The following is a 55594-nucleotide window of genomic DNA, read 5'->3' on the forward strand; positions in this document are numbered from 1 at the left end:
CCGGCGATTCAAAAGTGGCCAAAACACTCGGCACGACTTTTAAAACCGCCTGCAAAAACTGCCGAGCCATTCAAGCTGCGAACCGCTCAAGACCGCTTTCGCCGACTTGACCTGCCGCCTTCGCGTCTTTCGTTGCGTCAGCAGCAGAGAGGCGAGATTATGGACACCCAATCCCGCTTCGTCAAGGACTTTGTCACAGAAATCTCATGGAATTAATCTGACCCGAGCGAACTTGCGCTTGCCCACCTGCAGCACGACGGTGACACCCGCCTTGAAAATCAGCGACTTATCAGTGACTTTCTCGCCGTCCGCCTTGACACCGCCCTGATCGATCAAGCGCAGAGCCTCCGACGTACTTGCCGTGAGCTGCGCCGACTTCAGGAGCGCAGGTGCTGCAATGCCGGCGTTCGGCACCGTCAATGTGATCTCGGGCATCTCGTCCGGCATGGCGCCACGCTGGAAGCGAGCCTCAAAATCCTCCAGCGATTTGGTCGCGGCCGCCTGCCCGTGGAAACGGGCAACGAGCTCCTGAGCCAGTTCGACCTTGATGTCGCGGGGATTGCGCCCTTCGGCGACCTGGCGCTTCAGCCCAGCGATCTCGGCATTGCCACGGAAGGACAGCAGGTCGTAGTAGCGCCACATGAGTTCATCGGAGATCGACATGAGCTTGCCGAAAATCTCTTGCGGCGCCTCATTGATGCCGACGTAGTTGCCCAAGGACTTGGACATCTTGTTAACGCCGTCCAGCCCCTCAAGCAGAGGCATCATGAGGACGACCTGCGGCGCCAGGCCGTAGTGCTTTTGGAGCTCCCGACCGACCAGCAGGTTGAACTTCTGGTCGGTACCACCCAGCTCGACGTCGGCTTTCATCGCCACCGAGTCGTAGCCCTGACACAGCGGGTATAGGAATTCGTGGATCGCGATCGGTTGATTGCCGGCGAAGCGCTTGGCGAAATCGTCGCGCTCGAGCATGCGGGCAACCGTATGCTGGGCTGCAAGCTTGATCATGCCGGCCGCACCGAGCTGGTTCATCCAGGCGGAGTTGAAGCAGATCTCGGTCTTCTCCGGATCAAGAATCTTGAACACCTGCTCTTGATAAGTAAGTGCGTTCTGCTGGATCTGCTCCGGCGTCAGCGGCGGACGGGTGGTGTTCTTGCCGCTGGGGTCCCCGATCTGGCCGGTGAAGTCGCCGATCAGGAACATGATGTGGTGACCGAGATCCTGGAAGTGCCGCATCTTGTTGATGAGTACCGTGTGTCCCAGGTGCAGATCGGGAGCGGTCGGATCGAAACCAGCCTTGACGCGCAACGGACGCCCGGTCTTCAAGCGCTCGATGAGCTCTGCTTCGATCAGCAGCTCATCACTGCCTCGCTTGATCAATTCGAGCGCTTCGCTCGTCGCAAGGGTATCTACCATCTGTCGTTCCAGAGTAAAATTTCGAGCGAATCAGGCCGATGCTGGACTATGCGCTCAATAGACAAAGACGAAATTTTAGCTCAGCTACGTGGCCACGCCCCACGTCGTTTCCCAATCGTTCCCGTCGTTGCCCTGGCCGGCGTCATTCTCTCTGGCGCGGTAACCGCCGTCGCAGTGTCCATGCCGGCACAGATTTCGGCCCCGCAGGCGCAGGCGATCGAAGAAGAGCTGACGCTTCCTTCCTACGAATACGTAGATGCCACGGGCACCCCGTTCATGCACGAATGGGTCGTTCGCTCGGGCGACACCCTTCCCGCGATCCTGGCGAATCTCGGCGTGCAGGATCCTGAGTTGAGCGGTTTTCTGGCCACCAACGCCGCAGCCCGCCCCGTGGTGCAATTGCTCAAGACCGGCAATACGGTGATGGCGTCGACAACGCGCCAGGGCAAGCTCTACACGCTGAGCATTCCCAAAGCGGGTGGCGAAACGGCAATGCTGGTCACGCGCGAAGCTGGCCAACTGACCGTCAAGGAACAGCCCATCATCGCAGAGAAGCGCATTCACATGGCGAGCGGCACGATTCGCAGTTCGCTGTTTGGCGCTACCGACGAAGCGGGCCTGCCCGACAGTATTGCGACCTCGCTGGCAGACATCTTCGGCAGCGAGATCGACTTCCACCGCGACCTGCGTCGCGGAGACCGCTTCAGCGTGGTGTACGAGACGGCCTACTTCAACGGCGCCCCAGTCCGCACCGGGCGCATTCTGGCCGCCGAATTCGTGAACGCCGGTCAGCGCCACAGCGCCATCTGGTACGGCACACTGGCCGGCCGCGGCGAGTACTACACCGCAGAAGGCCGCAGCCTGCGGCAGGGTTTCCTGCGTTCTCCGCTGGAATTCTCGCGGGTATCGTCGGGCTTCAGCATGCGTTTTCACCCGATCCTCAAGCAGTGGCGCAAGCATTCGGGCACCGATTTCGCCGCAGCAACGGGCACCAAGGTCCGCGCCACCGCAGACGGCGTAGTGGACTTTTCGGGATGGCAGAACGGATATGGCAATATCATTGTGCTGCGCCATGACCGCGGCTACTCGACGGCCTACGCTCACCTCTCGCGCTTCGCGCCCAACATGAAGAAAGGCTCGCGTATCGAGCAGGGCGAAACCATCGGTTTCGTCGGCAGCACAGGCTGGGCAACGGGTCCGCACCTCCACTATGAGGTCCGCGTGAATGGCGAACCGAAGGACGCCATGAAGATCGCCCTGCCGGGTGCCGCTCCGCTATCGGGCCAACAATTGGCAACCTTCCGCACCAACACGGCCGGCCTGCTGCAGCGTCTCGCCATTGCGGATCAAGCCAACGCGGTTGCTCAGGCCAACTAGGTGACACACAGGGCGCGGTTCATCGGCCTCATGTCGGGCACCAGCCTGGATGGGGTTGATGCAGTCGTCGCCACCAATCTGGATGCGGCTCCGCGAATCGTCGCAAGCCACCACCTTCCTTTCCCGACGCGCCTTCGCGAACAGCTACTCAGCCTGAACCGGCCGCGAGAGGGCGAGCTTCAGCTTGCCTGCGAATTGAGTGTCGAATTGGCGGAACAGTACGCCCGCGCCACACACCAACTGCTCGAATCCGCATCACTGTCACCGTCGGATATCGTCGCGATCGGCTGTCACGGACAAACCGTCCGACATCGCCCCGAGAGGGGATTCTCGCTTCAGTTGAACCAGCCGGCCCTGATCGCAGAGCGTTGCGGCATCGACGTGATTGCCGACTTCCGCAATCGCGATATTGCAGCCGGCGGACAAGGCGCGCCGCTGGTGCCGGCATTTCACCGGGAGATGCTGGGATGCCCCTCCGAACACCGTGTCGTGCTGAATCTGGGCGGGATCGCCAACATCACCGATCTACCTGCACACGGAGGCATGGTGCGCGGCTTTGACACCGGGCCAGCCAATGCGCTACTCGATGGCTGGACACAAGCGCACCGCGGCCTTCCGTTTGACGAAGACGGCTCTTGGGCGCGCAGCGGACAAGTCGTTGATGCGCTCCTCCGGCGCATGCTTGCCCATCCGTTTTTCAGTGCGCCGCCACCCAAGAGTTGTGGTCGCGAAGAGTTCTCGATCGAATGGCTTCGTTCCTTGCTGCAAGGAACGGAACGCCCGGAAGACGTCCAGGCCACCTTGCTCGAACTGACCGCGCGCTCCGTGACAAATGCAATAGAGGCGCATTGCGGCAAGCCCGCACGCTTGCTCGTATGTGGCGGCGGTGGGCGAAACGGCTTCCTGATGGCCCGGCTGGCGGTGCTTGTTGCCCCCGGCCAGGTAGCGTTGACCGACGCGCATGGCATACCCGGCCAGTGGATGGAGGCTTTTGCCTTCGCGTGGCTCGCACACCAATGCGTGACACGCCGGCCAGGCAACCTCCCTTCGGTCACCGGAGCGGCAGGCCCGCGCATCCTCGGCGCGATCTACCCGGCCTGAAGCGGCCTCTCCAAACAAAAACAGGCGCCCCGGGGCGCCTGTTTTTTCCGTACCTGTGTCGATCAGACCGAGAAGCTTGAACCGCACCCGCAGGTGGTCGTCGCGTTCGGATTGCGAATGACGAACTGCGAACCTTCGATGCCTTCGGTGTAGTCAATTTCGGCGCCCACCAGATACTGGTAGCTCATGGCGTCAATCAGCAAGGTCACGCCGTTCTTGGTCAGCACGGTGTCGTCTTCGTTGGTTTCTTCATCGAAGGTGAATCCGTACTGGAAGCCGGAACACCCGCCGCCGGACACGAAGACACGCAGCTTGAGCTCCGCATTACCTTCTTCGTCGATCAACTCTTTGACCTTGTTGGCGGCGTTGTCGGTGAAGACGAGAGGGTCTGCGGGCAGGTCGGTGACGGCGTTCATGATGGGGGACTCCTGATAACGATCGATCAATTATCGAACTGAGGGCTGGCAGCGTCAAATTCAAGTCTGTGACAGCCTGATACGCCCTCGGTTCGCAAAAAGCAAAACGCCCCGGGCCAGGCCGGGGCGTTCGCGGTCCGAGCCGTGGAGGATCAGGCCTTCGGGGTGCGGTAGGTCAGCTTTTCTTTGATACGTGCCGACTTGCCGGAACGGCTGCGCAGGTAGTACAGCTTGGCGCGGCGGACATCGCCACGACGCTTCACTTCAACGCTGGCCACCAGCGGGGAGTAGGTCTGGAACGTACGCTCCACGCCTTCGCCCGACGAGATCTTGCGAACGATGAAGGACGAGTTCAGGCCGCGATTGCGCTTGGCAATGACCACGCCTTCGTATGCCTGCAGACGCTCACGGTTACCTTCCTTCACCTTCACTTGCACGATGACGGTATCACCGGGCGCGAATTCGGGGATGGTCTTGCCCAGACGGGCGATCTCTTCCTGCTCGAGCTGATCGATCAAGTTCATTTGCGTAACTCCAATCAAGTAGACAACGGCCCGTGGATTCGAGCCTTGGGCGCAGAGCAGGTCGCCACCTGGTACGCCACTTTCTAGTTGCCCTCATCTTGCGATGAGGACGCATGCTCCTGCTTGAAAGCTTCAAGCAAGGATTTCTCTTCACGGCTGAGCGCGCGATCCTGCAACAGATCAGGCCGCTTCAGCCAGGTCCGGCCCAGCGACTGCTTCAGGCGCCAGCGCCGGATTTCGGCGTGGTTGCCACTGAGCAGCACGGGCGGCACCGATTCAGTCTTGTACTGCTCCGGCCGCGTGTAATGCGGGCAGTCCAGCAGACCGGCCACGAAAGAATCTTCGACTGCCGAATCCGCATCGTTCAAAGCACCTGGCAAATGCCGGACGATGGCATCGATGAGCATCATGGCCGGCAATTCGCCGCCAGACACCACGAAATCTCCGATAGAGATCTCTTCATCGACCCGAGCGTCGATCAAACGCTGATCGACGCCTTCGTACCGGCCACACAGCAACGTCAGTGCTGGCTCTTGGGCCAGGCGCATGACTGTTTCGTGCGTCAGCGGTGCGCCCTGTGGCGACAGATACACCACACGGCCGACCGACCCGCCAGACGCCTGGGCCTCTCGGGCCGCGTCCAGGGAACGCTCCAGCGGCTCGCCCAGCATCACCATGCCGGGCCCGCCCCCGTAGGGACGATCATCGACGGTGCGATGGGCATCCGTGGTGAAATCGCGCGGATTCCAGCACTGCAACTGCCATAAACCCCGTTCGACGGCTCGCCGGGAAATCCCGAAATCCCGCACGGCGGCGAACATCTCGGGGAAAATCGTCACGACATCGAAACGCATCGCGACGGCTTACCAGTCAGCTTCCCACTGCACGTGCAATTCGCCGGCCGGTACATCGACCTTGCCAATGTAGGCGCCAACGAAGGGAATCAGCCGAACGGCTTCTCCGTCGACGACCTCCAGCACATCGTGGGCGCCCGTTTCCATCAGGCTTCGCACAGTCCCTAGCACGACGCCATCGTTACCGATGACACGCAGCCCGACCAGATCGCCCCAGTAGTACTCATTTTCCGCCGTCGCGGGCATGGCCTCGCGCGGCGCGGCAATGAACATTCCCTGGACGGCTTCGGCTGCGTTGCGATCACTGCATTCGGCCAACTGGGCGACCAGGCCCTTGCCGTGCGGGCGGCAAGCACGCAAATCGTACGCCACCCAATCAGCCGGATTCTGCGAATCCGGATTACTGCCAAGCCACCACTCCGGCATCTTTCCCCAGACTTCGGGATCGTCGCCAAAAGGGTGGATCCTGATCCAGCCACGAACGCCATAGGGCTCGGTGATGCGGCCCAGCACAATCATGGCAGTCGGACCAGTGTCACTCAGGCGGCGGCCTTGGCGTGTTGCTTGACCAGGCGCTCGACGGTGGGCGACAGTTGCGCGCCGTTCTGCTTCCAGTAAGCAAGGCGCTCGGCGTTGATCGACAGACCGACTTCCGACTCAGCGGCGACCGGGTTGTAGTAGCCCACGCGCTCGATGAAGCGGCCATCGCGACGGTTGCGCGAATCGGCTGCGACGATGTTGAAGAACGGGCGCTTCTTGGCGCCACCGCGGGCAAGGCGGATTACGACCATGATGGTTATCCTGTGATCCAAATTTGGAAGAACTCGCGACTTTAAACCAGAAACGCAATAGATTCAAGCGCTTCACTGGAATGCGCTTTCGACCCGCCGATACCTTGTCGGGCACGTCTGTCGCATGAATTCGGCATGTTCTGACAGATGCAATAGACTGTGTCATTCGCGCCCGCCAGCTCCGCTCCAGAAAGCCGCCCGGGCCACTCAACCGAACCGGATTCCGCACCGCGCCACAATGACCGCCGGAACGACGACCGCGCCCGAAGCCATACACGGCATCATCGACTGGCTCACTACGCAGCCCGCCGGCGACGTAGTGGACGAGATCAGCGCGCTGTCGCGCCATTTTGCGTTGCTGTCCGACCCGGCGATCACGAGCGCGCAATACCATCGGTGCATCGAGCTGTTCCACACCCGCGCGCTGCGCCTGAGCACTGAATACCGTGCTCGCCTGCGCGAACAGGGCCGCCCGCTGAACGAGCCTCTGCGAGAGGCGTCGGCCGTACTGTCCGCAGCACTTTTGCGCATCGCCCAAGGGTTCGAACGCGTGCTGGAAGATGCCCAGCAGGGCTCCATCCGTACCTTGCCGCGACTGAACGACACGGTCGCCGCTCGTGCCCTCAGACTTGAGGCGGAGAACTTCCTCATCGTCCAGCAGGCAGGACTGGAAGCCCCCGCTGACTTCTGGTCCTGTGCACACCGGATTTTCGCGCTGTCGCGTCTCGAAGCGGATGCGCAGCAACCGCCCGGCAGCCCGACCGAATCCGCCCTGGCCCACTACAAGCGCCTGTTGTCGCTCGGCACGCTCGACACTCCGGGGCTCGCGCCAGCCGAACTTGATTGGGCGGCAGAATATTTGCAGCGGGCTTCCAACCAGCTTCATCTACAGGAAGAGCGCCCGACCACGCCGGACACGACGTGGTATTGGCTCGATCCCGAACGGGGCGGCGAGCCCAATGCATGGGTGCGCTGCGAACCGCCGCGTGAAGGCCGTCTGCTCTATTTTTCGACGGCGGTGCTGGCGCGTCGCGCGGCCGAAGCGCTCACGCGCCATGACGCGGGCCGCAATCGCGTGGAGCTTTTCACCGAAGAGAACGGTCGCGATGTGCAGCCTGCGGCGCTGCTGTCGCGCCTGCGCCAACGCTGGACCGCCCCCGCGCGGCGCGAGCTGCCGCGTCGCGAACAGCACTACTCCGTCGATGCCTGCGTTGGACTCGGCGCCATCTGGAAAACGCTGCGCCACGGCAGCTCCGATGAAGTGTCGCGCTGGGAAGTTCTCAATGAGAGCCCGGGCGGCTTCTCGATCATGCAGTTGCGGTCCCTTGCCGCGGGCGTCACGGCGGGGACGGCCATCGCGTTGCGACGCGAGCCCAACGAGGACTGGAGCATCTGCGTGGTGCGCTGGCTGCGCAGCGACGCACCGGGGCGTGTCGAGATCGGCCTGCAGATCGTGTCGCAGGGTGCGATACCCGTGCAGGTGGGTTTCCGTCAGCCGGAACGACGCGTGGTGCTTACCGAAGCGTTGGTGCTACCCGTGTTGCCGGCGCTGCGTCAGCACCAAGCCATTCTTGCACCAGCCGGCACGTATACGTCGCGGCGCTTTGCCCTGCTGTCCGATGTGGATCGCCTGTACGTGGCGCAGGGCCGCCTGCTCAGCCTCGACATGCAGACCTCCAACATCGAACTGTTCCAGTTCGAGATCGACCCCTACCCCATCTAGACGTACGACCCGTCCGACTCCGCATCCAGCAGATGTGCGATCGGGGTATCGAGCGCCGCCTGAACCCTGATCAACGCCGCATCGATGACTCGCTGATCGACGTCATTCAGCCGCGCGAACTTCGACTCTCCCGGCACCAGCCCGATCGCCAGGGTCAGGATGATGTCGCCCAGCCGGAGGCGATCGGCCGGCATCGACAGCGACCAGTCGCCGGCATCCGTACGCACCACCCAGCCAGCGGCACGCATGTCTTCGAGCATATGTTCGGTGCGGGTCGGCGGCTGCCCGCTACGACGCGCCAGTTGCGCCGGCGCCAGCGCCCGCCCTGCCCGTTGCCCCTCGACCAGCGCCACGGCCATGCGCAGAGCGGCCTGAACACGGCCGCCGGTGGTGTCCGGCAGGACGCGACGGCGCTCGATGAAATCGGGCAGGACAGCGGCGACGATGGCCCCGAGCAGCACAGCAATCCACGACAGATACAGCCAGATCAGGAAGATCGGCACAACCGAAAACGCGCCGTAGATCAGCGTGAAGTTCGGCAGCTTCGCCAGATACAGCCCGAAGATGCGCTGGATCACCACCACGCCCACGCCCGCAGCCAATCCGCCGACAGCGCTGTGCCACAACACCAGCCGACGGTTCGGCACGGTGTGGAACAGGTAACCGAAGAAAAATGCCAACAGGATGACGGGGAACAGGCGATACACCACCCCGCCGATCCAGCGCGGGTTATCCACCCATCCGAGCGACACGCTGATCAACTCGCTGGTGGCTGCCACACTGGCCGCAAAAATGATCGGCCCCAGTGTGATCGCAAGCCAGTACGTCGGCAGCCGCAACCACCACGGGCGCAGACGCCTTACATCCCAGATATTGTTGAATGTGTGCTCCACCGTCTGCAGCAGCAGGACGGCGGTGACAATGAGCAAGGCGGTCCCGACGATGGTCAGGTTCGACGCCTTCTGGCTGAACTGCACCGCGTACGTGGCAATGACTTTGCCGGCGCGGTCGGGCAACAGGTTCTCGATGAGGAACGCTCGCATCGACACGCCCAGCCGCGCAAATTGCGAAAACTGGCTCATGACGGTTAACACCACCGTCACGAGCGGCACCAGTGACAACAACGAAGTGTAGGTAAGACTGCCCGCGACCTGCGCGACGCGAACCGCTGCAAAACGCGCGCGCACGAGTTGCACGAAATCCGCCGCCGCACTCCCGTGCCAGCGCTGGAGCAAGTTCCGGGTCATCGATCGATGCTCACTTCGTATAATGCCGGCATTCTACGATTGCCTCGTTCCATGAAAGAAATCCTCGTTCTGTATTACAGCCATCGTGGTTCCGTGCGGGCATTGGCCGCACAGATCGCACGAGGCATCGAATCCGTGCCGGGCGCCGCCGCGCGCGTGCGCACGGTGCCGAAGGTATCGACCGTATGCGAAGCGGTGGAATCCGACATCCCTGCCGACGGTCCGCCGTTCGTCGAATTGCGCGATCTCGAAGAGTGCATCGGCCTGGCGATGGGCTCGCCCACGCGCTTCGGCAACATGGCCGCACCGCTCAAGTATTTTCTGGACGGTACTGCGGGGCCCTGGCTGTCCGGCGCACTGGCGGGCAAACCGGCCTGCGTATTTACCTCCACGGCCAGTCTGCACGGCGGGCAGGAATCCACGCTGCTGTCGATGATGCTGCCGCTGTTCCATCACGGCATGCTGCTGATCGGCCTGCCCTATACCGAGCCGGCGCTCAATGGCACCCGCGCTGGCGGGACGCCGTATGGTGCAAGCCATCACGCCGGCATGGACGGCGATGCCACGCTGACGGAAGACGAAAAACGTCTCGCTTTCATACAAGGCGTACGGCTTGCCGAAGCCGCGCTTCGACTGGCGGCTCGTCCATGAACCTGCAGACACTGCGCATCGTAGCCGTTGCCGCATTGCTCGCACTGATTGCGCTCAGCCTGATGTGGGAGTTGTGGTTGGCGCCACTGCGGCCGGGCGGATCCTGGCTGGTGCTCAAGGCGCTGCCATTGTTGCTGCCTTTGCGCGGATTGCTCCACGGACGGCGCTATACCTACCAGTGGGTCAGCCTGGGAGTGTGGCTGTATTTCATCGAAGGCACTGTGCGCGGCAGCTCGGACTATGGCCTGTCGGCCATCCTCGGCTGGGTCGAGGCAGCGCTGTGCGTGATCCTGTTTGCCGCATGCTGCGCCTACGCACGACTCAGCGCCCCTTCGCGCATGCACGCATCGCGCTAGACGTCCGGAGACCTCTCTGCTGCCATCACCCGACGGTGAAACTCCATACCGCTCACCGGACGGCGCAGCGGTATGCGCGTTACATGCCCGTACGCCGGATCGCGCATCAACTCGCCGAAGTCACGCTGATGGCGACGCCACGTCTTCAGCATCCACCAGATGACTGACTCCTTGTCCGCGAACGACGTACGCCATGACTCGCGATTGCCATTGAAGACTTCTTCGCGCGTCCATGCGCGCCGCACCGTCCGACGGACCAGGCGGCCGAATACGCGCGGAAAGCTGTAGTCGAGCCACACGATCGTTGTCGCTCTTGCCCACAGGATGTCGCGCACGCTGCGATAGTTGCCGTCGGCAACCCAACGCTCGGCCGCGGCACGCTCCATCACGCGCTGCCGGAAGACCTCCTGGTCGACCGCCGTCCAGTTGGCCCCCCAATACAGCGCATCGAGCTGCACATGGGGCGCGCCGAGACACGCGGAGAGTTCGCCGGCGAATGTCGTTTTGCCAGCGCCGCTGCTGCCGATGACGACAACACGTCGCAGATCAAGCGCGTCAGCCATTCAACGTCTCTGCCAACGCATCCAGTTCGGCGTCGGTATGGCCCATGCCGGGAAACGTACGCCCGGCCTTGGCATACCAATAGCGCGCGTTCCCCTCATCGCCTTCGATCGTGTGGACGATGCCGTGCAGCCAGTGGCCGCCGGCCGATTCATCCGCCTGTGCGACTTCATGGGCCAGATCCCACTCTCCGCGACGCAGCGCATCGATCCCTCGACGCAGTTCGGTTTTCGATGACGGCATGGCGCACCTCCTGTGCAGCAGAAGCCCAATGCAAGACGCCCCTCGCGGGGCGTCTTCGATGACTGGCTACGTCAGCTTACGCCGACCGGCCAGACGATCAACCGCTGTTGCGCAGACCCGCGGCAACGCCGTTGATCGACAGATGAATGCCGCGGCGCACGCGATCGTCCTCGTTGCCTTCGCGGAAGCGATGCAGCAGTTCGACCTGCACGTGGTTGATCGGGTTCAGGTACGGGAAGCGGTTGCGCATCGAGCGCTTGAGCAGCGGGTTGGCGTCGAGCAGTTCCTTCTGGCCGCTGATGTCGAGCAGCCACTGGATTGTGGTTTCCCATTCCTGCTTGATGCGCGGAAAGATCGCGTCGCGCAACGCAGCGTCCTTCACCAGTTGTGCGTAGCGCGAAGCGATACCGATGTCGCTCTTGGCCAGCACCATGTCCATGTTCGACAGGAGCGAGGCGAAGAACGACCACTCCTTGTGCATCGACTGCAGCAGTTCCAGGCCTTTTTGACCGTGCTTTTCAACGTACTGCGTCACGGCCGAGCCAAATCCGAACCAGCCCGGCAGCATCAGGCGGCACTGCGCCCACGAGAATACCCAAGGGATGGCGCGCAGATCTTCGATGGCCGTGCTCTTCTTGCGCGAAGCCGGGCGCGAACCGATGTTCAGGTGCGCGATTTCGGCAATGACAGTCGACTCCCAGAAGTACTTCTCGAAGCCCTCGGTCTCGTAGACCAGGCCGCGGTAAGCCTTGAACGCCAGATCGGAAAGCTCGTCCATCGCGGCCAGGTACTCGGCGCGCGGTGCGGCTTCCGGATGCGCCAGCAGGGTCGCCTCGAAAGTCGCCGCAGCCAGCACTTCCAGATTGCGGCGACCGACGTCCGGGTTGGAATACTTCGAGGCAATCACTTCACCCTGTTCGGTCAGGCGAATCTGCGCCTGCACCGCACCGCCCGGCTGCGCCAGGATGGCCTGGTAGCTCGGGCCGCCGCCCCGGCCGACCGAACCGCCGCGACCGTGGAACAGGCGCAGGCGCACGCCGTGCTGGCGGAACACGTCTACCAATTGGATTTCGGCCTTGTAGAGTTCCCAGCCAGAGGTCAGGAAGCCGCCGTCCTTGTTGCTGTCCGAGTAGCCCAGCATGACTTCCTGCGTGGCATTGCGCGAGGCCAGCAACTGGCTGTATTGCGGAATCGACAACAGGCGGTTCATCACGCGCGCCGAATCCTGCAGGTCGCCGATGGTTTCGAACAGCGGGATGATATTCACATCCAATTGGCGCTCATGCGGGCGCAGCAGGCCGACTTCCTTCAGCAACACGGCCAGCTCCAGCATGTCGGACACGCCGGTCGTCATCGAGATGATGGCGTTGGGGACGCACGACGGGCCATACAGGCGATGCACGTCCGCAATGGCGCGGAAGATCGCCAGTTCGCCTTCGGTCTCTTCGGAATACGCAAGGTATTGCGACGACAGGGGGCGCGGCGTAGCCAGCTCCTCGAGCAGCAGTTGTACGCGAGCCTCTTCGTCCAGGCGCAGGTATTCGACACCGGGACGGGCTTGTGCCAACAGTTCAGCGACGGTGCGCTCATGTACCGCAGAGTTCTGGCGCACGTCGATCGATGCCAGATGGAAGCCGAACACCCTCACTGCACGACGCAGTTGGCGCAGCCGGCCGCGCGTGAGCGAGCCGGAGCCGTGCGTGGCGAGCGAACGATGAATGATTTCGAGGTCGGCGAGGAATTCCTTGGCCGAAGCGTACGGCTCAGCGGCAAAGAACGGCTCACGCCCGACCGGCTGGCCGAGCAGGTTTTCGGCGGTGGCGTACACGCGTGCATAAATGCAGCGCAGAGCGCGGCGGTAATACTCGTCCTCGGTGTGTGCGCTCGAAGTCGGTCCGCATTCGGCCAGCGCCTTCACCTCGTCGGACATCTTCACCAGCATGCTCGACAGCGACATGCCGGACGCCAGACGGTTGATCTCATCCAGATAGAAGCTGAAGGCCACCTGCGATTGCATGCGCAGGCCCTGCCGCAGCACATCGGCCGTCACGAACGGGTTGCCGTCGCGGTCGCCGCCGATCCAGCTACCCATGCGCATGAAGTTGGCCAGCTCGACATTCTTGAAGCCATCGTCGCGCTGGCCGAGGATGTCCTCGATGCGCCCGTACATGCGCGGCAGTTCGCGCAGGAAGGTGTAGTCGTAGTACGACAGCCCGTTGGCCACTTCATCGATGACCGACAGCTTGACCGGGCGCAGCATGCGCGTTTCCCACAGCACCAGCACGGCGCGGCGCAGGTTCTCGTCATTCTCGGCGAGTTCTTCCGGCGTCATCTGGATGCGGTCGCGGGCGTCCAGCAACTGTGCGATGCGCAACTGGCAGTTCAGGATGCTCTTGCGCTGCACCTCGGTCGGGTGTGCCGTCAGCACCGGGCTGACTAGGGCATCGTTGAAGAACTGGCGGATCTTGTCGTTCGACACACCCGCCTCGTCGGCCAGTTGCAGCGCGTGCTCGAGCGTGCCTTCGCGGGCCGAGGAGCCGGCCACGAGGTGGGCACGCGAGCGACGGATGTGGTGCTGGTCTTCGGCGATGTTGGCCAGCTGATAAAAGTAGCTGAACGCACGCACCACGTGATTGGTGTCTTCGCGCGAGAGCGCGTCGAGCATGGATTCGAGTTCGGCGCGGGCGGACGCGTCGGCATCGCGGTGAAAGCGAATGGAGGTCTGGCGGATCTTCTCCACCAGGTTGAACACGGCGTCACCCTCCTGCTGACGAACCGTATCGCCGAGGATACGGCCCAGCAGACGAATGTCTTCACGCAGGGGGATGTCTTTATCTTGTTCGTTGCTCGTGCTCATCGTGAAATTCCGACCCGCTAAGAAATGCACGCCCGGGGTTGGCGCGACCAAAAGGATTGAAATATATCAGCCCGAGGCGCCACTTTGGAGCATAAACGCGCGCGAACGCCCGTCGATGGCGCGGCGGGGACCTCCGAATACGCGACTACGCCTGCCTCGAAGGCTTGCCGCACGCGTGTTAACATCTTCCTGGCCGCGCACCGTGCAAAATCCATGCCCTCAGTGCGGTTTTTTCTCTTTGCACACAAGCACATGTCCTCGACCCCGAAGATTCCGACCCGTATCGTCATCGCCACGCGCGAAAGCCGTCTCGCCCTGTGGCAGGCCGAACACGTCAAGGCGCGGCTCGAAGCTACCTGGCCCGGCTGCGCGGTCGAACTGCTGGGCATGACCACGCGCGGCGACCAGATCCTCGACCGCACGTTGTCCAAGGTCGGAGGCAAGGGCTTGTTCGTCAAAGAACTCGAAGAAGCGCTGCTTGATGGCCGGGCCGACTTGGCCGTGCACTCGATGAAGGATGTGCCCGCCGAACTGCCGCCCGAGTTCGCACTGGTTGCCACGCTGGCGCGTGAACGTCCGCAGGACGCCTTCGTCTCGAACCGCTATGACAGCCTCGACGACATGCCCCCGGGTGCGGTTGTCGGTACATCGAGCCTGCGGCGCGAAGCGCAGATCCATGCCCAGTTCCCATACCTGGGCGTCCATCCGCTGCGCGGCAACCTCGACACAAGGCTGCGCAAGCTCGACGAAGGCCAGTTCGACGCCATCATCCTGGCCGCGGCCGGCTTGCGCCGACTCGGGCTGGCCGATCGCATCCGCGCCGAATTGCCGACTGAAGTTTCGCTCCCTGCTGCGGGCCAGGGCGCGCTCGGCATCGAAGCGCGGGCAGATCGACCGGAGGTCGCCCAATGGCTGGCACCGCTAGTCGATCACGACACCACTGTCTGCGTCGCGGCCGAACGCGCGCTGACACAAGCCTTGCAGGGCGGCTGCGACGTGCCCATCGGCGCGTATTGCGAGGCTGGCGCGGACGGTTTGTCCATGCGCGCTTTCGTGGCGACGCCTGACGGCGAGCGCTTCGTGCGCGCCCACGGCGGTGCAGCTGACGTTGACGTGGTCAGCGCGCAACGCCTCGGCCGCGAACTCGCCAACCAACTGCTGGCGGGCGGCGCGCGCGAAATCCTCGCCAACCTGCGCTGACATGCCCCTCGCCGGCCGCACCATCGCGATCACCCGGCCGCAAGAACAATCCGGTCGGCTCGCCGCGCTGATCGAAGCGGCCGGCGCCGAAGCCCTGGTCTTCCCCGTCATCGAGATTGCTCCACTCGAAGATGATTCGCCGCTGCGCGCGCTCGCCGGCAGGCTGAACGATTATCAACTGGCATTCTTCGTCAGCCCCAACGCGGTCGCCCATGCGTTTGCGCGCCTGTCGCGAACCGACTGGCCGGCGACCCTTGCCGTCGCGACGGTCGGCCCGTCCTCGGCGCGCGCGTTGCGCGAGCAAGGGTTCGATGAAGTCATCGTCCCGGCGAGCGGATTTGACTCGGAGTCCGTTCTCGCCTTGCCGGCCTTCGCCACCGATGCGGTACGGGGCAAGCGCGCAGTGATCCTGCGCGGCGATGGCGGCCGGGAACTGATCGCCGAAACGCTTCGCGAGCGTGGCGCGGCGGTGGATCTGGTGAGCTGCTACCGACGCAGGAAGGCCGCCACCGATCCGGCGCCGCTCCTTGCCCTGCACGATGCCGGCAAGCTCGACGCGCTGGTATTCACGAGTAGCGAAGGGGCGCGCTTTTTCGCCGACATTGTCGGCCAGCGTGCAGCCGATATCCTGCAATGCACGCCGGCATTCGTCTCCCATCCGCGCATTGCGAAAACGGTTTCCTTGCTTGGCGCACAACAGGTGAGCCTTGTGCCCCCCGGAGATGAGGGCATCGTCACGGCTTTGCGCGGGCACTTTGGGTAGAATCACGGCATGACCGAACCCCTAGAACGCCCGGCCAACGAGCCCGCCGCCCCTCCCCGTACGCCTCGGGCACCACGCGCATTCTCGTGGCGCCATCCCGTGCTCATCATCATGATGATTGCGATTGCGCTGCTTGCCTGGCAGTGGGTGGACACCCGAAACGAATTGCGCCGCACGCAAAATGAATTCACCCGGCGCCTGGCAGACGGCGACACGGCCGCCAAGGAAGCGCGCGCCATCGCTCGCCAGAACCAGGAAACCTTGCAGACGCTGCAATCCAAGACCGCCGTGCTCGAAGCCGAGCAAGCGCAGGCTCAAGGGCAACAGGCCGCGCTCGATTCGCTCTACCAGGAATTCTCGCGCGCCCGCGACGAGCGCACGCTGGCCCAGGCTACACAGGCGGTCGACATCGCCTCGCAGCAATTGCAGTTGGCGAGCAACGTACCGGCAGCGCTGGCTGCGTTGCAGGCGGCCGACAACAGCCTTGCCTCGCTCGACCGGCCGCAACTGATTTCCGTGCGCAAGCTGCTGGCGCGCGACATGGATCGCCTGCGTGCGTTGCCGCTGGCCGACGTCGACAGCATGAGCGTCACGCTCGACGCCATGCTCGGCCGCATCGACAACCTGCCGCTGGGCTTCGAGCACACGCCGGCCAAGGCGGCATCCGCCACGCCGCGCAGCAATGTCGTTCGCAACACGCGCCGCACCGCCGGCACCGCACAGGCAAGCGCGCCAGTTGCTGCCAGCGCACCGATCGACACCTCGGATCGGTCGCCGAACTGGGTCGGCGGCCTCTTCAGCGATCTGTGGGATGAATTTCGCGAACTGGTACGTATCGAGCGCCTCGACCGCCCCGAGCCGGCCCTGCTGTCGCCGCAGCAAGCGGTCTACCTGCGCGAAAATCTGCGGCTGCGGCTGCTGTCGGCACGCCTGGCGTTGCTCCAGCGCGACGGCAAGGTATTCAACGAGGACATCACGCAGGCCCGTCGCTGGCTGGAGCGTTACTTCGACATCGATGCCCGCCCCGTGGCCGCCATGATCGCCGAGCTCAAACAGATCGAAGGCGCGCGCCTGTCGGTCGACCTGCCCTCCCTCAACGAGACCGAAGCGGCGCTGCGCAGCGTCAAGCTCGGCTCGCACTAAGGGAGACCGTAATGCGCACCCTGCTGTGGTTGCTGGCCCTGTTCGCCGTCGCCTCGGGTCTTGCCGTCGCCGCGCGCTACAACACCTCGTACGCGCTGTTCGTATGGCCGCCGTATCGCCTGCAGATTTCGATGAACCTGCTGGTGTTGCTGTGGGTCGCGGCTTTCGCCGTCATGTACGGGCTGATCCGCTTCATTTCGCGCACGCTGGCATTGCCGACCGCCGTAGCGGCATTCCGCGCGGCGAAACAACGCGAACGTGCCGCCGCAGCACTGCGAGCCGCCGAACGCCTGTTCATGGAAGGCCGCTTCGGGCAGGCTTATCGCAACGCCGAGCAAGCGTTCGAAGGCGGCGAGTCACGCGGCTTGTCCGCGCTGATGGCCGCCCGGTCGGCGCATGCCATGCGCGAGCCGACGCGCCGCCGCCAATGGATGGACAAGGCCAGCGCCTATGACGCGGACATTCGCGCGGCGCGCCTCATGCTCGAAGCCGAGTTCGCCATCGCCGACCGCCGCTTCGATGAAGCCGTCATGCATCTCGAAACACTGCGTGCCGGCGGCCAGCGCCACATCGCAGCATTGCGGCTCGCGCTGCAGGCCGAACAGGCGCGCGGACGCTGGGAAGAGGTCGCCCGGCTGGCTCGCCAATTGCGCAAGTACCACGCCCTGACCGCCGAGCAGGCTGCGCCATTGCTGCGCCGCGCGCTGCTCGAGCAACTGCGCGACGCCGACGGCGACCTGCAGAACATGCAGCGCGTGTGGGCCGGCATCCCGGAAGAAGAACGCCGCGACATCGGTTTCCTGTGCCGCGCGGTACCGCATCTGATTGGCGCCGGCGCCGACCGCGACGCGGCCGTGGCCATCGAAGAAGCCCTGCGCCGCGACTGGGAGCCGGAACTCGCCGTTCTCTACGGTCGTTGCAGATCGGCCGAATTGCGCGACCAGCTCGCCACCGCCGAAGGCTGGCTCAAGCAACATCCGGATGACGCCGGCCTGCTGCTCACGCTGGGTCGTCTGTGTCTGCGCGGGCAACTTTGGGGCAAGGCGCAGAGCTATTTCGAAGCATCGCTCTCCGTCTCACCCAGCCGCGCCGCGCACCTTGAACTCGCGCGCCTCGCCGAGCAACTCGGTCGCGTCACCGAAGCGCAGCAGCACTTCCGCACCGCCGCCGAACTGGGCGCCTGAGCCACCGTTGTCGTGCAAGAAGAAAGGGCGCCTTGGCGCCCTTTTCCTTGTTTGTCATCGATCGCGCCCTGCATCGATGTTGCCCACACTCACCGCATTGCGCGGCGCGAAGCCAGCGCTCCCTGCGCGGTCAGATAGGCCAGCGCAAAGAACGGCCAGGAACTCGCGGCGACGGTGGTAAGGCCGTGGAAATTGAGAAAATTGCCTTGCTGGATGAGGCTGAGGTTGTCCCAGTCGAACGGGTTCTCGGGCGCCAGATTGACCAACGCCGTGGCGCATAGCAGCGACACGCTCGCCAGGGTGTGTTGCGCCCAGTTCGGCAGACGCCACGTGAGCGCCAGCAATGCGAACCCTACAGCAATCCCGCGCAGAGCGCCCGGACTGGCCCATTCGAGTGGCACGGGCGGACGGACGAATGCCGAAGTCGCAATCATCTTCACGCACAAACCGATGGCGAAGACGACGGCCAGCACGCCCATCGCCGGCTCACGCATGGTGCGCCTGACGACAAGTCCGACGGCCAATATCTGCGTTGCGACCACGGCCGCTTCAAGCACCACGTAGCGCTTGACCGAGAACGCCAGCGGCGCAGGCAGGTTGAAGATCGGCCGCAGATCGCCGTTGCCGAACAGGATGTTGCTCGGCTCCAGCAGGGTCAGCCACCACAGCGCGATGAGCACCATGCCCAGCTCACCGATGTGCCCGCGATGGAAACGCCGCTGACGCCAGCGCTCCAGCGCACCATGCTCATCGAATACGCGCCCCCAGCGCACGCCCATCACGGCGCCGATGAATGCGCCGAGCGTATTACTGAGAAGATCGATGTTGGAGGCGACTCGCGTTGGCAGGTAGTTCTGCACTGCCTCGATGCACAAGCTGAACAGGCCGCACGCGAGGGTGACGATGAGCACCGCGCGCCAACCGCGTTGGTGCTGGCGCAGCGCGGAGGAAAAAACGAATCCAAGCGGGATGTAGCCGAGCACGTTGAAGATCGTGTCGGTCCAGGTAAACCAGCGCGGCCAGGGCAGCGTCAGGAATACGAACGGACTGGTCCCGATGTCGCGCCAGCCCGTGAACGGGAAGAGACAGGCATACACCGTGAGCAGCGCGTAAGCGACAGTCAGATGGGCCGGTAGTCTTCCCGTGCGAATCGACATCCGTCCCTAGGCTCCGCCCTTGCCTTCTGCAGCCACCTGCGGCGACGAAGCGTGCAAGGCATGGTGAATCACGTGACCAGGTACCGGAATCGGTGGCGTCCTGACCTTTTGCGGCAGTAGCGAGAACACGATGAAACTCACCAACGACACGAGAAAGCCGACAAAGTGCGGAAGCCATACCTCAGTCCACGCGGGTGCGGTCATTTCGAGGGTGACCCAACTGACGAGGCCAAGAACCATCGAGACGACGGCGCCCTGCGTCGTCGAACGCTTCCAGTACACCCCCAGCGCCAGCGGCACGAAGGCCGCCACCAGCGTGACCTTGTAGGCGTTTTCGACCAGGCCGTAGATCGACAGCGTGGTGCTCATGGCGATGTAGGTCACCACCGTCGTGAATACCAGCACCACCCCCTGCATCCAGCGCAGGAAGCGCTTGTCCGTCATGTCCGGCCACTTGCGCACCAGGATCGGACGCAGCAGGTTTTCGGCGAAGGTCACGGAGGGCGCCAGCAGCGTGGCCGAAGCGCAGCTCTTGATCGCCGATAGCAGCGCGCCGAAGAACATCACCTGCGCGAACAGCGGCGCCTTCTCCAGCAGCAGCTTGGGCAGGATCAGTTGCGAATCGGTATCGATGTACTTGGCAACCAGGTCGGGCGCGATGAGCGTCGCGCAATAGGCCAGGAACATCGGAATGAAGGTGAAGCAGAAGTACAGGATCGCGCCCAGCACGGTGGCGCGCACGGCGATGTTCTCATTGGCCGAGGACTGCACGCGCTGGAATACGTCCTGTTGCGGAACCGAGCCGAACATCATCGTCACCAGCGTGCCGGCAAACAGCACGATGGCATTGAGGTTGAAGTCCGGCCAGAAATTGAACTTGCCCGCCGCGTGCGCATGCTCCACCACGGTCACCACGCCACCGGCCATGTTGCCCACATCCCAACCCAGATACACCAGGCCGACGACGATCACGATCATCTGGATGAAATCGGTGATGGCCACCGACCACATGCCGCCAAACAGCGTGTAGATGAGCACCGAGGCCGAACCCAGCGCCATGCCGAGCTCCTGCGACACCGCCCCGTCGGACAGCACGAAGAACACCAGCCCGAGCGCCTTGATCTGCGCCGCCACCCAGCCCAGGTACGAAATGACGATGCACATCGTCGTGATGGCTTCGACCGTACGGCCAAAGCGCAAGCGATAGTAATCGCCCACGGTCAGCAGATTGAGCCGGTACAGCGGCTTGGCGAAGAACAGGCCGACGATCACCAGGCACAGCGACGAGCCGAACGGGTCGGCCACGACACCGCCCAGGCCGTCCTGCAGGAAAGTGGCCGGAATGCCGAGCACGGCTTCGGAGCCGAACCAGGTGGCGAACACCGTCGCCACCACGATGTGGAATGGCAGGGCACGGCTGGCGACCGCGAAATCCTTGGTGTCATGGACGCGCAGCGCGGCGTAGAGGCCGATGGCGATCGATACCAGCCAGTAAATGATGACAAAAGTCAAAAGCATGATGAGTGCAGGCGCAAGGCTCGAAAAAGGCCCTCCCCGGGCCCCGTACCCAAGCAATTTTCGGGCACGCGATTGTATCGCCAACGGACTGAAGCGGGGGGTCTGCCGTCGTATTGCCAGCAGGCCGGCAGGCCTGCGGCAGAGCGGATGCCGGCGGAGTCACCCTGTGGCGACGCGTGGGCGTCAGTGCTTGAGTTCGCGAAGCAGTTCGGCGCTGCGTTTCTGGAGGCCCTTATAGGACTTCTCCCATTCGTCGTTGCGAGGCTGTACAGCAACGAATTGGCGCACCAGCACCAGCAAGCGGTCCATCTCCGCCTGCAATTCTGCGTGCCGCTTCTCGAGCTGGTCGTACTCCTCTGCGTAAACAAAGCTGACTTTGCGGTCCTGACAGATCCCGACGCAATTCTGTGGACCGTCGATCCGGCCACAGCCAATGCATTGCCAAGCTTGCATGTGTTCAACCATAGGATTTTTCCTTCAGCGCTTGCGGGGGCCGGTCATTCTAAGGTCAGCGAAAACCATCAAGCCGAAGCGCGACCTTTATCAAGCGTTTCCATGAGACACGTCAGATCGCTGATGGGCGCAAGGCAAGTATTTGCGCGGCATACCCATGCGGCCGATGGGGTCATCGGCTTGTCGAGCGCGGCCGGTAGGCTGTCCCCCTGCGGCGCTACGATCAGCGCATCCGGTTGCGCACGGGCCACCAGCGCGGCATGCCACGCCTTTGCCTGCTCACCACGCAAAATGACGATGGCGGGCGGTGCGGTGTATTCATCCAGCGCCGCAAGGAGACTGCTGTAACCGGCGGGATTCGCCTCCATCGCCGGGTAGAAAAGAGCGAGCGTGCGCGCGGCGGCGTCCACATAGCGCGAATCGCCCACCAGATGACCGTATCGCTGGAGCGCCCGCGCCGCCGCGCCATTTCCGGCCGGCATGGCGCTGTCATGGGCAGGCTTTGGGCGCAGGATCAGTTGCTCATGATCGTGGCGCGTGAAGTGGAATCCGCCCTGCTGCGTGTCTTCGAACTCGGCGAGCAAGGCGTCGGCCAAGCGCCCCGCAAACAGCAGATCGTCCACGCGAAAGCCTGCCTGCAACAATTCCAGCGCGGCGCCGAGCAGATAGGCATGGTCGTCCAGATAGGCATTGAGTTGCGCCCGCCCGTTGCGCCACGTCGCCAGCAGGCGATCCTCAAGCCATAGTTCGCGGCGCACGAAATCCATCGCCCGCCGCGCGGAATCGAGCCACCCAAGCTCGTTCAACACCCCCGCGGCATGTGCCATGCCGGCAATCATCAAACCATTCCAGCTCGCCAGGATCTTGTCGTCCTGCAGGGGTGCGGTGCGCGTACGACGATGGGCCAGCAAGCACGCCCGAGCCTCGTCGATCCTTGCCTGCGCGTCGCGTTCGCTTATGCCGTGCCGCGCAGCCAGATCGGTGACGGACCGTGCGACGCGCAGGTGCCATGCGTGCGCTTCAAAATTCGGTCGCTCGTCGAGCCCGAAATGCTCGAAGACGAGATCGCGCGAAACAGGGTCTTCGATGAGCGCCGCGACCTCGTCGCGCTGCCACACGTAGTAGCGCCCCTCCTCGCCCTCGGAATCCGCGTCGAGCGCCGAATAGTAACCGCCCAGGGGCGATTGCATATCTGCCATGATCCAGCGCGCGGTCTCGCTCGCCACCCGCCGGTAGAGCCCGTCGCCCGTCATCGCCCACGCATCGGCATAGAGCCCGATCAGCAGGCCGTTGTCATAGAGCATCTTTTCGAAGTGCGGAATCTCCCAGCGCGCGTCGACGCTGTAGCGGCAGAAGCCGCCGGCGAGCTGGTCATACAGGCCGCCTTCGGCCATCCGTCGCAAGGTGAACAGAAAGGCATGACGGGCCTGCGCGTCGCCAGCAATGGCCGCGTCGCGCAGCAATACGAGATCGGTCGGATGGGGAAACTTGGGAGCGTCCCCGAAGCCGCCATAACGGGCGTCGAAGTTGACCAACAACGAGCGGACCGCATTGGCGATCGGCAAAGCATCCATCGCCCCGGCCACCTCGCCGTGCGGCAGCAAACGCTGCAACGCCGCCCGCATGCTTTCGTTCTGCGAGGAAATGGCGTCGCGCTGTTCGTGATACGCGGCCGCCACACGTTCGAGCAGGTCGACGAATGCGGGCAATCCGTGGCGTGCTTCGCGCGGGAAGTACGTGCCGCTGAAGAACGGCGTGCCGTCCGGCGACAGGAACATCGTGAGCGGCCAACCGCCCCCGCGCTGGGCCAGCATCTGGTGTGCGGACTGATAGATCTGATCGAGGTCCGGGCGCTCCTCTCGATCGACCTTGATGTTCACGAACAGCGCGTTCATCAGCGCCGCCGTGCCTTCGTCTTCGAAGGACTCGTGCGCCATGACGTGGCACCAGTGGCAGGCGGAATAACCGATCGACAACAGGATCGGCTTGTCGCGTGCGCGGGCAGCGGCCAGCGCAGCCTCGCCCCACGGCCACCAGTCGACCGGGTTCGCCGCATGTTGAAGCAGGTAGGGGGAGGTTTCAGCGGCGAGTCGGTTCATGGGAGCCCTCGTGCGACGCACGGCTTGCGGATTTCCGCAGGATCCGTTCCTGCTTGGAACGCGCAACGCGACGAGGATTCCCGCCGCAACGGGCAGGTTCGCCGGGCGAAGAGCTACTCCCGCGTCAGGACACGTTCGGCGAGTCGGCGATGAACAGCATGCGTGGCGTGCGGCAACAGGCCGGCAAGGTCATCGAGTTCGAATCGATCGGGATCGATGGCCAGCCCGCTGGCAAAGGAAATCTGCACGCAGCCCGGACGCAGGCGGGCCATGCCAAGCAGCATCAGCATGGGCAACGGATTGCCGATGCGCGGCGCGCTGCCGCGCAGGCTGTCCTGCGACAGTATGAAGAACGGTTGCGGCGTGCTGTGGTGGCGCACGGTCCAGATACGTTCGCGCGTATCCACCCGGGTGACGAACTGCGTGACTTCGCTCCAGCACGCCACGACGCGCTCGGCCACCGCCACCAGTTCCGGCCATGGCACGCTGCCGCGCCACATGAAGGTTTCAAGACCCTGGGTCATCGCAAGACGGATCGTTCTTTGCATTCGGGGCTCCTGGCGGAGCCCGGGAATGCAATTAACGGCGGAGACAGCAGGACCTGAAGCGCCGCACGGCGCGCGTAACAGTGCGCAACAGTTCGGTCAGCGGAAGCGATTGATGTCGTCGCGCGTGGCCGTGGCGACCCTGCGCGCGGCGGCGGCAAAGTCTTCGCCGCTGCTGGCGAACAGGATCGCGCGGGAAGAGTTGATCATCAGTCCGGTACCCGCGCCCGTGCGGCCCGCCTTGACGGTCGCCTCAACGTCGCCGCCCTGCGCACCCACCCCCGGGACCAGTAGCGGCATATCGCCAATGAGCGAACGAACCTGCGCCAGTTCCTGCGGGAATGTCGCGCCTACCACCAACGAACATTGACCGTTGGCGTTCCACTTTTCCGCCACCATCGCAGCAACGTATTCATAGAGCTTGCGGCCGCCCGCCAACTCCAGTGCCTGCAGATCCGAGCCGCCGCCATTGCTGGTGCGACACAGAACGATCACTCCGCGGTCGGTGTATTCGAGATACGGCTGCACGGAATCGAAACCCATGTACGGATTGACCGTCAGCGCGTCGGCCTGAAAACGTTCAAATGCTTCGCGCGCGTATTGCGTGGCCGTGGCGCCGATGTCGCCGCGCTTGGCGTCGAGGATCACCGGGATATCCGGATACGTACGATGGATATACGCCATCAACGTCTGCAACTGGTCTTCCGCCGCCGCGCTGGCGAAGTAGGCGATCTGCGGCTTGAAGGCGCAGACCAGGTCTGCCGTGGCGTCGACGATTTCCTTGCAGAACTGGTAGATGCCATCCGGCAGCCCGCGCAGGTGTTCGGGCAAGCGGGTCTGGTCCGGGTCGAGGCCGACGCACAGCAGCGAATTATTGCGTTGCCAGGCCTGGGCAAGCCGTTCAGTGAAGTTCATGGTGCGTCCTTTGTACGTCGAATATCGTCGAGGCGGTCAGTCCGAGATGTTACCGGCAGGCGCGGCAACATCACAGTTCGATGGGGTCTACATCCACGTGCCAGCGCAGGTCGCGGGGCGTGCGGGCGGCATAGAGCAACGGCATCCATCCGGCGAGCAGCGCATGCAATTGCGGGCGCGTATCGGCCTCGATCACCAGTTGTGCGCGCTCCAGGCGGGCACGGCGTACGAGCCGCATCGGCACCGGATCAAACAGACGCGCCATAGTGGCGAGCGATTCGGCATGCTGGCGCGCCTGCGCCAGAAAGGCCAGCGCCATCGCCAGTTCGGGCGCCTCGGCTCTCAGTACGGCGTGAAAACTGTAAGGGGGAAACCCCGCCTGCTGGCGCTCTTCGAGCTGCAGGGCAGCGAACCCCGCATAGTCCTGCCGCGCAAGGTGACGATAGAGCGCGTGGTCGGGGAACTCGGTCTGGATGAGCACTTCGCCCGGCAACTCGCCGCGCCCGCTGCGCCCTGCCACCTGCATGAGCTGCTGGAAAAGACGTTCCGGCGCGCGATAGTCGGCCGCGAACAACGAAGCATCCGCGCCCACCACGCCTACGAGTGTCAGGCGAGGAAAGTCGTGCCCCTTGGCCAGCATCTGCGTACCAACCAGTACGTCGACCTCGCCCCGCGCGATCTGGTTGCGGACGTCTTCCCACTGTGCGGGCGAACGCACGGCGTCGCGGTCCACGCGCAGGATGCGTGCCTGTGGAAAGTGCTCGCCCAATCGTTCTTCGATCCGCTGCGTTCCGCGCCCAAAGGCATGAATGTCCTGCGCACCGCATTGCGGGCAGGAGCGCGGCGCGCGGCGCTCCGAACCACAATGGTGGCAGCGCAGCAGGTTGTCCGCATGATGGAACACCATGTTGGCCGAGCAGTGGTCGCACGCACTCACCCAGCCGCACGCGCCGCAGCTCACCACGGGGGCATAGCCGCGGCGGTTGAGAAACACGAGACTCTGTTCGCCGGCCGCCAGACGGGATTCGATGGCCTGGAGCATCGGGCCCGACAGACCTTGATCGAGCCGCGCCCGACGCGTGTCGATGACGCGGATCGTCGGTGGGTTGGCGGCCACGGCCGGGCGTGGCATGGCAAGGCGCGTATAGCGTCCGGCCTGCGCGTGCAACCAGGTCTCCAGCGACGGTGTGGCCGACCCGAGCACGATGGGCACCGATTCGTTACGTGCTCGCCACACAGCCAGATCACGAGCGGAATAACGCAACCCGTCCTGTTGCTTGAAAGAGGCGTCGTGCTCCTCGTCGATGACGATCAGCCCGAGACGCGGCAGCGGCACGAACACTGACAAGCGCGTGCCGAGCACGATGTCCACGTCGCCGCGCAACGCCTCGATGAAGCCGCGGGAGCGCGCTCCGTCAGCCAACCCGCTGTGCAGCGCCAGCCATCGCGCGCCGGGGAAGCGTTCCGCCACGCGCTCCAGCAATTGCGGCGTAAGGCCGATTTCCGGCACCAGCATCAACGCTTGCCTGCCTTGCGCGAGGGCAGCCGCGATGAGTTGCAGATAGACCTCGGTCTTGCCGCTGCCGGTCACGCCATGCAACAGAAACGAAGCAAAGCCGCCAAGCGCGGCACTGACTGCGTTGACGGCGGCAGATTGGTCGGCATTGAGGGGCAGCGAACCAGCCGGCCGGATGTCGGAGGACGCCACGGCCACATCGACCCAACCGCGCTTGCGCGCTTCACGGATGGCCGCGCCCGCGGTATCACCCAGCGCGGCGAGCAACACTGCGCGGCGCAGCGGCCCGCGAGCTTCGAGTTCGCCCACGACGGCCAAGGCGCGCGTCTGGCGGTTCGCCGCGGCGCGGGCAGCCATACCATCCGCCGTGGCGGCGAGCAGAGGATCGTCTTCACGTGGCAAGCGCACGGCCCGTTTCAGACCCGGCGGGAGGGCGGTGGCAATGACTTCCCCCAACGGATGCTGGTAGTAGCGCGCGGCGAAATCGGTCAGCGCCAGCCAGGAATGCGGCATGGGCGGCACATCCGCCAGGACCTCACGAACTGTCCTCAGTTTGTCCACAGGAGGATGGTCCTGTGGGTCAACCCCCACGATCACTCCTGTCTTCTCGCCTGCCCCAAAGGGCACGCGCGCGCACTGTCCGATTACCGGCGGAATTTGACTTTCCGAAATGTAATCAAATAGTTGGGGCTTTGGTATCGGTAGGGCGATGCGGACGATGCGGGTCACGACGCACGTAAATTCACAGTTTTTGTATTTTATTCAATCAGTTGCGCGCGCTTTATGAAGTGTTTTACGCGCGAATGAGGGCAAACCATTGGTCCGTCGTCCATTCAGCCATTGTGCACGGAAGCCTGTGGATAAAATTGTGAGTAGTGAGCCGCCACAGTCGCTGCCTGAACACGCTTGCGCACGGCAAGCAATTCGTGATAGCACCCAGCACTCCTGGTATTTTCCTTAATTTTCAATAGCTTAAAGCGGGTCATCGAAACGTCTTATGTGTAACCAAGAACTGACTCACGAAAGAGTCGGACTTGTGCATAAGTAACAGGAGAATCGAACGACCCCAACCTGTTTCATGCAAATTGCATGCTCTGAAAAGCCTTGCCAGACCGGGCTTTACGGCATGGGAGGCTTTAAAAATGTGTCACAGTGTGTCGTCACATGCATACGTCCCCAAAAAAGCAGGGGACGTCCACCGTATTGCTACAAAAGAACGTGAACGCCCCTTGCTGTCATGACGGCAGCCAGAGCCCCACGCCAGAGTCACCCGCTTCATCTGTACCGTAATCGTGATCAGGCGGCATCACCTGAGCCAGCATGGTGCGACTGTATTCATGCACCGTATCCACCAGCACGCGCACGTTATCGTGCGGCGTGAACTGCGAAATGCCGTGCCCCAGGTTGAAGACGTGACCGTAGTGAGGGCCATAGGCATCGAGCACCCGACGCGCTTCGATGGCAACGTGATCGGGCGCCCCCATCAGCACACCCGGATCGAGGTTGCCCTGCAGGGCGACTTGATGCCCGACTCGCGCCCGGGCCACGCCGATGTCGGTCGTCCAGTCCAGTCCCACTGCGTCGCAACCGGTGGCCGCGATGTCCTCGATCCACTGCCCACCGCCCTTAGTGAACAGCACGATCGGCACGTCTTCGCCTTCGTACCGGCGCTCCAGACCATCGACGATCTGCTGCATGTAGCGCAGCGAAAACTCGCGGTAGGCATCTGGCGCCAGCACGCCGCCCCAGGTGTCGAAGATCATCAGCGCCTGTGCGCCGTGGGCGATCTGGGCGTTCAGATAGTCCGTGACGGTGCGGGCGTTGACGTCGAGGATGTGATGCAGCAGTTCGGGACGGCTGTACATCAGCGCCTTGACGTTGCGGAAGTCACTCGACGAGCCGCCTTCGATCATGTAACAGGCCAGCGTGAAGGGGCTGCCCGAGAACCCGATCAAGGGCACCGAGTCCTTGAGCGCACGGCGGATGGAAGCCACCGCGTCGAACACGTATTGCAGCGACTCCATCGGCGGCACGGCCAGCGCGCGAATGGCGTCGGCGTCGCGCAGCGGGCGTTCAAAACGCGGCCCTTCGCCTTCGACGAACGACAGGCCCAGCCCCATCGCGTCCGGCACGGTCAGGATGTCCGAAAACAGGATGGCAGCATCCAGCGCATAGCGCTCGAGTGGCTGGAGCGTCACTTCGGTGGCAAACGCAGATGACCGGCACAGATCCATGAAACTGCCGGCATGCGCGCGCGTGGCGCGGTACTCCGGCAGGTAGCGGCCGGCCTGGCGCATCAGCCAGACAGGGGTGTATTCGGTCGGCTGGCGCAGCAAGGCGCGCAGCAGCGTGTCGTTGCGCGGTCGGGACATGACGGCCAGCACCTCGAAGAAGACAAAAGAGCCGGCAATTGTACCGCGCCCACCCGCACGCCCGCCCGTCGCACGGAACCGGTCCGCGGGATCGCGCCCCTTTTCGGCTAACATCGCTCCTTTGCCTGTGGAAAGCGCTCGCCCGTGCGTCTGTTTCGCCTCGCCAAGATAGCCCGCGTCAGTCTTCGATTCGGCCTGGACCAGATGATCCTGGACCGCGCATCGACCACCCGGGTTGGCGAATGGTTGCGTCGACTGCTGCCCCGCCGCCATTTCGATGAGCCCCGCGCGGTGCGCCTGCGCCGCGCGCTGGAATCGCTCGGTCCCATCTTCGTCAAGTTCGGCCAGATGCTGTCGACCCGCCGCGATCTCCTGCCGGCCGACCTCGTCATCGAACTATCGCGCCTGCAGGACCGCGTGCCGCCTTTCGACAGCGCGCTGGCCGTCGAGCTCATCGAAGCCGAATTCGGCCAACCGGTCGACACCGTCTTTCACCGCTTCGAGCGCACGCCGGTGGCGTCGGCGTCGATCGCACAGGTGCACTTCGGCGAATTGCCGGATGGCACCGAAGTCGCCATCAAGGTCCTGCGACCGGGCATCGATCGCGTCATCGACAACGACGTGGCGCTGATGGAAGTGGCCGCGACGCTGATCGAAAAGCTGTGGGTGGAAGGCCGCCGCCTCAAGCCACGCGAAGTGGTGGCGGAATTCTCGCGCCACCTGCGCGATGAGCTGGACCTGATGCGCGAAGCCGGCAACTGCTCGCAGTTGCGCCGCAACTTCCGCGGGTCACCACTGCTGGCCGTGCCCGAGGTGTACTGGGACTACTGCTCGCCGTCGGTGATGGTGATGGAGCGCATGTACGGCACGCCCATCTCGCAGACCGAGACATTGCGCGCTCAAGGCGTCGACATGTCGGCGCTGTCGCGGGCCGGCGTGGAAATATTCTTCACGCAGGTATTCCGTGACGGCTTTTTCCACGCCGACATGCACCCGGGCAACATCTTCGTGAAGATCGAAGGCCCGATGCGCGGCCAGTACATCGCGCTCGACTTCGGCATCATGGGCACGCTCAACGAGCGCGACAAACAATACCTGGCGACCAATTTCCTGGCCTTCTTCCAGCGCGACTATCGCCGCGTGGCGCAGGCCCACGTGGACGCCGGCTGGGTGCCGGCCGACACCCGCGTCGATGACTTCGAAACCGCGATCCGCGCCGTGTGCGAGCCGATCTTCGATCGTCCGCTGCGCGACATCTCCTTCGGCAAAACGCTGCTGCGCCTGTTCCAGACGGCCCGTCGCTTCAACATGGAAGTGCAGCCGCAACTGGTCATGCTACAGAAGACCTTGCTCAACATCGAAGGGCTCGGACGCGAACTGGATCCGGACCTCGACCTGTGGAAGACCGCCAAGCCTTTCCTCGAACGCTGGATGAACGAGCAGGTCGGCTGGCGCGCGCTCATACGCCATGTCAAGGAAGAAGCACCCGGCTGGGCCGTGGTGCTGCCGCAGATGCCGCGCCTGGTGCATCGCGCACTGCTCAATGAATCGCGCGACCTGCTGCCGGAGCAGATTGCCGCGCTGGAACGACAGCAGCGGCGGCAGACGCGCGCCACCTGGACCCTCGCAGCGCTGGTGGTCATCGCGCTTGCCGTCCAGGCATACGTGCTCTGGTACTAGACGCCGCCGGGCGCAAAAAAGGCCGCGCAAGCGGCCTTTCTTTTCTGTGGATGGCAGCGGAGCACAGGCCGAAACAGCCCTGCCCGCCCCGTGTCAGCGGAAGACAACGGTCTTGTTGCCGTGGACCAGCACACGGTCTTCGAGGTGGAAACGCAGGCCACGCGCCAATACGGTTTTTTCGATGTCCTTGCCGTAGCGGACCATGTCTTCGGGCGAATCGGAGTGATCGACGCGGATCACGTCCTGCTCGATGATCGGCCCCTGATCGAGCTCTTCGGTCACGTAGTGGCATGTCGCACCGATCAGCTTCACGCCGCGCTGGTAAGCCTGGTGGTAAGGCTTGGCGCCGACGAAGCTGGGCAGGAAGCTGTGGTGGATGTTGAGGATGCGGCCCGGGTAGGCCGCGCACAGTTCCGGCGAGAGAATCTGCATGTAGCGCGCCAGCACCATGGTGTCGCCGCGCACGTCGTCGAAGATGCGCTTGACCTCGGCATACGCGCCGGCCTTGTTGTCGGGCGTCACCGGCACATGGTGGAACGGAATGCCGTGCCACTCGACGAATCCACGGAAGGTGTCGTGATTGGAAATCACGCACGGGATTTCGATGTCGAGTTCCTTGCTCTGCCAACGCGCCAGCAAGTCGTACAGGCAGTGCTCCTGCTTGCTGACCATCAGCACCACGCGCTTCTTCACCGCGCTGTCGTTGATCTTCCACTTCATCTCGAAGTCTTCGGCCAGCGGGCGGAAGCGGTCGCGAAATTCGGCCAGCAGGAACGGCAGCGAATCGGCCTTGACCTCGATCCGCATGAAGTATCGGTTGGCCTCGCGGTCGGCGTGAAGGTTGGTCTCGAGAATCCAGCCGCCCAGTTCGGCAATGAAGGAGGAGACGCGGGCCACGATGCCCACCCGATCGGGGCAGGAGGCGGTGAGGGTATAGAAGCGTTGCGAAGGCATGGCGATCAAGTCACAAAGTCAGACGACGACCTTGGTGTAAGTGTCGCGGCGCAGTTCGAGCACCTCGACGGTGATTTGGGTACTCACACCGGGCAGCGGACGATATTGCAGCCGCAAGGCATCGCGCAGGCGCTTGGCGATGGCCGCGCGCTGGGATTCGCTGCGGCCCGGCAGGATATGCAGGTGAGCGTGGATGAAGGCATGCCCCTCGTCGCGGTCGCCGACGCGGAAATCCGCCAGCGGGACGACGCGCGACTTGATGTTGTCCGGCTCGAATTCCCCGCTCTCGATCAGGCTGCGGTTGGCAGCCTTGAGCGCCTGCGCGGCGTCGAAGCCGGCGGTCAGGTTGGCGGTGTATTCAATGACCAGATGGGGCATGGTCTGGCTCGCTACTCGGCGATCCGCGCGGCGGCGCGATCGATTTCGGCGCGCAGGTCATCGTAGGTACGCACCACCGGATATTGCGGGAATTCGCGCACCACGTTTTCGGGCGGGTGCATCAGGATGCCAGCGTGGGCTTCGCCCAGCATGGCGGTGTCGTTGTACGAATCACCCGCGGCGATGACCTTGAAGTTCAGTGCCTTGAACGCCTTCACGGCAGCGCGCTTCTGGTCCGGCATGCGCAGGTGGTAATTCACCAGCATGCCGTTGGCGTCCGCCTCCAGGCGGTGGCAGAACAGCGTGGGCTGGCCCATCTGCGCCATCAAGGGCTTGGCGAATTCGTAGAACGTGTCGGACAGGATCACCACCTGGTAGTCCACGCGCAGCGCGTCCAGGAATTCCTTGCACCCTTCCATCGGCCCCATCTCGCCGATCACGGCCTGGATGTCCTTCAGGCCGAGCTTGTGACGGGCCAGGATGTCGAGGCGGTACTTCATCAGCTTGTCGTAGTCTGGCTCGTCACGCGTGGTGCGGCGCAGTTCGGGAATGCCGGTGCGTTCGGCGAAGGCGATCCAGATCTCGGGGACCAGCACACCTTCCATGTCGAGGCAGACGATTTGCACTTTCGGGAACCTTTGGCTTGTGGCGACTGAAAAATAGCCGCCGATTGTACAACGCTGGGGCCCGCGCCCGTTGCGTTGCGCCAGAGTCGCCACCCGGCCACCCTAGCAGCCGCAGCGCCCCACGACCTCGGTGCTCTGCTGGGCGCCCCCTTCGTATTGCACCAGCAAGCGGGCCTTGTACACCGTTGCGCAGGACGACTGCTTCGACCGGCAGGCGTCCACGACGGTCCCGATGGCCTGGACTTGCCACTGCGGCGTCGCAAAGTACAGCACCATGCGGTCGCCGTACTGGGCCGGGTTGCGCTCGGCGGGGTAATAGCGGGCGTTGTGCAGGCCGACGTAATAGATCCTGTTGCCGTCGCGCATGGTCGCCTGCCGGTTGCCGACCTGCGACCAATGCAGCAACAGAGGCGCATCGCGCGCTTCGGAGGCATAGAACCCGCAACCGCAGCCCGGCACGATGTCCGACGGCTTCAGCGGCTGGAGCGCCGCTCCCGCAGGGACGGCAAGAAGGCATGCCGACAGGCTGGCAACGGCCCGGCGACCCATTTTGACGATAAGGCAAGCTGACATGGCTTAACATTATCGGCATGACGCCGGAAATATCGACTGCCTTGAAGTCCACCGAAGACGACCCGATGCCCCAGCCTCCACGCGAGCCGGATGTGTTCGATTGCTGCGGCAACGAGTGCGGCGAGGCCTGTGTCTGGACGATCTACCAGGCGCTCAAGGAGAAATACCAGGCCGATCTCGAAGCCTGGCAGATCAGGCAACTGCTCAAGGACGACTGAAAACGAATGAGCCGGCAATTGCCGGCTCAATGTACGTTCAGCCTAGTGATCCTTGAGTGCGTAGATGCCCGGCGCGTTGCGCCAGTAGCCCTTGTAGTCCATGCCGCAGCCAAACAGGTAACGATCGGGCGCCTCGATGCCGTAAAAATCGGGGCGCAGGCCAGGCTGGGCCTTGCGGTCGTGCCGCTTGTCGACCAGTGCCGCGCACATGACTTCCTTGGCGCCTTCGCTGCGCAGGTGTTCCATGACGGCCACCAGCGTATAGCCCTCATCGAGGATGTCGTCGAGCACCAGCACGCTGCGGCCGCGCAGGTCCTGCGTGGGGCGCACGCGCCAGTCCAGCAGCGAGGTGCCGTTCAGCGTCTGCCCGTATCGCGTGGCGTGCAGGTATGAGCATTCGAGGGGAAAGTGAAGCCGGGGCAGCAGTTGCCCGGCAAAAACGAGACCGCCGTTCATGACGGTGAATACGAGGGGGTTCGAGTCCTTGAGCCGCGCGGTGATGGCCACGGCCATGTCGTCCATCGCCTTCTGCACGCCCGCCGCATCGACGATACAGTCGGCTTCGGCCATGGCGCGCTGGACTTCGGACATGTCTGTACGGTTGGGCATTTCCGGTTCCTGCAATGCAATCCGCGATTGTAGCCATCAATGCGAGCGACGGAATGGATTGGCGGCAAAGACAAGGACGGAGATCATGGGCAACCTGCCCGAAAACAACGCAGCCGTCTGAGGAAATATTCTGATGGTTGCAACCCGCCCGGCTGTTAAAATTATGGGTTTTGCGAAACTGGCGGCGGGTACAAAACGCCCCGGAATCAGGGCAAAGTCGCAACGTAGATCGCACCGTCGACACAAAAGTTCAAGATCGTGGGCATTTCTTTCAACATCGATGCCTGGGCCGCATGGGCGCCAGGGCTTGATTCGCGGGAAGCGTGGCGCGCCTGGGCCGCTGCGCCGAGCCTGCCGTCAGGCGATGTCACGCCCGCGCTCGCCGAGATGCCCGCCATGGCCCGCAGGCGGGTCGAACGCCTCGGGCGCATCGCCTTGCAGGCGGCCTATGGCGTGATCGACGACACCCGCCACCCGCTGGTGTTTGCCTCGCGCCACGGGGATGTCGGCCGTTCCACCGCCATGCTGCGGGATCTGGCCACGACCGGCGGCGTGTCGCCCACCTCATTCAGCCTGTCGGTTCACAACGCCATCGGTGCGCTGTTCTCCATCGTGCGCGGCGACACCTCGCGCCTGTCGGCCGTCTCGGCGGGCGTCGACACCGCCGAGGCCGCGCTGATCGAAGCCTGTGGCCTGCTCGATGAAGGGGCGGAGAAAGTCGTCGTGGTGATGTACGACGAAATCCCGCCGCCCGTGCACGCCGATTACCTCGACGAACCCGCCGCACCGTACGCCTGGGCGTTGCGCATAAGGTCCGGCGACGCGATCTCGCTGGATTGCGAGTCCCTCGACGCATCCACGCCGGAGGCCATGGACTTCCTGCCGCGCGGACTGCAGACCTGGCAATTCCTGGCAGGTGACCGCCCGTCGCTGCGCCTGCGCTCCGCGCAACACGACTGGAGCTGGCGCCGCCATGGCTGAAATGTCACTCGCGACCGACCAGCCCGACTCACTCGGCACACGCCTCTTCCGTTGCTGGCGCGTGCTGGCCACGGGCATCTGTTTTGCCTCGTTCGGTCTCGGGGGACTGCTGCTCTGGCTGGTCGTGTTCCCGATCCTGAATCTGGTCGTGCGCAATCGCGCGCGCCGCGCCAGAATCGCCCGCGACATCATCCGCCTGACCTGGCGCATGTTCATCGGGCAGATGCACGTTCTGGGCATCTACACCTACGAATTCATCGGCGAAGAAAAACTCCGCCGCAACGGTCAGTTGATCCTTGCCAATCACCCATCGTTGATCGATGTGGTGTTCCTCGTGTCGCACGTCCGCAATGCCGACTGCGTGGTCAAGGGTCCGCTGGCCCGCAACCCGTTCACGCGCGGTCCCGTGCGCGCGGCCGACTTCATCTGCAACGACTCGGGCGAGGGCCTGATCGACGACTGCATCGCCTCGCTGCGTCGCGGCCACAACCTGATCATTTTTCCGGAAGGCACGCGCACGCGGCCGGGCGAGCCGATGCAGTTGCAGCGCGGCGCCGCCAACATCGCCGTGCGAGGCCGGCGGACCATGACGCCGATCGTCATCCAGTGCGACCAGCCGATGCTGTTCAAAGGACAGAAGTGGTGGCGCGTGCCGCGCCGCAGACCGCATTACGTCTTCCGCGTGGAAGACGACATCGCCGTCGAGGACATCACAGACGTGTCCGCCGGCGAAGCGCGCGCCGCGCGCGTGGTGACCGACTACCTGCGTGACTACTTCACGACGCGCGCAGGGGCCGCCGCGGCCGCACTGTCGGCGCTGGCTTTGTCGCTGGCGCTGGCATCCTCCCCATCCATTACGGAGTTCGCACGCCATGCAGGCGCTTGAAGACGAAATCAAACAACTCATCATCGATGCCCTGGCGCTGGAGGATATTTCCATCGCCGACATCGACGCCACCGCACCGCTGTTCGGCGAAGGACTGGGGCTCGACTCCATCGACGCCCTCGAACTGGGCCTGGCGCTACAAAAGAAATACGGCGTACATCTGTCGTCGGACTCGCAGGAAACACGCGCGCACTTCGCGAGCGTGCGCAAGCTGGCCGAGTTCGTGGCGGGGGCGCGCACGCAATAGCAGCAATACGGAAGAGAAGAGCATGACCAAGGAAGAGCTGTACCAGCGCATTGTCTCGATCCTGAACGAGACCTTCGACATCGCGCCGGAGAAGATCACACCGCAGGCCGAACTCAATGCCGACCTGGACATCGACAGCATCGACGCCGTCGATCTGATGGTCCAGATGAAGCAACTGACCGGCAAGCGTCTGCAGCCGGAGACATTCAAGTCGGTGCGCACGGTGCAGGACGTCGTCGACGCCCTGCACGCCGCCGTCCAGGGTTAAGGTCGCACAGTGAGCACGAGCAGGCCCATCGTCGCCGGCATTGCGCGCGCAATGCCGCCATTTGCACCGGAGCTCCGCACGCAAGCGGCGCGCGGCTGAGGCATGCGCGCGGTCCTGCTCGGCGTCCTCACGGTCGCCTACCCGTTCATCGTCTACGCAGGCCTGGGCCGCGTTGCGCCCGGATGGCTGGCATTGTTGCCGCTGGGACTGGGCCTGTTGCGCCTTGCCAGCGGGCGGCGCGATGCGCTCACCTGGGCGGCGCTGGGCTGCGCAGTCGCCGTCGCGGTGCCGGCACTCATCGCCAACAGCGCCATGCCGCTCAAGCTCTATCCGGTCACGGTCAGCCTCGTCATGCTCGCCATCTTCGGCGTCAGCCTTGTGCGCCCGCCCACCATCGTCGAGCGCATCGCGCGGCTGCGCGAACCCGACCTCGACGCGGCCGGCGTGCGTTACACGCGGCGCGTCACGCAGGTGTGGTGCGGCTTCTTCATCCTCAACGCCGGCATTTCGGCGGCCACCGCGCTGGTCGGCTCCGATCGCGTCTGGGCGCTCTACAACGGCTTGCTGTCGTACATCGCCATGGGCGTTCTGTTCGCCGGCGAATGGTGCGTGCGCCGACACGTCCGGAGGCACCATGGCTGAAGTCAGCCTCACCGCGCTACTGGTGCGCACCGATGACAACGTCATCGGGATACGCGACAACCAGCCTGTTCGACGCTCGGCGTTCCACGCGGCCATCAACGGCTGGCAACACACGCTGGCGGCATTGCCGCAGCAACGCCTGGCCTTGTTCGAGACCGACACGCTCGGCTTCGCGGCCGCGTTGTTGGGCGGCTGGGCCGCGGGCAAGACGCTGGTCCTGCCGGGCGACGCCCTGCCCGGCACCATCGAGTCCTTGCGCAATCACGTCGAAGGCTTCATCGGTGCCTTTCCGGGTCAGCTTCTGACGACGACACCGGCCCCCATCGAGCCCACGACGTCACTGCCAACGCTCGATGGTGACGACACGCGCCTCGAAGTCTTCACCTCGGGTTCCAGCGGCTCGCCAGTCGCCATCACAAAGAAACTCACGCAGCTCGATTCGGAAATCGCGACCCTGGGCGCGCTGTTCGGCACGCAACTCAATGGCTGCGTCATACGGGGCACGGTATCGCATCAGCATATCTACGGACTGCTGTTCCGCGTGTTGCTGCCACTGTCACAAGGCATTCCGCTCGACGCGCACGCCTTGCTCTATCCGGAAGACATCATCGCGGCGGCCGCGCATGGCCCGTTCGCGCTCATCGCCAGCCCTGCGCATCTGGCCCGCTTGCCCGATACGTTGCCATGGGCCGACGCCAGCGACTCCATCCGCATGGTGTTCTCGTCGGGTGGACCGCTCGCCCCCGAAGCGGCGGCGCATGCGGGCCAACTGCTCGGGCGCTATCCCGTCGAGGTCTACGGAAGCTCCGAGACCGGCGGCATTGCCACGCGCTCGCGCGATCGGGACGGCGACCTGTGGAGCCCGATGCCCGGGATCTCGCTATCCACGGACGATGCGAGCCGCCTGTTGGTGCGCTCCACACATCTGCCGGACGACTCGCCCTTTATCTGCGCCGACCGCGCGCTGCTGCACGACGACGGCCGCTTCGCCCTGCTCGGCCGCGTCGACCGTATCGTCAAGGTCGAAGAAAAACGCGTCTCGCTCGACGCCATCGAGACACATCTGCTCGCCATGGATGAAGTCGATACGGTGCGCGCCCTGATCACGGAACACGGAAGCCGCCGCCTGATCGCAGCCGTCGTGGTGCTGTCACCGCGCGGACGCCAGCGTCTTGCAACCGAAGGCAAGCGCGTGCTCAACGCGGCACTCAAGGCTCATCTGGCACAGCACGTCGAACCTGTCGCGTTGCCGCGCCGCTGGCGCTACGTAGACGCGCTGCCGATCAACAACCAGGGCAAGACCACGCAGGCCGCACTGGCCGCGCTGTTCGACCTGGCCGACCGCCCGACCCTGCCGCTGTCGACGCTGATGGCGCGCGAAGCCGCGCAAGTCACCCTGCATTGGGAAATCCCCGAAGACCTCTATTACTTCGAGGGCCACTTCCCGGGCTCGCCTGTGCTGGCAGGCGTCGTACAACTCGACTGGGTGGTGCGCTTCTCGCGCGAGCACTTCGCATTGCCGCCCGCATTCCAGCGGGTCGAAGCGCTCAAGTTCCAGCGCGTCATCCAGCCGGCCGCGCGGCTGAAAGTCGAACTCGTCCACAAGCCGGACGCCGGCACGGTGGCTTTCCGCATCGCTTCGCAAGACGGCTCGATCGTCTTCTCGAGTGGCCGTGTCAATTTCGGGGAAGCGGCATGAACATGCGCGACACGCAACCCAACATCGTCGCCGTGATCCCCGTCTACAACCACGAAAAAGCGGTGAGCGGGGTCGTGGATGGGATTCTCGCCGCCGGCCTGCCCTGCATCCTGGTCGATGACGGCAGTCGCGCGCTGTGTGCGCACGCGCTCGACGAACTGGCCTCGCGCCATGCCTCGCAAGTGCGGCTGGTGCGCCTGACCGAAAACCAGGGCAAGGGCGGCGCCGTGATGGCCGGCCTGCGCGAGGCGTCCCGGCTCGGCTACACCCACGCTCTGCAGATCGACGCCGACGGCCAGCACGACACCGGGGACATTCCGCGCTTCGTCGCAGACAGCGTCGCCCATCCGGACGCCGTCATCTGCGGCTGCCCCCTGTATGACGACAGCGTTCCCAAGGGCCGTTACTACGGTCGCTATGCGACACATGTGTGGGTGTGGATCAACACGCTGTCACTGGATATCCGCGACTCCATGTGCGGCTTCCGCATCTATCCGCTGGCCACCACCATGGCGCTGATCGATTCGACCACGCTCGGCTCACGCATGGATTTCGACGTCGAAATCATGGTGCGCCTCTATTGGCGCGGCCTGGACGTGGTCAACGTGCCCACGCGCGTGCATTACCCTGCCGACGGCGTATCGCACTTCCGCGCGTGGGCAGACAACGTGCTGATCTCGCGCATGCATGCGGGGCTGTTCTTCGGCATGCTGCCGCGCGCGCCGGGCCTGCTGTGGCGCAAGTTGCGCAGACGGAGCCGCACATGAGCCGCACGGCTTCCAGCGGCCACTGGGCCGACGACCGCGAAGCGGGCTCCGCGCTCGGCATACGCATCCTGCTGTGGGTGCACCGCTGGTTCGGACGCGTACCGTTCCGCATCGCGGTCTATCCCGTCATCACGTATTTTTTCTGCGTGCGCCGCAATGCGCGCGAAGCATCCCTGCAGTACCTGGAGCGGCTGCATGCCAGCACCGGCGTGCTGCCGCGCCAGCCCGACCTGCGCATGAGTCTTGCGCACTTCCTGTCGTTTGCCGAGACGATTCTCGACAAGCTGCTGGCCATGAGCGGCAAGCTCGACGCACGCGTCGACATCCACGGCCGCGATGAGCTCTACCGCCTTGTCTCGTCCCATCGCGGCGCGATCGTCATCGCCTCGCACCTGGGCAACCTCGAACTCTGTCGCGCCCTGGGCGAACTGACCGATCGCGTGCCGCTGACGATCCTCGTACACATTGCGCACTCCGAGAAGTTCAACCGCGTGCTGTCGAGCGTCACGGGCGAGTCGCGCGTGTCCTTGCTGCCGGTGTCGGAAATCGGCCCCGGCACGGTGGCCGATCTGGGCGAACGCATCGCGCGAGGCGAACTCATCGTCATCGCGGGTGATCGCATTCCCGTCGCCGCACAGCCCCGTGTCACGATGGCACGGTTTCTCGGGCACGAGGCGCCGTTCCCGATCGGCCCCTACGTCGTCGCCAGCCTTCTGCAATGCGAGACGTACTTGATGTTCTGCACACGCCGCGAGCGCGGCGTCTATCGCGTCGACTTCGAACCCTTCCGCCAGCGCACCGAGTTGCCGCGCCGGCAGCGCGACGACGCGCTCCGCGAACTCGCCCAGGATTACGCCAACCGGCTGGCTTCGCACTGCGCCGATGCCCCGCTGCAATGGTTCAACTTCTACCCATTCTGGAATCTTTCCAACAGTCATGAGCAACACCAACCTGACGCACGCTGAAGGCGCCGTGATCGAATTCGACGGCGCGCCGCTGCGCATCGAAGACGTCGCCGCCATCGCCCATGGTCGCAAACGCGCACGGCTGTCGCGGGCGCAGGCCTTTGTGGCGCGCATCGAAAAGGGGGCCGCCTTCATTGACCGGCTGCTGGCGGAAGACGGCGTCATCTACGGTGTGACGACCGGCTACGGCGACTCGGTGACGACCACCATTCCGCCGCAATTGGTCGCGCAACTGCCGCATCATCTCTACACGTACCACGGCATCGGCGCGGGCGAGATGTTGTCACCGGTGCTGGCGCGCGCGGTGCTCGTCACGCGGCTGGTGTCGCTGGCGCGCGGCTTTTCGGGCGTGAGCTACGGTTTGCTGGCGCAGCTTGCGGCCTTCATCGAACACGACATCCTGCCGATCATCCCGTCCGAAGGTTCGGTCGGCGCGAGCGGCGATCTCACGCCCCTGTCGTACGTTGCCGCCACGCTGTGTGGCGAGCGCGAGGTCTGGTACAAGGGCGAACGCATGGCGGCGGCCGAAGCGCTCCAGCGCGCCGGACTCACGCCGTTGCGACTGCGCCCCAAAGAGGGGCTCGCGATCATGAACGGCACGGCGGTAATGACCGCCATCGCCTGTCTCGCCTACGAACGCGCGCAGTACCTCGGGCAACTGGCCTGTCGCGTGACGGCCATGGCGTCGTACACGCTCGACGGGAATGCACATCACTTTGACGAGACGCTGTTCTCCGTCAAGCCGCACCCGGGCCTCAACGCGATCGCCGCGCGCATTCGCAGCGATCTGGCCAGTGATGTGGCGGCCCGCAACGAACGCCGCCTGCAGGACCGCTACTCGATTCGCTGCGCGCCGCATGTCATCGGCGTGATGGAAGACACCCTGCCCTGGCTGCGCCAGCTCATCGAAAACGAGCTCAACAGCGCCAACGACAACCCGATCATCGACGCCGAAGCCGAACGCGTACTGCATGGCGGCCACTTCTACGGCGGCCACATCGCCATGGCGATGGATACGCTCAAGAACGCCGTCGCCAACCTCGCCGATCTGCTCGATCGCCAGCTCGCACTGATGGTCGACACCCGCTACAACCATGGGCTGCCTGCGAACCTGTCGGCCTCGTCGGGCGAACGCGCACCGATCAACCACGGTCTCAAGGCGCTGCAGATCAGCGTGTCGGCGTGGACCGCCGAAGCGCTCAAGCTGACCATGCCGGCCTCGGTGTTCTCGCGCTCCACCGAATGCCACAACCAGGACAAGGTCAGCATGGGCACCATCGCCGCGCGCGACTGCCTGCGCGTGCTGCAATTGACCGAGCAGGTGGCTGCCGGATTGCTCATCGCCTGCCGTCAAGGCGTCGCGCTTCGCGAGCGTAGCGGCGCGCATCCGCTGCCCGCGCCGCTGGCACCGATGCTGGCCGCGCTCGGCGAGGTCGTTGCACTCGTCGAAGAGGACCGCGCACTCGATGGCGAACTGCGCCAGCTCGTCGAGCGTATCCAATCCCGCGCATGGACCCTGTATGACCAAGCCTGAACTCGCGATCGAAATCGACATCACGCCGGCCTTCCACGACGTGGACGCCATGAAGGTGGTGTGGCACGGCAATTACGTGCGCTACATGGAAGTCGCCCGCTGTGCGCTGCTGCAACGGCTTGGCTACGACTATCCGCAGATGGACGAATCCGGCTACCTGTGGCCGGTGGTCGACATGCGCGTGAAGTACGTGCGCCCGCTGCGCTACGGCCAGCGGATCCGCGTACGTTGCGAAATCGTCGAGTGGGAAAACCGCCTGCGCACCGAATACACCTTCAGTGACGCGCAGACGGGTGAGCGCCTCACGCGCGGCACCATCGTGCAGGTCGCGGTCGATGCCACGACCAACGAAATGCTGTTCGTCTGCCCGCCTGTGCTGTGGGAGCGGCTGGGCGTCACCGTCGAAGGCCATTGAGCGGCGCGTTTCACTCATCGGATCGGAGAATGTCGTCCGTGCGTAATCGAATGCAGAACATCATCCTGTCGGGCTGCCTGCTGTTCGCGGCCGGGAGCGCCATGGCCGAAGACATCGCCGCCGCCGTCAAGGCGCGGCTGGCGGATGTCGCAGTAGTCCGTGGTGATTTTGAACAGCAGAAGACGCTGGCGGGTTTCCGCAAGCCGGCGGTGTCGCGTGGCGATTTCGTCATCGCGCGCGACCGTGGCGTGCTGTGGGTCACCAAGTCGCCTTTCTCCGGTTCGCTGCGCCTGACGCGCAATGAGATCGTGGCACGCACGGGCGACCAGCAGACCATGCGCCTGACGGCCAGCGAACAACCCGGTATGCAGTCGGTCAGCCGCTTGCTGTTCGGCCTGCTCTCGGGCGACCTTGCGCCGCTCGCCGACAGCTTTGAGATCGCTGGCGAACTGCGCGGCGCGCAGGGCTGGCAACTGGCGCTGACGCCGAAGACGCCCGCGTTGCAGAAGATGTTCAAGCGCATCGATCTCGAAGGCGATCGCTACGTGCGGCGCGTGAAGCTGGCGGAAGCCTCCGGCGACAGCACCGACATCCGCCTGAGCAACGTGGGTAGCCAGCCAGCCACGCTCACCCCGGATGAGGTCAAGCGTTTTGAGTGATCGTCTGTGGCGCCTCTGCGCCATCCTGTGGGTGATCGTCGTCGCCGCCATCGGCGCGCACAACTATCTGTTCTGGACGGCCGGCTCCAAGCGCGTGGATACCGACGTGCTGGCCCTGCTGCCGCGCGACGCCAACGACCGGCAGGTCGATGAAGTCACGCGCCGCCTGGCGGACAACGCCTCGCGCGAACTGGTGGTGCTGGTCGGCGCCAGCGATTGGGCGGCTGCCGCACGCGCGGGCGACGCTGCCGCGGCCCAGATCGCGTCGCTGCCCGGCACGCTGCGCTATCGCGTCGATGACAGCAACATGGCCGCCGCCGTCGACTGGCTCAACACGTATCACACCGCGCTGCTTTCCGACGCCCAGCGAACCTGGTTGCAGCATGCCGGCGACGCCGAGCTGACGGCGCGGGCGCAATCCCAGTTGCATCAATCGTTCGGGCCGCGCATCGCGCGCTGGCAGGACGATCCGCTCGGGCTCGCACCGGAATGGCTGCTCTCGCGCGGGCAAGGCATCAAGGTCCAGCCGCGCGACGGGCGCCTGTCGGCCAGCGGCGAGGGCAAGCAATGGGCGGTCATCACGGTGCGGCTCGACGGCCCGGGTTTCCGCCTCGATGGAGAAGAGCGCATCGGTGCCGTGCTGAAGGCTGCGCAAGCGGCTGCGACGGCGGCAACGCCCGATGCGGAACTGATCGCGGCGGGTGTGCCACTGCATGCCGAAGCGGCGGCAGTGCAGGCCAATTTCGAGATGAACACGGTCGGCTGGGGTTCACTGGCGGGCGTCATGCTGCTGATGTGGCTGGGTTTCCGCTCGCTGCGTCCGCTTTCGCTGGTGGTGGTCACGCTGTTCGTTGGCTGCCTTGCCGGCGTGTCGGCCTGCGCCCTGGTATTCGAACGCGTCCACGTCATCACCCTGGTATTCGGCGCCAGCCTCGTCGGCGTGGCTGAAGACTACGGCATACATTACTTCGCTTCGCGTCAGGACGATCCGGACACGCCGCCGTTCGCGCTCATGCGCCACCTGTCGCCGTCGCTGTGGCTGGCGCTGCTGACCTCGGTACTCGCGTATGGCGCGCTGGCGCTGGCGCCGTTCCCCGGCTTGCGGCAGATGGCGCTGTTTTCGGCGGCCGGTCTGGTGGGCGCGTTCGTCACGGCCTTCCTGTGGTACCCGTGGCTGGACCGCGGCCGCCCCAGGCAGACGAAGTTCTCCGCGCGCTGGGCCGACAGCCGCCGCCGCTGGCCTTCGCTGCGGGGTCGTCGTGGTGCGTTGATCGTGCTTGCCATCGTGGCCCTCTGCGCCACGGGTTGGGTACAGCTCACCGTGCGCGACGATATCCGTGCCCTGCAGAATCCTCCGCCCGCATTGCGCGACGCGCAGGTACGCGCGGCACGCATCCTGGGGCTGCCGAGTCCAGCGCAATTCCTGTTCGTCCACAGTCGTTCGCCCGACGCCGTGCTGTCCGTCGAAGAAACCCTGCGCCCCGCGCTGGCCGCGATGGTGAGCGACGGGCACCTGACGGGCTGGCAGGCCCTGTCCGATTGGGTACCGTCGGCCAATCGCCAAGCGGATAACATGCGCGTGCACAACAGGGCACGCGACGAGGTGTGGCGCAGTCTCGCCGACACGCTCGGGCTGGACGCCCACCCTCCTGCGCTGAGCGAAAAGGCACTGACGCTGGACGCCGCGCTGGCGGGCCCGTTCGGCGACGCGTTGCGGCCGCTGTGGCTGGGCCGCATCGGCGATGGCTTCGGCTCGGTGATCCTGCTCAGCGGCGTCACGCCGGATTCTCTCGCGGGCTTGCGGGCGATGGCCGAGTCGCACTCCGAGGTGCGTTTCGTCGACAAGTCGGCTGACATTTCCCGCTTGCTCACGCACTATCGCCATTCGATGAGCCTGCTGGCGCTGCTGGGAATCGCGCTGATCTGGCTGGCGCTGGCGCGTCGGTTCGGGCGTGCAAGCTGGCGTGCCATGGCGCCGACGCTGTTGTCGGCCGGGCTCGCGCTGGCCGTGCTGGGCTGGATCGGACAACCGCTACAACTGTTCCACGTGCTGGCGATCTTCCTCGTGCTGGGCATGGGTGTGGATTACGGCATCTTCCTGCTCGAGCATCCGCAGCGCGAAGATGGCGCGGCGTGGCTGGCGGTAGGCCTGGGGGCGGCCAGCACCTTGCTGTCATTCGGGCTGCTGGCGCTGTCGCGCACGCCGGCATTGCAGGCATTCGGCCTGGTCATGGCCATCGGCATCGCCACGGTGTGGACCACGGCTCCCATGTTCTGCACCATGAAGACGGAGAGTGACAGAACATGAACGTCGAACAGGCAGACATCCTCATCATTGGCGCCGGCCCGGCCGGCGCCGTGGCCGCGGGGCTCCTGCGTCGCCAGGGGTGCAGCGTGCTGGTGCTCGAACGCGAACAGTTCCCGCGTTTTTCGATCGGCGAGAGCCTGCTCCCGCAGAGCATGGCCTACATCGAAGAAGCCGGCATGCTGCAGGACGTGATCGAAGCCGGCTTCCAGTACAAGAACGGCGCCGCCTTTGCCTGGCGCGACCGCCACACCGCTTTCGACTTCCGCGAGAAGTTCAGTTGCGGCTGGGGCACCACTTATCAGGTACAGCGGGCTCGCTTCGACAAGGTGCTGGCCGATGCCGCCAGCCGGATGGGCGCGGAGATCCGCTACAGGCACGAGGTGATCGCGGCCGACGTATCCGGCGACCAGCCTGTGGTCACGGTGCGCGCGCCCGACGGTAGTACCTATCAGGTGCGTGCCAGCTTCATGCTGGACGCCTCGGGTTTCGGGCGCATCCTGCCGCGTCTGCTGCAATTGGAACAACCGTCGAACTTCCCGGTGCGCGGCGCGATCTTCACGCACATCGAAGATCGCGTGCCGCCTGCCTCGTTCGATCGCAACAAGATTCTCATCTCGGTTCATCCCGAACACACCGACGTCTGGTACTGGACGATTCCGTTCTCCGACGGACGCTGCTCACTGGGTGTGGTCGCGCGGCAGGACTTCCTCGCGCAGTACGACGGCACCGAAACAGAACGACTGCAGGCACTGGTGGCCGAAATGCCCTACCTCGCCGGGCTGCTCGCCCATGCACGGTGGGACACGCCGGCCCGCCAGATCGTCGGTTATTCGTCGAACGTGAAATCACTCTGGGGCAAGGGCTTTGCGCTGCTGGGCAACGCGGGCGAGTTCCTCGACCCGGTGTTCTCGTCGGGCGTGACCATCGCTTTCAAATCCGCGAGCCTGGCGACAGCCTGCATCGAGCGCCAGCACCGGGGTGAAGCCGTCGACTGGCAAGCCGATTTCGCGGTGCCGCTCAAGCGCGGCGTCGATACGTTCCGCACTTTCGTCGAGGCGTGGTACGAGGGCGGCTTCCAGCGCATCATTTTTCACCCGGACCAGACCGACGAAATCCGCCGCATGATTTCGGCAATCCTCGCGGGCTACGCGTGGGACACCACCAATCCCTTCGTCGCCGAAAGCCGTCGACGTCTCGCTGTGCTGGAAGAACTGTGCGCAGGTTGATCGTTGCTCTGCTTCTGCCCGTGCTGGCTGCCTGCAGTTTTGCGCCAACGCGACCCTATCCGGGGGATGCGCCCTACTTTGCGCTGCCACCGGCCAGCCTCGGGCGCGAGCTGTCACTGCAACAGCAATTGCGTTTCGTGTCTCCCAACGGCGGCGATCGCACGCTCGATGCCTATCTCGAAGCGGATGCCGCTGCCGTGCGGCTTGCGGCGATGGTGAGCGGCCAGACGGCCATGCGCATCATCTGGGACGGCAACGACCTCACCAGTCAGCGTGCCGACTGGCTGCCAAAAACGGTCGACGCCGCCGCCGTACTATCGGACCTGCAACTGGTGTACTGGCCATTGCCGGCATTGCAGGCCGCACTGGCCCCAGGCTGGTCGCTCGAAGACGACGCCAGCTCGCGCCGATTGGTACAGGGCGGCGAGGTCGTGATCGAGGTCCACTATTCGGAGCGCTCGGGCGAGGCGCGCCACATCAGCATCGACCACCCGCGGCTGGGCATGCGCCTGGAAATCGAATCAGCCAGCTCCACAGCTTCATGACACAAGACTTCTTTCTCAATGATTGCGGCGTCATCTGCGCGCTGGGTGCGGGCAAGGATGCCGTGCGCGAGGCGCTGTTCAATGCCGCCGGCCCAGGCGGCGTGGCGCCGAGCGAAGCCTTCCTCGGCCGTCGCCTGCACGTCGGCGCAGTGAATTCCCCGCTGCCGGATCTGTCGCATCTGCCCGTCGAACTGCGCGGCCGCAACAACGGGCTCGTGCTGGCCGCAGCCAACGAGATCCGCGCGAGCATCGTCGCTGTGCGCGAGCGCTTCGGCGCGGCGCGTGTCGCCGTCGTCATGGGCACCAGCACGACCGGCATCGGCGAGGCCGAAGCCGCGACGCGCGTACTCGTGGCAGACGGCCACTACCCGCCGGCGTATCACTACGCGCAGCAGGAACTCGGCTCCACGGCGCAAGTGCTGGCACGCGAATTCGATCTGCGCGGGCCTTGCTACACGGTATCGACCGCGTGCTCGTCGAGCGCCAAGTCACTCATTTCGGCGGCGCGCTTGTTGTCGATGGGGCTGGCCGACGCGGTCGTGTGCGGCGGTGCGGATTCGCTGTGCGGCTTCACCATCGCCGGCTTTTCGTCGCTCGAGCTGATCAGCGCCGAGCGCTGCAACCCGATGTCGCGCAATCGCGCTGGCATCAATATCGGCGAGGCGGCGGCACTGTTCGTCATGACGCGCGAGCCGGGCGGTGCGCGCTTGTCGGGCTGGGGCGAGAGCTCAGACGCACACCATATTTCCGCACCGGACCCGAGCGGTCGCGGCGCCATCGAGGCGATGACGTCCGCGCTGTCGCGTGCGGGCCTGACGGCCGACGATGTCGACTACCTGAACATGCATGGCACCGCTACACCGCAGAACGATGCGGTGGAGTCTGCGGCCATCGCGCAGGTCTTCGGCACCGAAGTGCCTTGCAGCTCGACCAAGCCGCTGACCGGCCATACGCTGGGTGCGGCGGGCGCATTGGGCGCTGCATTTGCGTGGCTCGTCGTGCAATCCGAATCAGGCGGACGCCTGCCGCCGCATTGGTATGACAACGAGCGCGACGAGGCGCTGGCAAGCATCCACCTGGTATCGCCCGGCGAACGCACCGCACACACGCCGCGTCATGTGCTGGCGAATACCTTCGCCTTCGGCGGCAACAACGCCAGCCTGATCGTGAGCGCGGCATGACGACTCAGGCCATCAAGGATCTGCTGCCGCACGCGGCGCCGATGATCCTCATCGACGAGTTGGTCGAGGTCAACGGACCCGATATCGTCACGCGCATCCACATCCGGCCCGAGAGCCCGTTCTGCGAGAATGGCCGCGTCGGCGCCTGGGTGGGCATCGAATACATGGCGCAGACCGTCGGGGCCTGGGCGGGGCATTGCGACAGGCGCGACGGACGCGCCGTGCGCATCGGCTTTCTGCTCGGTGCGCGTCGATACGAATGCAGCGTGCCGCACTTTGAAGTCGGCGACACGCTGGTGGTTGCGGCCCATTGCGACATTCAAGATCGTGAGGGCCTGTCATCGTTTCGCTGCACGATTTCGCGCGGGGGCGCGGAACTGGCGCAGGCAAACGTCACCGTGTTCCAGCCTGCGAACGCGGCAGAGTTTTTGGGGGGAGAGGACAATTGAACAACACCGTGCTAGTGACCGGATCGAGTCGCGGCATCGGCCGGGCCATCGCACAACGACTGGCCCGCGATGGATATGACGTCGTCGTGCATTGCCGCAGTCGGCGCGACGAAGCCGACGCCGTGGCCACAGAGATCGCCGCATTGGGTCGCAAGGCCCGCGTACTGCAGTTCGACGTGGCCGACCGTGCTGCCGCCGCTGCCGCACTGGACAATGACATTGCGACGCATGGCGCCTATTACGGCGTGGTATGCAATGCGGGCATTGCGCGCGACAACGCGTTTCCGGCGCTGACGGGCGACGAGTGGGACAGCGTCATCCATACCAACCTGGATGCGTTCTACAACGTGCTCAATCCGGTCGTCATGCCGATGGTGCGTCGTCGCGCGGCGGGCCGCATCGTCACCTTGTCTTCCGTCTCGGGCGTGGCGGGCAATCGCGGCCAGGTGAATTACAGTGCGGCCAAGGCCGGCATCATCGGCGCCACCAAGGCGCTGGCGCTGGAACTGGCCAAGCGCGACATCACGGTCAATTGCGTGGCCCCCGGCCTGATCGACACCGAGATGATCGAGCCGCATGTGCTCGAAGAAGCGATGAAGATGATTCCCGCGCGCCGCACCGGCAAGCCGGAGGAAGTCGCCGCGACGGTCAGCTTCCTGCTCTCGCCGGATGCCGCATACATCACGCGGCAGGTCATTTCGGTCAACGGGGGAATGATCTGATGCGTCGCCGTGTCGTCATCACCGGCATGGCCGGCATCAGCCCGCTCGGCAACGATTGGGCAAGCATTCGCGCCAAGCTCGCATCCGGCACCAACGCGGTGACCCGCATGCCGGGCTGGGATGAAGTCGAAGGGTTGCACACGCACCTCGGCGCCAAGGCTGCGCCGTTCGATCTCCCGCCGCATTTCAACCGCAAGACCACGCGCAGCATGGGCAATGTCGCGCTGATGGCCGTCATCGCCACCGAGCGCGCGCTTGCCGACGCAGGACTGTCGGGCAGCGAGCTTCTCACCAGCGGCAAGGTCGGCATCAGCTATGGTTCTTCGGCGGGCACGCCGTCGGCCATCGGCGATTTCGGGCGCATGATCCGCGACCGCAACACCGAGGGCATCACGGCCAACACGTACATCAAGATGATGAGCCACACGGCGGCGGTGAACATTGGCGTGCACTTCGGCATCACGGGGCGCGTCATCACGACCAGCAGCGCGTGTACCTCCGGCAGCCAGGGCATCGGCTACGCCTACGAGGCGATCCAGTCCGGCAAGCAGGTGGCGATGATTGCTGGCGGCGCCGAAGAGCTCGACGCGATTCACGCGGCCGTCTTCGACACCTTGTTCGCCACCAGCGTCATGAACGATTCACCAGGGCTCACGCCGCGTCCGTTCGACGCGCGTCGCGACGGCCTCGTGCTGGGCGAAGGTGCGGGCACGATGATCCTCGAAGACCTCGAACATGCGCAGGCGCGCGGCGCACGCATCTATGCCGAAATCGTAGGATTCGGCACCAATTGCGACGGCACGCACGTGACGCACCCCAACGCGCCCACCATGGCCGCCGCCATGCGGCTGGCCCTCGAAGACGCCGGGCTCGACGCCAGCCGCATCGGCTACGTCAACGCGCACGGCACGTCCACCGACCGCGGCGACGTAGCTGAAGCCGGCGCTACCCGCGCCATCTATGGCGGCGCCACGCCGATCAGTTCGCTCAAAAGCTTCATGGGCCATACGCTCGGCGCCTGTGGCGTACTCGAAGCCTGGATGACCATCGAGATGATGCGCGAGGGCTGGTTCGCGCCCACGCTCAATCTCGAACAGGTCGCCGATGGCTGCGAAGGGCTCGCACACATCATGGGTAGCGCACGAAACATCGAGTGCGAATTCGTCACCAGCAACAACTTCGCCTTCGGCGGTATCAATACATCGCTGATCTTCCGTCGCTGGAACTGAAGACGCACATCGCAGACGCTAGAATCCGTCGTCATTTACCACCCCCAAGGGAGTCGTCATGAAGAAGTCCGGTCTCATCGTCGCCGCTGCCGCCGCGTTGTTCACCTTCAACGCCCAGGCGCGCGACACCACGCTGCACATCTCGATCCAGGAGGCGCTGTCGACGCCCGAAGCGCAGGAGAAGCTTGATCCCGAAATCCGCTTCTACTGGGGCAACCAGGCCACACCGAAGGTGCTGCAGAAGATGGGCGACGACGTCAGCAACAAGAAGACCAACGCCTTCAACAAGAGCGACGAAGAAGCCTGCAAGTGGGCGTTCCTGTCGGCCGTGCTGGCTTTCCAGGAAAAGGCCAAGCAGGTCGGCGCCAACGCCGTGGTGAATATGGTCAGCTACTACAAGAAAGTGGAGTTCTCCAGCCCGACTGAATTCGAATGCCACGCCGGCGCCATCATCGGGGGCGTTGCCCTGAAGGGCACCTACGCCAAGATCGGCAAGTAAGCAGGCCGATGCAATACGTGGCGGGGCGGGCGTCGCGGCGCCTTCTCCGCACTTTGACGCGCGCTGTGACACGGTGTGGCCGGTGCCCTGCTTTTTGATGGACGCAGACCAGCGTCAACCCCCATCGCGCAAACCTCACCGATCATCCGTTTTTTCGCTCATCGAAGCCGCCATGATCCGAGTCGTCCTCTCCTGTATCACCGCTCTTCTTCTCGTCGTTTCCGGTACTGCGTCGGCCCGCCAGAGCCCGATGCCGGTCTTCGGCCGCCAGCCAATCCTGTCTCAGCCCGGTACGCCCGCCGACGTGCGGCTGGTCATCAAACAGGCGGCTGTCATGCAGGCTCCCGAAACCTGGACGATCGTCGCCGAAGATGCCGACCGCATCCGCCTGCAGCTCAATGTGCGCAACAGGCATTTTGCTGTCATCGACATCGTCAACATCGACGCCAGCTCGTGCGACATCAAGTACGTGAGCAGCGAGAATCTCAACTACACCAAGAACGACGACGGCTCGGAAGAAATCCATCCGAACTTTACCAAGTGGGTACAGGCGCTGATGCGCAGTGCTCGCGCTCAGGCACTACAACTGCAAGCACGCAACAATGGCGCCGTGCCGCCGGCGCAGCCGCTGACCGTGACGCCGTTGCCGGCCGCTGCGCCAGCGCCCTGATCCGGATCGAACGTCAGGGATTGCGCGCGCCCATGAGCGCGCGCAGCGCGTCCCTGATGTCGCCGATGACGATGTTGGCCGGGACGGCCAGCATCAGGTTGAGAGGTAGTCCGAAATTCTCGACGTGCATGCCCTGCGCGTCGATGGGCCCGGCACCGGACGCCGAGCCCTGCATGCGAGTCACACGGGCGGCAATCGATTCGCCGCTCGCCATGTATCCGACCACGCGCTTGCCCAGCGCGACGGCGAACCCCACCTCGAAGCACGTACCGGAATCCGGCTCCGCACCGCGGAACGGGTTGAGATTCGCCAGCACGGCGTCCGCCCGCCGGATGAGTTCCACATTGCTGGTATAGATCGCCTCGGGCGTGGCGTGCGCTCCGTCCAGCGGCACCAATGCCTCGCAACCGTGCGCCGCGCACAAGGCCCTGACCTCGTCGGCCCAGGCCCCGGCATCAGCGCGGAAGACGTCCGGCCCGGCGATGTAGACGCGCAGCGTCAAATGGTTTTCTCCTCGCCGCCCAGCGCGTCGATCAGGGCCGGGATCACGCGTTGCAGTTCGCCCGTCATGAGCGCGAAGTCAGCATCGAACTGTTCGTCGCGGGAGATCGCGTCCGGCGCGCCGGCAGCTTCCTTGACCACGTCGAGCACCTGCAGGCGCTTGATCTCGAACTTGTCATTGAGCACCAAACTGACGCGGTCGTCGAAAGTCATCGCCAGGCGCGTGACCTGCTTACCGCTGGCGATGTGTTCGCGGATCTCGCCGCCTTCGAGCGTGTGGCGCACGTAGCGTACGGCGCTCTTCTCGTCGGTGACGGATGCCAGTTCGCAATCCTGATCGATGGTGAAGGCGCCCGGCGCGTCGCCTTCGGCCAGCCATTGGGTCATGGCGCCAGCCGGCGACAGGCGCGTGTTGAGCAGCTTGATGGGGAGTTCGTCCAGCGCCTTGCCCAGTGCTTCGATGACCACGTCGGCGCCCTTGCGGCTGGAGGCGTCGATGGCAAGCCAGCCGCCCTTCGGGTCGATCCAGACATAGGTGCGGCGACGACGGGTGAAGGCACGCGGCAGGAGTTCCTGCATCACCGCGTCCTTGATCTCCTTGATCTGCTTGCGCCCCGGTTTGTAGCCCTGTTGCGCTTCGATTTCTTCGGCGCGCTCTTCGGCCGTCTCGTTGACGACCGAACTGGGCAGCAGGCGTTGCTCGACGGTCAGGGCGATCATCCATTGACCGCCGACGCTGTGGACAAGGCCGCCATCCTGCACGGGCGCGGTAAAGCCGCGACTCATGGGGTCCTGGCTGCCGCAGGGCTGGAAGGACAGACGACCGAGCTGATCCGCGAGCCGATCGATGGTGATGTCCCACGGCGCCGGCAGGCGGTAGAGTTGAAGGTTACGAAACCACATGTGCCGAAAAATTGGGAAATGATACGCGGCGTCCGAAGGCGCCGCGAGTCTTGACAGAAGGGAAAGCGACCATGAAATACCTGAAACTGGCCGGCCTGGTCGGCGTCACCGCGCTGGCGACCGCGTGCGGCCTGACCGAATCGGCCACGACCGCCGCCACCGTCGCAAAAACCCAAGCCATGGCTGCGGAACAAGCCAGGAAGCAGGGCGATCAAATCGTGCTGAAAATGCAGCAGGCCAACGAAGATGAACAGCGCAGGCTGCAACAGCAACTGGATGCCGCGGATGCCGGCAACAAATGACCACGACCATGAGGAAACCACCGCCATGAAGAAGCCCGCAGTCAAACAACGCAACCTGGTGCATCTGGCGATGCTTCAGACACGGCGCGGCGGCGCGCACGACAAGACGAACAAGCAACGCCGGGCCAACGAAAAGAGCCGGCTTCGCAAGAACGTCCGCCACAATGACGAAGGCGGTTTTTTTCAGTCGGACGCCTTGGCCGCCTGAAAAAAACCGCCTTCATGACTCCCGCCGTGGCCGGCGCTCCGGTCACTCCTGCTGCGGCGGATGCGCGACGAAGCCCTGTTTTGCGTAACGGTTCATGCCCGTCGATTCATAGAAGCGCAGGGTGTCTTCGTCCAGCCGGCTCGTCAGCAGCATGACCTTGTAGCAGTCTTCGCTCCATGCGTAGTTCAGCACGTGCTGGACCAGGGCGCGCCCGATGCCGCGACGGCGCCATTGAGCATGCGTGACCACGTTCTCGATGAGCCCATAGGGACGGCAGCCGCGCGTGAGATTGGGGATCACAGACAGATTGCAGCACGCCACCAGCACGTCGCGCTCGAATGCGCCGAAGTAACGGAAACGCGCGCTGCGGGTGATTTCGTGCCACACGGCTTCGATGTGCTCGCGCGGTGGCAGCGGCGCGTCCTTGGCATGCAGATGGCGATACAGATCGAGCAGCGAATGCAGTTCTGCAGGTCGAAGCTGACGGATTTCCATGGCTTAGTCTCCATTCGGGCGAAGCGGCCAGTTCACCAGAATCTTCCGCCATCAGCTCTGCGCAGGGTCAGGCGCGCGCAGTGGCTTCGACGCCCTTCACTTCACCGACCTGCTGCAGGATTTTCTGCACGCTCGAAGCACTGCTGACCTCGACGGTAAAGCGCATGTACGCACGCCCCGCCTTCGAGACGGTATTCACGCCGATCACGTTGAGCTTGTCGCGCGAGAAAACGTCCGAGATATCGCGCAGCAGGCCCTGGCGGTCGATCGCTTCGACCGAGATGTCCACCGGATAGACCTCGGGCGGTTGTGCTGGCGTCGGCATACCGCCTCCCGTGCCCCAATCGGCCGGCACGATGCGCTCCGGGTGCCGATGTGCGATGTTCTGGAAGCTCTTGCAGTCGGTGCGGTGAATGGACACGCCGCGGCCGCGCGTGACGAAGCCCTGGATATCGTCCGGCGGCACCGGCTTGCAGCAGCGCGCCAATTGCGTGAGCAGCTTGCCCACACCGACGATGGTGATGCCGTCCGACGATTCGCTCGCGCGGCGCTTGCCGATCGCCACATCATCCGGCTTCTGGGGCGCGGCCGGCTCGACCTGGAAGGCGTTGTGGATCTGGCGACTGCCGACGTCGCCTCGTCCGACCGCGAGGAAGAAGGTCGTCGTGTCCTTGAAACCGAGCTTGTCCGCCAGCGCATCCAGGCTCGCCTGGGTCTGGCCCATGCGCTGAAGCTCCTTGGCGACGATGGCGCGGCCCTGCGCTGCGGTTTCTTCCTCTTCCTGCTGCACGAACCAGCGGCGCACCTTGGCGCGCGCGTTGGTGGTCACCAGGTAGTTGAGCTGCGGGTTCAGCCAGTCGCGCGACGGCCCGCCCTGCTTGGCGGTGATGATTTCCACCATCTGCCCGTTGGCCAGCGCGGTGTCGAGCGGCACCATTTGCCCGTCGACCTTGGCGCCGCGGCAACGGTGGCCCAGATCGGTATGCAGCCGGTACGCGAAGTCGATCGGCGTTGCACCGGCGGCAAGGTCGAGCACCCGCCCCTGCGGCGTGACGACGTAGATCGTGTCGTCCAGCGCGGCACGGCGCTGCTGTTCTTCCCAAGCCGAAGCGTCGGTCACTTCATCGCGCCACGACAGCAGTTCGCGCAGCAGCGCGATCTTTTCGTCGTAGGCGCCGCTCGAGCTCGCGGCACCTTCCTTATAGCGCCAGTGCGCGGCCACGCCCAGTTCCGCATGCTTGTGCATGTCGTAGGTGCGGATCTGCACTTCCAG

Annotated in this window: 61 protein-coding genes (1 of these 61 cut by a window edge); 34 read left to right on the top strand and 27 right to left on the bottom strand. The window is 64.4% G+C overall.

Annotated features, from left to right (window positions below):
* The coding region (locus ACDA63_RS11895) for a hypothetical protein (RefSeq protein WP_373663466.1) at positions 1 to 216 on the top strand (216 nt) is incomplete at its 5' end.
* On the opposite strand, the gene tyrS is transcribed toward ACDA63_RS11895, so the two are convergent.
* Positions 205 to 1416, bottom strand: coding sequence for a tyrosine--tRNA ligase (gene tyrS, locus ACDA63_RS11900; RefSeq protein WP_373663467.1), 1212 nt, complete (start codon positions 1414 to 1416; stop codon positions 205 to 207). The genes ACDA63_RS11895 and tyrS overlap by 12 nt on opposite strands.
* Before the next feature lie 180 nt (positions 1417 to 1596).
* Between tyrS and ACDA63_RS11905 the strand changes: the two genes are divergently transcribed.
* A complete protein-coding gene (locus tag ACDA63_RS11905) occupies positions 1597 to 2793 on the top strand; it encodes a M23 family metallopeptidase (protein WP_373663468.1) in 1197 nt (398 codons plus the stop codon).
* On the top strand, positions 2794 to 3894 hold the full coding sequence (locus ACDA63_RS11910; RefSeq protein ID WP_373663469.1) for an anhydro-N-acetylmuramic acid kinase: 1101 nt from the start codon (positions 2794 to 2796) through the stop codon (positions 3892 to 3894).
* 62 nt (positions 3895 to 3956) lie between these two features.
* Here ACDA63_RS11910 and erpA read toward each other — a convergent pair whose 3' ends face one another.
* From erpA to rpsP, 5 genes are all read right to left on the bottom strand, one after another.
* Positions 3957 to 4310 (bottom strand): iron-sulfur cluster insertion protein ErpA, encoded by a 354-nt coding sequence (gene erpA / locus ACDA63_RS11915; protein ID WP_373663470.1) that lies wholly within the window; start codon positions 4308 to 4310, stop codon positions 3957 to 3959.
* A 152-nt stretch (positions 4311 to 4462) separates the two neighbouring features.
* Complete coding sequence (gene rplS / locus ACDA63_RS11920) at positions 4463 to 4834, bottom strand: 50S ribosomal protein L19 (protein ID WP_373663471.1); 372 nt, start codon at positions 4832 to 4834, stop codon at positions 4463 to 4465.
* Between the two features lie 83 nt (positions 4835 to 4917).
* Entirely contained in the window at positions 4918 to 5688 is a 771-nt protein-coding gene (trmD, locus tag ACDA63_RS11925; RefSeq protein ID WP_373663472.1) for a tRNA (guanosine(37)-N1)-methyltransferase TrmD, read from the bottom strand.
* A gap of 9 nt (positions 5689 to 5697) precedes the next feature.
* Complete coding sequence (gene rimM, locus ACDA63_RS11930) at positions 5698 to 6207, bottom strand: ribosome maturation factor RimM (protein WP_373663473.1); 510 nt, start codon at positions 6205 to 6207, stop codon at positions 5698 to 5700.
* 20 nt (positions 6208 to 6227) lie between these two features.
* Positions 6228 to 6479: a 30S ribosomal protein S16 gene (gene rpsP / locus ACDA63_RS11935; RefSeq protein ID WP_373663474.1), complete on the bottom strand. Its 252-nt coding sequence runs from the start codon at positions 6477 to 6479 to the stop codon at positions 6228 to 6230.
* Positions 6480 to 6717: 238 nt separating this feature from the next.
* On the opposite strand from rpsP, the gene ACDA63_RS11940 reads away from it, so the two are divergent.
* Positions 6718 to 8202, top strand: a complete 1485-nt coding sequence (locus ACDA63_RS11940; protein ID WP_373663475.1) for a hypothetical protein — start codon at positions 6718 to 6720, stop codon at positions 8200 to 8202.
* Here ACDA63_RS11940 and ACDA63_RS11945 read toward each other — a convergent pair.
* Positions 8199 to 9449, bottom strand: coding sequence for a YihY family inner membrane protein (locus tag ACDA63_RS11945; protein WP_373663476.1), 1251 nt, complete (start codon positions 9447 to 9449; stop codon positions 8199 to 8201). The two genes, ACDA63_RS11940 and ACDA63_RS11945, sit on opposite strands and share 4 nt — an antisense overlap.
* 51 nt (positions 9450 to 9500) lie before the next feature.
* On the opposite strand from ACDA63_RS11945, the gene wrbA reads away from it, so the two are divergent.
* Both wrbA and ACDA63_RS11955 read left to right on the top strand, forming a co-directional pair.
* A complete protein-coding gene (gene wrbA, locus ACDA63_RS11950; RefSeq protein ID WP_373663477.1) occupies positions 9501 to 10100 on the top strand; it encodes an NAD(P)H:quinone oxidoreductase in 600 nt (199 codons plus the stop codon).
* Complete coding sequence (locus ACDA63_RS11955) at positions 10097 to 10456, top strand: DUF2069 domain-containing protein (RefSeq protein ID WP_373663478.1); 360 nt, start codon at positions 10097 to 10099, stop codon at positions 10454 to 10456. Before wrbA ends, ACDA63_RS11955 begins: the two co-directional genes overlap by 4 nt.
* On the opposite strand, the gene ACDA63_RS11960 is transcribed toward ACDA63_RS11955, so the two are convergent.
* The 3 genes from ACDA63_RS11960 to ppc all read right to left on the bottom strand — a co-directional run bounded on the left by ACDA63_RS11960 (position 10453) and on the right by ppc (position 14117).
* The gene (locus ACDA63_RS11960) at positions 10453 to 11019 is read right to left on the bottom strand and encodes a hypothetical protein (protein WP_373663479.1); all 567 of its coding nucleotides are present in this window, start codon (positions 11017 to 11019) and stop codon (positions 10453 to 10455) included. The genes ACDA63_RS11955 and ACDA63_RS11960 overlap by 4 nt on opposite strands.
* A complete protein-coding gene (locus tag ACDA63_RS11965) occupies positions 11012 to 11260 on the bottom strand; it encodes a hypothetical protein (RefSeq protein WP_373663480.1) in 249 nt (82 codons plus the stop codon). The genes ACDA63_RS11960 and ACDA63_RS11965 overlap by 8 nt, the downstream gene beginning before the upstream one ends.
* Before the next feature lie 97 nt (positions 11261 to 11357).
* Positions 11358 to 14117: a phosphoenolpyruvate carboxylase gene (gene ppc / locus ACDA63_RS11970; protein WP_373663481.1), complete on the bottom strand. Its 2760-nt coding sequence runs from the start codon at positions 14115 to 14117 to the stop codon at positions 11358 to 11360.
* A 252-nt stretch (positions 14118 to 14369) separates the two neighbouring features.
* Between ppc and hemC the strand changes: the two genes are divergently transcribed.
* From hemC to ACDA63_RS11990, 4 genes are read left to right on the top strand one after another with little or no spacing between them, the layout of a single operon-like run.
* Entirely contained in the window at positions 14370 to 15317 is a 948-nt protein-coding gene (gene hemC / locus ACDA63_RS11975) for a hydroxymethylbilane synthase (RefSeq protein WP_373663482.1), read from the top strand.
* Positions 15214 to 16080: a uroporphyrinogen-III synthase gene (locus tag ACDA63_RS11980; protein ID WP_373663483.1), complete on the top strand. Its 867-nt coding sequence runs from the start codon at positions 15214 to 15216 to the stop codon at positions 16078 to 16080. Before hemC ends, ACDA63_RS11980 begins: the two co-directional genes overlap by 104 nt.
* 9 nt (positions 16081 to 16089) lie before the next feature.
* Positions 16090 to 17223 (top strand): uroporphyrinogen-III C-methyltransferase, encoded by a 1134-nt coding sequence (locus tag ACDA63_RS11985; protein ID WP_373663484.1) that lies wholly within the window; start codon positions 16090 to 16092, stop codon positions 17221 to 17223.
* Between the two features lie 11 nt (positions 17224 to 17234).
* Entirely contained in the window at positions 17235 to 18407 is a 1173-nt protein-coding gene (locus ACDA63_RS11990) for a heme biosynthesis HemY N-terminal domain-containing protein (RefSeq protein ID WP_373663485.1), read from the top strand.
* A gap of 89 nt (positions 18408 to 18496) precedes the next feature.
* Here ACDA63_RS11990 and ACDA63_RS11995 read toward each other — a convergent pair whose 3' ends face one another.
* The 8 genes from ACDA63_RS11995 to hemE form a co-directional block, all read right to left on the bottom strand.
* Positions 18497 to 19564 carry a VanZ family protein gene (locus ACDA63_RS11995; RefSeq protein WP_373663486.1) on the bottom strand — a complete coding sequence of 356 codons (1068 nt, stop codon included), beginning with the start codon at positions 19562 to 19564 and terminating at the stop codon, positions 18497 to 18499.
* A gap of 6 nt (positions 19565 to 19570) precedes the next feature.
* The gene (locus ACDA63_RS12000; protein ID WP_373663487.1) at positions 19571 to 21082 is read right to left on the bottom strand and encodes a sodium:solute symporter family protein; all 1512 of its coding nucleotides are present in this window, start codon (positions 21080 to 21082) and stop codon (positions 19571 to 19573) included.
* Between the two features lie 183 nt (positions 21083 to 21265).
* Positions 21266 to 21547: a hypothetical protein gene (locus tag ACDA63_RS12005; protein ID WP_373663488.1), complete on the bottom strand. Its 282-nt coding sequence runs from the start codon at positions 21545 to 21547 to the stop codon at positions 21266 to 21268.
* A gap of 56 nt (positions 21548 to 21603) precedes the next feature.
* On the bottom strand, positions 21604 to 23634 hold the full coding sequence (locus ACDA63_RS12010; protein ID WP_373663489.1) for a thioredoxin domain-containing protein: 2031 nt from the start codon (positions 23632 to 23634) through the stop codon (positions 21604 to 21606).
* 113 nt (positions 23635 to 23747) lie between these two features.
* Positions 23748 to 24182, bottom strand: coding sequence for a hypothetical protein (locus ACDA63_RS12015; protein ID WP_373663490.1), 435 nt, complete (start codon positions 24180 to 24182; stop codon positions 23748 to 23750).
* A 96-nt stretch (positions 24183 to 24278) separates the two neighbouring features.
* On the bottom strand, positions 24279 to 25094 hold the full coding sequence (pyrF, locus tag ACDA63_RS12020) for an orotidine-5'-phosphate decarboxylase (RefSeq protein ID WP_373663491.1): 816 nt from the start codon (positions 25092 to 25094) through the stop codon (positions 24279 to 24281).
* A gap of 70 nt (positions 25095 to 25164) precedes the next feature.
* A complete protein-coding gene (locus ACDA63_RS12025) occupies positions 25165 to 27339 on the bottom strand; it encodes a primosomal protein N' (RefSeq protein WP_373663492.1) in 2175 nt (724 codons plus the stop codon).
* Positions 27340 to 27845: 506 nt separating this feature from the next.
* Positions 27846 to 28982, bottom strand: a complete 1137-nt coding sequence (gene hemE / locus ACDA63_RS12030) for a uroporphyrinogen decarboxylase (protein WP_373663493.1) — start codon at positions 28980 to 28982, stop codon at positions 27846 to 27848.
* A 144-nt stretch (positions 28983 to 29126) separates the two neighbouring features.
* Here hemE and ubiB point away from each other — a divergent pair, with 144 nt between their 5' ends.
* The gene (gene ubiB / locus ACDA63_RS12035) at positions 29127 to 30662 is read left to right on the top strand and encodes a ubiquinone biosynthesis regulatory protein kinase UbiB (RefSeq protein ID WP_373663494.1); all 1536 of its coding nucleotides are present in this window, start codon (positions 29127 to 29129) and stop codon (positions 30660 to 30662) included.
* 93 nt (positions 30663 to 30755) lie between these two features.
* On the opposite strand, the gene purU is transcribed toward ubiB, so the two are convergent.
* The 4 genes from purU to ACDA63_RS12055 form a co-directional block, all read right to left on the bottom strand.
* On the bottom strand, positions 30756 to 31616 hold the full coding sequence (purU, locus tag ACDA63_RS12040) for a formyltetrahydrofolate deformylase (RefSeq protein WP_373663495.1): 861 nt from the start codon (positions 31614 to 31616) through the stop codon (positions 30756 to 30758).
* 18 nt (positions 31617 to 31634) lie between these two features.
* Positions 31635 to 31994: a 5-carboxymethyl-2-hydroxymuconate Delta-isomerase gene (locus ACDA63_RS12045; protein WP_373663496.1), complete on the bottom strand. Its 360-nt coding sequence runs from the start codon at positions 31992 to 31994 to the stop codon at positions 31635 to 31637.
* An 11-nt stretch (positions 31995 to 32005) separates the two neighbouring features.
* The gene (thrH, locus tag ACDA63_RS12050) at positions 32006 to 32620 is read right to left on the bottom strand and encodes a bifunctional phosphoserine phosphatase/homoserine phosphotransferase ThrH (protein WP_373663497.1); all 615 of its coding nucleotides are present in this window, start codon (positions 32618 to 32620) and stop codon (positions 32006 to 32008) included.
* A 102-nt stretch (positions 32621 to 32722) separates the two neighbouring features.
* Positions 32723 to 33193 carry a hypothetical protein gene (locus tag ACDA63_RS12055; RefSeq protein ID WP_373663498.1) on the bottom strand — a complete coding sequence of 157 codons (471 nt, stop codon included), beginning with the start codon at positions 33191 to 33193 and terminating at the stop codon, positions 32723 to 32725.
* Positions 33194 to 33234: 41 nt separating this feature from the next.
* Here ACDA63_RS12055 and ACDA63_RS12060 point away from each other — a divergent pair, with 41 nt between their 5' ends.
* A complete protein-coding gene (locus ACDA63_RS12060) occupies positions 33235 to 33411 on the top strand; it encodes an oxidoreductase-like domain-containing protein (protein WP_373663499.1) in 177 nt (58 codons plus the stop codon).
* 42 nt (positions 33412 to 33453) lie between these two features.
* Here ACDA63_RS12060 and ACDA63_RS12065 read toward each other — a convergent pair whose 3' ends face one another.
* Entirely contained in the window at positions 33454 to 34020 is a 567-nt protein-coding gene (locus tag ACDA63_RS12065; RefSeq protein ID WP_373663500.1) for a hypoxanthine-guanine phosphoribosyltransferase, read from the bottom strand.
* A 258-nt stretch (positions 34021 to 34278) separates the two neighbouring features.
* Here ACDA63_RS12065 and ACDA63_RS12070 point away from each other — a divergent pair, with 258 nt between their 5' ends.
* The 20 genes from ACDA63_RS12070 (at position 34279) to ACDA63_RS12165 (ending at position 51912) form a co-directional block, all read left to right on the top strand.
* Positions 34279 to 35001 (top strand): beta-ketoacyl synthase chain length factor, encoded by a 723-nt coding sequence (locus tag ACDA63_RS12070; RefSeq protein ID WP_373663501.1) that lies wholly within the window; start codon positions 34279 to 34281, stop codon positions 34999 to 35001.
* Positions 34994 to 35887, top strand: coding sequence for a lysophospholipid acyltransferase family protein (locus ACDA63_RS12075; protein ID WP_373663502.1), 894 nt, complete (start codon positions 34994 to 34996; stop codon positions 35885 to 35887). The genes ACDA63_RS12070 and ACDA63_RS12075 overlap by 8 nt, the downstream gene beginning before the upstream one ends.
* Entirely contained in the window at positions 35874 to 36134 is a 261-nt protein-coding gene (locus tag ACDA63_RS12080) for a phosphopantetheine-binding protein (RefSeq protein ID WP_373663503.1), read from the top strand. The genes ACDA63_RS12075 and ACDA63_RS12080 overlap by 14 nt, the downstream gene beginning before the upstream one ends.
* 22 nt (positions 36135 to 36156) lie before the next feature.
* Positions 36157 to 36402, top strand: coding sequence for an acyl carrier protein (locus tag ACDA63_RS12085; RefSeq protein WP_373663504.1), 246 nt, complete (start codon positions 36157 to 36159; stop codon positions 36400 to 36402).
* 102 nt (positions 36403 to 36504) lie between these two features.
* A complete protein-coding gene (locus ACDA63_RS12090; RefSeq protein WP_373663505.1) occupies positions 36505 to 37044 on the top strand; it encodes a hypothetical protein in 540 nt (179 codons plus the stop codon).
* Entirely contained in the window at positions 37037 to 38743 is a 1707-nt protein-coding gene (locus tag ACDA63_RS12095; RefSeq protein ID WP_373663506.1) for an AMP-binding protein, read from the top strand. Before ACDA63_RS12090 ends, ACDA63_RS12095 begins: the two co-directional genes overlap by 8 nt.
* The gene (locus ACDA63_RS12100) at positions 38740 to 39510 is read left to right on the top strand and encodes a glycosyltransferase family 2 protein (protein WP_373663507.1); all 771 of its coding nucleotides are present in this window, start codon (positions 38740 to 38742) and stop codon (positions 39508 to 39510) included. The genes ACDA63_RS12095 and ACDA63_RS12100 overlap by 4 nt, the downstream gene beginning before the upstream one ends.
* Positions 39507 to 40475, top strand: a complete 969-nt coding sequence (locus ACDA63_RS12105) for a hypothetical protein (RefSeq protein WP_373663508.1) — start codon at positions 39507 to 39509, stop codon at positions 40473 to 40475. Before ACDA63_RS12100 ends, ACDA63_RS12105 begins: the two co-directional genes overlap by 4 nt.
* Positions 40447 to 42009 carry a histidine ammonia-lyase gene (hutH, locus tag ACDA63_RS12110; RefSeq protein WP_373663509.1) on the top strand — a complete coding sequence of 521 codons (1563 nt, stop codon included), beginning with the start codon at positions 40447 to 40449 and terminating at the stop codon, positions 42007 to 42009. Before ACDA63_RS12105 ends, hutH begins: the two co-directional genes overlap by 29 nt.
* Complete coding sequence (locus tag ACDA63_RS12115) at positions 41996 to 42424, top strand: acyl-CoA thioesterase (protein WP_373663510.1); 429 nt, start codon at positions 41996 to 41998, stop codon at positions 42422 to 42424. Before hutH ends, ACDA63_RS12115 begins: the two co-directional genes overlap by 14 nt.
* Before the next feature lie 38 nt (positions 42425 to 42462).
* Complete coding sequence (locus ACDA63_RS12120; protein WP_373663511.1) at positions 42463 to 43083, top strand: outer membrane lipoprotein carrier protein LolA; 621 nt, start codon at positions 42463 to 42465, stop codon at positions 43081 to 43083.
* Positions 43076 to 45391 (top strand): MMPL family transporter, encoded by a 2316-nt coding sequence (locus tag ACDA63_RS12125; RefSeq protein WP_373663512.1) that lies wholly within the window; start codon positions 43076 to 43078, stop codon positions 45389 to 45391. The genes ACDA63_RS12120 and ACDA63_RS12125 overlap by 8 nt, the downstream gene beginning before the upstream one ends.
* Positions 45388 to 46617, top strand: coding sequence for an NAD(P)/FAD-dependent oxidoreductase (locus ACDA63_RS12130; RefSeq protein WP_373663513.1), 1230 nt, complete (start codon positions 45388 to 45390; stop codon positions 46615 to 46617). Before ACDA63_RS12125 ends, ACDA63_RS12130 begins: the two co-directional genes overlap by 4 nt.
* On the top strand, positions 46605 to 47162 hold the full coding sequence (locus tag ACDA63_RS12135) for a DUF3261 domain-containing protein (protein WP_373663514.1): 558 nt from the start codon (positions 46605 to 46607) through the stop codon (positions 47160 to 47162). The genes ACDA63_RS12130 and ACDA63_RS12135 overlap by 13 nt, the downstream gene beginning before the upstream one ends.
* Complete coding sequence (locus tag ACDA63_RS12140; protein WP_373663515.1) at positions 47159 to 48343, top strand: beta-ketoacyl-ACP synthase; 1185 nt, start codon at positions 47159 to 47161, stop codon at positions 48341 to 48343. The genes ACDA63_RS12135 and ACDA63_RS12140 overlap by 4 nt, the downstream gene beginning before the upstream one ends.
* Complete coding sequence (locus tag ACDA63_RS12145; protein WP_373663516.1) at positions 48340 to 48792, top strand: hypothetical protein; 453 nt, start codon at positions 48340 to 48342, stop codon at positions 48790 to 48792. The genes ACDA63_RS12140 and ACDA63_RS12145 overlap by 4 nt, the downstream gene beginning before the upstream one ends.
* Positions 48789 to 49514, top strand: coding sequence for a 3-oxoacyl-ACP reductase FabG (gene fabG, locus ACDA63_RS12150; RefSeq protein ID WP_373663517.1), 726 nt, complete (start codon positions 48789 to 48791; stop codon positions 49512 to 49514). The genes ACDA63_RS12145 and fabG overlap by 4 nt, the downstream gene beginning before the upstream one ends.
* Positions 49514 to 50743 carry a beta-ketoacyl-ACP synthase gene (locus ACDA63_RS12155; protein WP_373663518.1) on the top strand — a complete coding sequence of 410 codons (1230 nt, stop codon included), beginning with the start codon at positions 49514 to 49516 and terminating at the stop codon, positions 50741 to 50743. Before fabG ends, ACDA63_RS12155 begins: the two co-directional genes overlap by 1 nt.
* 58 nt (positions 50744 to 50801) lie before the next feature.
* Complete coding sequence (locus ACDA63_RS12160; protein ID WP_373663519.1) at positions 50802 to 51242, top strand: excinuclease ATPase subunit; 441 nt, start codon at positions 50802 to 50804, stop codon at positions 51240 to 51242.
* Between the two features lie 172 nt (positions 51243 to 51414).
* Positions 51415 to 51912: a hypothetical protein gene (locus ACDA63_RS12165; RefSeq protein ID WP_373663520.1), complete on the top strand. Its 498-nt coding sequence runs from the start codon at positions 51415 to 51417 to the stop codon at positions 51910 to 51912.
* A 13-nt stretch (positions 51913 to 51925) separates the two neighbouring features.
* Here the strand turns inward: ACDA63_RS12165 and ACDA63_RS12170 are convergent, their stop codons facing one another.
* The gene (locus tag ACDA63_RS12170; RefSeq protein WP_373663521.1) at positions 51926 to 52414 is read right to left on the bottom strand and encodes a nucleoside 2-deoxyribosyltransferase; all 489 of its coding nucleotides are present in this window, start codon (positions 52412 to 52414) and stop codon (positions 51926 to 51928) included.
* Positions 52411 to 53316, bottom strand: a complete 906-nt coding sequence (locus ACDA63_RS12175; protein WP_373663522.1) for a recombination-associated protein RdgC — start codon at positions 53314 to 53316, stop codon at positions 52411 to 52413. The genes ACDA63_RS12170 and ACDA63_RS12175 overlap by 4 nt, the downstream gene beginning before the upstream one ends.
* A gap of 71 nt (positions 53317 to 53387) precedes the next feature.
* Here ACDA63_RS12175 and ACDA63_RS12180 point away from each other — a divergent pair, with 71 nt between their 5' ends.
* Both ACDA63_RS12180 and ACDA63_RS12185 read left to right on the top strand, forming a co-directional pair.
* Complete coding sequence (locus ACDA63_RS12180) at positions 53388 to 53618, top strand: hypothetical protein (protein WP_373663523.1); 231 nt, start codon at positions 53388 to 53390, stop codon at positions 53616 to 53618.
* Complete coding sequence (locus ACDA63_RS12185) at positions 53563 to 53826, top strand: hypothetical protein (protein ID WP_373663524.1); 264 nt, start codon at positions 53563 to 53565, stop codon at positions 53824 to 53826. The genes ACDA63_RS12180 and ACDA63_RS12185 overlap by 56 nt, the downstream gene beginning before the upstream one ends.
* Positions 53827 to 53868: 42 nt before the next feature.
* On the opposite strand, the gene ACDA63_RS12190 is transcribed toward ACDA63_RS12185, so the two are convergent.
* Positions 53869 to 54321 (bottom strand): GNAT family N-acetyltransferase, encoded by a 453-nt coding sequence (locus tag ACDA63_RS12190; protein WP_373663525.1) that lies wholly within the window; start codon positions 54319 to 54321, stop codon positions 53869 to 53871.
* Between the two features lie 67 nt (positions 54322 to 54388).
* Positions 54389 to 55594, bottom strand: partial view of a bifunctional (p)ppGpp synthetase/guanosine-3',5'-bis(diphosphate) 3'-pyrophosphohydrolase gene (locus ACDA63_RS12195; protein ID WP_373663526.1) — the 3' portion only. Its footprint extends 1011 nt past the window's final position; 1206 of the gene's 2217 nt are visible here — the last part of the coding sequence; its start codon lies beyond the right edge, outside the window; its stop codon occupies positions 54389 to 54391.

Source organism: Uliginosibacterium sp. sgz301328, from assembly GCF_041807905.1.
In the GTDB taxonomy this organism is placed as follows: Bacteria; Pseudomonadota; Gammaproteobacteria; order Burkholderiales; family Rhodocyclaceae; genus JBGVSA01.

Bases quoted from the DNA above. Each gene is read 5' to 3' on its own strand.
- tyrS (WP_373663467.1), bottom strand. From the start codon at position 1,416: ATGGTAGATACCCTTGCGACGAGCGAAGCGCTCGAATTGATCAAGCGA.
- ACDA63_RS11905 (WP_373663468.1), top strand. From the start codon at position 1,597: ATGCCGGCACAGATTTCGGCCCCGCAGGCGCAGGCGATCGAAGAAGAG.
- erpA (WP_373663470.1), bottom strand. From the start codon at position 4,310: ATGAACGCCGTCACCGACCTGCCCGCAGACCCTCTCGTCTTCACCGAC.
- rplS (WP_373663471.1), bottom strand. From the start codon at position 4,834: ATGAACTTGATCGATCAGCTCGAGCAGGAAGAGATCGCCCGTCTGGGC.
- trmD (WP_373663472.1), bottom strand. From the start codon at position 5,688: ATGCGTTTCGATGTCGTGACGATTTTCCCCGAGATGTTCGCCGCCGTG.
- rimM (WP_373663473.1), bottom strand. From the start codon at position 6,207: ATGATTGTGCTGGGCCGCATCACCGAGCCCTATGGCGTTCGTGGCTGG.
- rpsP (WP_373663474.1), bottom strand. From the start codon at position 6,479: ATGGTCGTAATCCGCCTTGCCCGCGGTGGCGCCAAGAAGCGCCCGTTC.
- ACDA63_RS11940 (WP_373663475.1), top strand. From the start codon at position 6,718: ATGACCGCCGGAACGACGACCGCGCCCGAAGCCATACACGGCATCATC.
- ACDA63_RS11945 (WP_373663476.1), bottom strand. From the start codon at position 9,449: ATGACCCGGAACTTGCTCCAGCGCTGGCACGGGAGTGCGGCGGCGGAT.
- wrbA (WP_373663477.1), top strand. From the start codon at position 9,501: ATGAAAGAAATCCTCGTTCTGTATTACAGCCATCGTGGTTCCGTGCGG.
- ACDA63_RS11955 (WP_373663478.1), top strand. From the start codon at position 10,097: ATGAACCTGCAGACACTGCGCATCGTAGCCGTTGCCGCATTGCTCGCA.
- ACDA63_RS11960 (WP_373663479.1), bottom strand. From the start codon at position 11,019: ATGGCTGACGCGCTTGATCTGCGACGTGTTGTCGTCATCGGCAGCAGC.
- ACDA63_RS11965 (WP_373663480.1), bottom strand. From the start codon at position 11,260: ATGCCGTCATCGAAAACCGAACTGCGTCGAGGGATCGATGCGCTGCGT.
- ppc (WP_373663481.1), bottom strand. From the start codon at position 14,117: ATGAGCACGAGCAACGAACAAGATAAAGACATCCCCCTGCGTGAAGAC.
- hemC (WP_373663482.1), top strand. From the start codon at position 14,370: ATGTCCTCGACCCCGAAGATTCCGACCCGTATCGTCATCGCCACGCGC.
- ACDA63_RS11985 (WP_373663484.1), top strand. From the start codon at position 16,090: ATGACCGAACCCCTAGAACGCCCGGCCAACGAGCCCGCCGCCCCTCCC.
- ACDA63_RS11990 (WP_373663485.1), top strand. From the start codon at position 17,235: ATGCGCACCCTGCTGTGGTTGCTGGCCCTGTTCGCCGTCGCCTCGGGT.
- ACDA63_RS11995 (WP_373663486.1), bottom strand. From the start codon at position 19,564: ATGTCGATTCGCACGGGAAGACTACCGGCCCATCTGACTGTCGCTTAC.
- ACDA63_RS12000 (WP_373663487.1), bottom strand. From the start codon at position 21,082: ATGCTTTTGACTTTTGTCATCATTTACTGGCTGGTATCGATCGCCATC.
- ACDA63_RS12005 (WP_373663488.1), bottom strand. From the start codon at position 21,547: ATGGTTGAACACATGCAAGCTTGGCAATGCATTGGCTGTGGCCGGATC.
- ACDA63_RS12010 (WP_373663489.1), bottom strand. From the start codon at position 23,634: ATGAACCGACTCGCCGCTGAAACCTCCCCCTACCTGCTTCAACATGCG.
- ACDA63_RS12015 (WP_373663490.1), bottom strand. From the start codon at position 24,182: ATGCAAAGAACGATCCGTCTTGCGATGACCCAGGGTCTTGAAACCTTC.
- pyrF (WP_373663491.1), bottom strand. From the start codon at position 25,094: ATGAACTTCACTGAACGGCTTGCCCAGGCCTGGCAACGCAATAATTCG.
- hemE (WP_373663493.1), bottom strand. From the start codon at position 28,982: ATGTCCCGACCGCGCAACGACACGCTGCTGCGCGCCTTGCTGCGCCAG.
- purU (WP_373663495.1), bottom strand. From the start codon at position 31,616: ATGCCTTCGCAACGCTTCTATACCCTCACCGCCTCCTGCCCCGATCGG.
- ACDA63_RS12045 (WP_373663496.1), bottom strand. From the start codon at position 31,994: ATGCCCCATCTGGTCATTGAATACACCGCCAACCTGACCGCCGGCTTC.
- ACDA63_RS12055 (WP_373663498.1), bottom strand. From the start codon at position 33,193: ATGTCAGCTTGCCTTATCGTCAAAATGGGTCGCCGGGCCGTTGCCAGC.
- ACDA63_RS12065 (WP_373663500.1), bottom strand. From the start codon at position 34,020: ATGCCCAACCGTACAGACATGTCCGAAGTCCAGCGCGCCATGGCCGAA.
- ACDA63_RS12075 (WP_373663502.1), top strand. From the start codon at position 34,994: ATGGCTGAAATGTCACTCGCGACCGACCAGCCCGACTCACTCGGCACA.
- ACDA63_RS12080 (WP_373663503.1), top strand. From the start codon at position 35,874: ATGCAGGCGCTTGAAGACGAAATCAAACAACTCATCATCGATGCCCTG.
- ACDA63_RS12085 (WP_373663504.1), top strand. From the start codon at position 36,157: ATGACCAAGGAAGAGCTGTACCAGCGCATTGTCTCGATCCTGAACGAG.
- ACDA63_RS12090 (WP_373663505.1), top strand. From the start codon at position 36,505: ATGCGCGCGGTCCTGCTCGGCGTCCTCACGGTCGCCTACCCGTTCATC.
- ACDA63_RS12095 (WP_373663506.1), top strand. From the start codon at position 37,037: ATGGCTGAAGTCAGCCTCACCGCGCTACTGGTGCGCACCGATGACAAC.
- ACDA63_RS12100 (WP_373663507.1), top strand. From the start codon at position 38,740: ATGAACATGCGCGACACGCAACCCAACATCGTCGCCGTGATCCCCGTC.
- ACDA63_RS12105 (WP_373663508.1), top strand. From the start codon at position 39,507: ATGAGCCGCACGGCTTCCAGCGGCCACTGGGCCGACGACCGCGAAGCG.
- hutH (WP_373663509.1), top strand. From the start codon at position 40,447: ATGAGCAACACCAACCTGACGCACGCTGAAGGCGCCGTGATCGAATTC.
- ACDA63_RS12115 (WP_373663510.1), top strand. From the start codon at position 41,996: ATGACCAAGCCTGAACTCGCGATCGAAATCGACATCACGCCGGCCTTC.
- ACDA63_RS12130 (WP_373663513.1), top strand. From the start codon at position 45,388: ATGAACGTCGAACAGGCAGACATCCTCATCATTGGCGCCGGCCCGGCC.
- ACDA63_RS12140 (WP_373663515.1), top strand. From the start codon at position 47,159: ATGACACAAGACTTCTTTCTCAATGATTGCGGCGTCATCTGCGCGCTG.
- ACDA63_RS12145 (WP_373663516.1), top strand. From the start codon at position 48,340: ATGACGACTCAGGCCATCAAGGATCTGCTGCCGCACGCGGCGCCGATG.
- ACDA63_RS12155 (WP_373663518.1), top strand. From the start codon at position 49,514: ATGCGTCGCCGTGTCGTCATCACCGGCATGGCCGGCATCAGCCCGCTC.
- ACDA63_RS12160 (WP_373663519.1), top strand. From the start codon at position 50,802: ATGAAGAAGTCCGGTCTCATCGTCGCCGCTGCCGCCGCGTTGTTCACC.
- ACDA63_RS12165 (WP_373663520.1), top strand. From the start codon at position 51,415: ATGATCCGAGTCGTCCTCTCCTGTATCACCGCTCTTCTTCTCGTCGTT.
- ACDA63_RS12175 (WP_373663522.1), bottom strand. From the start codon at position 53,316: ATGTGGTTTCGTAACCTTCAACTCTACCGCCTGCCGGCGCCGTGGGAC.
- ACDA63_RS12180 (WP_373663523.1), top strand. From the start codon at position 53,388: ATGAAATACCTGAAACTGGCCGGCCTGGTCGGCGTCACCGCGCTGGCG.
- ACDA63_RS12185 (WP_373663524.1), top strand. From the start codon at position 53,563: ATGAACAGCGCAGGCTGCAACAGCAACTGGATGCCGCGGATGCCGGCA.
- ACDA63_RS12190 (WP_373663525.1), bottom strand. From the start codon at position 54,321: ATGGAAATCCGTCAGCTTCGACCTGCAGAACTGCATTCGCTGCTCGAT.